This window comes from Streptomyces sp. NPDC002845, from assembly GCF_053591955.1.
In genome coordinates, this window is sequence record NZ_JBSFUU010000004.1 from 115343 (window position 1) to 173013 (window position 57671).

The 57671-nt window shown below is 70.1% G+C and carries 48 protein-coding genes and 1 tRNA gene (2 of these 49 running past the window's edge); 26 read left to right on the plus strand and 23 right to left on the minus strand.

Annotation, left to right across the window (positions count from 1 at the left end; genetic code table 11):
* From gltB to ACWD3C_RS04095, 5 genes are all read left to right on the plus strand, one after another.
* Positions 1 to 1252 carry the 3' end of a glutamate synthase large subunit gene (gene gltB, locus ACWD3C_RS04075; RefSeq protein WP_451140027.1) on the plus strand. The gene continues 3350 nt to the left of window position 1, outside the view, so only the last 1252 of its 4602 coding nucleotides appear in the window; the start codon falls outside the window, past its left edge; the stop codon is at positions 1250 to 1252.
* Positions 1245 to 2708, plus strand: coding sequence for a glutamate synthase subunit beta (locus ACWD3C_RS04080; protein ID WP_451139821.1), 1464 nt, complete (start codon positions 1245 to 1247; stop codon positions 2706 to 2708). Before gltB ends, ACWD3C_RS04080 begins: the two co-directional genes overlap by 8 nt.
* A gap of 214 nt (positions 2709 to 2922) precedes the next feature.
* Positions 2923 to 3138: a hypothetical protein gene (locus ACWD3C_RS04085; protein WP_451139823.1), complete on the plus strand. Its 216-nt coding sequence runs from the start codon at positions 2923 to 2925 to the stop codon at positions 3136 to 3138.
* A gap of 54 nt (positions 3139 to 3192) precedes the next feature.
* Positions 3193 to 4320, plus strand: a complete 1128-nt coding sequence (locus ACWD3C_RS04090) for a hypothetical protein (RefSeq protein WP_451139825.1) — start codon at positions 3193 to 3195, stop codon at positions 4318 to 4320.
* Between the two features lie 62 nt (positions 4321 to 4382).
* Positions 4383 to 5102, plus strand: a complete 720-nt coding sequence (locus ACWD3C_RS04095) for a vWA domain-containing protein (RefSeq protein WP_451139827.1) — start codon at positions 4383 to 4385, stop codon at positions 5100 to 5102.
* 185 nt (positions 5103 to 5287) lie between these two features.
* Here the strand turns inward: ACWD3C_RS04095 and ACWD3C_RS04100 are convergent, their stop codons facing one another.
* On the minus strand, positions 5288 to 6259 hold the full coding sequence (locus ACWD3C_RS04100; protein WP_451139829.1) for an acyl-CoA dehydrogenase family protein: 972 nt from the start codon (positions 6257 to 6259) through the stop codon (positions 5288 to 5290).
* A 49-nt stretch (positions 6260 to 6308) separates the two neighbouring features.
* On the minus strand, positions 6309 to 7493 hold the full coding sequence (locus ACWD3C_RS04105) for an acyl-CoA dehydrogenase family protein (protein ID WP_451139831.1): 1185 nt from the start codon (positions 7491 to 7493) through the stop codon (positions 6309 to 6311).
* 80 nt (positions 7494 to 7573) lie between these two features.
* On the opposite strand from ACWD3C_RS04105, the gene ACWD3C_RS04110 reads away from it, so the two are divergent.
* From ACWD3C_RS04110 to ACWD3C_RS04120, 3 genes are read left to right on the plus strand one after another with little or no spacing between them, the layout of a single operon-like run.
* A complete protein-coding gene (locus tag ACWD3C_RS04110) occupies positions 7574 to 8362 on the plus strand; it encodes an SDR family oxidoreductase (protein WP_451139833.1) in 789 nt (262 codons plus the stop codon).
* 26 nt (positions 8363 to 8388) lie between these two features.
* Positions 8389 to 9036, plus strand: a complete 648-nt coding sequence (locus ACWD3C_RS04115; protein ID WP_451139837.1) for a TetR/AcrR family transcriptional regulator — start codon at positions 8389 to 8391, stop codon at positions 9034 to 9036.
* Between the two features lie 34 nt (positions 9037 to 9070).
* Entirely contained in the window at positions 9071 to 10228 is a 1158-nt protein-coding gene (locus tag ACWD3C_RS04120; RefSeq protein WP_451139839.1) for an acetyl-CoA C-acetyltransferase, read from the plus strand.
* A 201-nt stretch (positions 10229 to 10429) separates the two neighbouring features.
* On the opposite strand, the gene ACWD3C_RS04125 is transcribed toward ACWD3C_RS04120, so the two are convergent.
* From ACWD3C_RS04125 to ACWD3C_RS04145, 5 genes are all read right to left on the minus strand, one after another.
* Positions 10430 to 12757 carry a protein kinase domain-containing protein gene (locus tag ACWD3C_RS04125; protein ID WP_451139841.1) on the minus strand — a complete coding sequence of 776 codons (2328 nt, stop codon included), beginning with the start codon at positions 12755 to 12757 and terminating at the stop codon, positions 10430 to 10432.
* Positions 12758 to 13133: 376 nt separating this feature from the next.
* On the minus strand, positions 13134 to 14183 hold the full coding sequence (locus ACWD3C_RS04130; RefSeq protein WP_451139843.1) for an NAD(P)H-dependent flavin oxidoreductase: 1050 nt from the start codon (positions 14181 to 14183) through the stop codon (positions 13134 to 13136).
* A complete protein-coding gene (locus tag ACWD3C_RS04135) occupies positions 14183 to 14992 on the minus strand; it encodes a CoA-transferase subunit beta (protein WP_451139845.1) in 810 nt (269 codons plus the stop codon). The genes ACWD3C_RS04130 and ACWD3C_RS04135 overlap by 1 nt, the downstream gene beginning before the upstream one ends.
* A complete protein-coding gene (locus tag ACWD3C_RS04140; RefSeq protein ID WP_451139847.1) occupies positions 14989 to 15885 on the minus strand; it encodes a CoA transferase subunit A in 897 nt (298 codons plus the stop codon). Before ACWD3C_RS04140 ends, ACWD3C_RS04135 begins: the two co-directional genes overlap by 4 nt.
* Positions 15886 to 16665: an enoyl-CoA hydratase family protein gene (locus ACWD3C_RS04145; RefSeq protein WP_451139849.1), complete on the minus strand. Its 780-nt coding sequence runs from the start codon at positions 16663 to 16665 to the stop codon at positions 15886 to 15888.
* 99 nt (positions 16666 to 16764) lie between these two features.
* On the opposite strand from ACWD3C_RS04145, the gene ACWD3C_RS04150 reads away from it, so the two are divergent.
* Positions 16765 to 17565, plus strand: a complete 801-nt coding sequence (locus tag ACWD3C_RS04150; RefSeq protein WP_451139851.1) for an SDR family oxidoreductase — start codon at positions 16765 to 16767, stop codon at positions 17563 to 17565.
* Between the two features lies 1 nt (position 17566).
* Positions 17567 to 18511, plus strand: coding sequence for an SDR family oxidoreductase (locus ACWD3C_RS04155; protein ID WP_451139853.1), 945 nt, complete (start codon positions 17567 to 17569; stop codon positions 18509 to 18511).
* Positions 18512 to 18523: 12 nt separating this feature from the next.
* Here ACWD3C_RS04155 and ACWD3C_RS04160 read toward each other — a convergent pair whose 3' ends face one another.
* A complete protein-coding gene (locus tag ACWD3C_RS04160) occupies positions 18524 to 19420 on the minus strand; it encodes a hypothetical protein (RefSeq protein WP_451139854.1) in 897 nt (298 codons plus the stop codon).
* A 173-nt stretch (positions 19421 to 19593) separates the two neighbouring features.
* Between ACWD3C_RS04160 and ACWD3C_RS04165 the strand changes: the two genes are divergently transcribed.
* From ACWD3C_RS04165 to ACWD3C_RS04190, 6 genes are all read left to right on the plus strand, one after another.
* Positions 19594 to 20043 carry a GNAT family N-acetyltransferase gene (locus ACWD3C_RS04165; RefSeq protein ID WP_451139856.1) on the plus strand — a complete coding sequence of 150 codons (450 nt, stop codon included), beginning with the start codon at positions 19594 to 19596 and terminating at the stop codon, positions 20041 to 20043.
* A 173-nt stretch (positions 20044 to 20216) separates the two neighbouring features.
* A complete protein-coding gene (locus ACWD3C_RS04170) occupies positions 20217 to 20585 on the plus strand; it encodes a chorismate mutase (protein ID WP_451139858.1) in 369 nt (122 codons plus the stop codon).
* Positions 20586 to 20801: 216 nt separating this feature from the next.
* Positions 20802 to 23306: an aminopeptidase N gene (pepN, locus tag ACWD3C_RS04175; RefSeq protein ID WP_451139860.1), complete on the plus strand. Its 2505-nt coding sequence runs from the start codon at positions 20802 to 20804 to the stop codon at positions 23304 to 23306.
* Between the two features lie 192 nt (positions 23307 to 23498).
* Positions 23499 to 24932 carry a pyridoxal phosphate-dependent decarboxylase family protein gene (locus tag ACWD3C_RS04180; RefSeq protein WP_451139862.1) on the plus strand — a complete coding sequence of 478 codons (1434 nt, stop codon included), beginning with the start codon at positions 23499 to 23501 and terminating at the stop codon, positions 24930 to 24932.
* Positions 24929 to 26473, plus strand: coding sequence for a lysine N(6)-hydroxylase/L-ornithine N(5)-oxygenase family protein (locus ACWD3C_RS04185; RefSeq protein ID WP_451139864.1), 1545 nt, complete (start codon positions 24929 to 24931; stop codon positions 26471 to 26473). The genes ACWD3C_RS04180 and ACWD3C_RS04185 overlap by 4 nt, the downstream gene beginning before the upstream one ends.
* A 64-nt stretch (positions 26474 to 26537) precedes the next feature.
* Entirely contained in the window at positions 26538 to 27707 is a 1170-nt protein-coding gene (locus ACWD3C_RS04190) for a GDSL-type esterase/lipase family protein (protein ID WP_451139866.1), read from the plus strand.
* Here the strand turns inward: ACWD3C_RS04190 and ACWD3C_RS04195 are convergent.
* Positions 27704 to 29512, minus strand: a complete 1809-nt coding sequence (locus ACWD3C_RS04195) for a bifunctional metallophosphatase/5'-nucleotidase (RefSeq protein WP_451139868.1) — start codon at positions 29510 to 29512, stop codon at positions 27704 to 27706. The genes ACWD3C_RS04190 and ACWD3C_RS04195 overlap by 4 nt on opposite strands.
* 155 nt (positions 29513 to 29667) lie before the next feature.
* Between ACWD3C_RS04195 and ACWD3C_RS04200 the strand changes: the two genes are divergently transcribed.
* The gene (locus ACWD3C_RS04200) at positions 29668 to 30402 is read left to right on the plus strand and encodes an SIMPL domain-containing protein (RefSeq protein WP_451139870.1); all 735 of its coding nucleotides are present in this window, start codon (positions 29668 to 29670) and stop codon (positions 30400 to 30402) included.
* Positions 30403 to 30564: 162 nt separating this feature from the next.
* Positions 30565 to 32001: a pyruvate kinase gene (gene pyk / locus ACWD3C_RS04205; protein WP_451139872.1), complete on the plus strand. Its 1437-nt coding sequence runs from the start codon at positions 30565 to 30567 to the stop codon at positions 31999 to 32001.
* A 43-nt stretch (positions 32002 to 32044) separates the two neighbouring features.
* Here the strand turns inward: pyk and ACWD3C_RS04210 are convergent, their stop codons facing one another.
* Both ACWD3C_RS04210 and ACWD3C_RS04215 read right to left on the minus strand, forming a co-directional pair.
* Positions 32045 to 32833 (minus strand): helix-turn-helix domain-containing protein, encoded by a 789-nt coding sequence (locus ACWD3C_RS04210; protein ID WP_451139874.1) that lies wholly within the window; start codon positions 32831 to 32833, stop codon positions 32045 to 32047.
* 86 nt (positions 32834 to 32919) lie between these two features.
* Positions 32920 to 33001, minus strand: a tRNA-Leu gene (locus ACWD3C_RS04215).
* 101 nt (positions 33002 to 33102) lie between these two features.
* Here ACWD3C_RS04215 and ACWD3C_RS04220 point away from each other — a divergent pair.
* Positions 33103 to 33759, plus strand: a complete 657-nt coding sequence (locus tag ACWD3C_RS04220; RefSeq protein ID WP_451139876.1) for an ANTAR domain-containing response regulator — start codon at positions 33103 to 33105, stop codon at positions 33757 to 33759.
* Between the two features lie 86 nt (positions 33760 to 33845).
* Here ACWD3C_RS04220 and ACWD3C_RS04225 read toward each other — a convergent pair whose 3' ends face one another.
* The 9 genes from ACWD3C_RS04225 to ACWD3C_RS04265 form a co-directional block, all read right to left on the minus strand.
* Positions 33846 to 34562 (minus strand): ABC transporter ATP-binding protein, encoded by a 717-nt coding sequence (locus ACWD3C_RS04225; RefSeq protein WP_451139878.1) that lies wholly within the window; start codon positions 34560 to 34562, stop codon positions 33846 to 33848.
* The gene (locus ACWD3C_RS04230) at positions 34559 to 35488 is read right to left on the minus strand and encodes an ABC transporter ATP-binding protein (protein ID WP_451139880.1); all 930 of its coding nucleotides are present in this window, start codon (positions 35486 to 35488) and stop codon (positions 34559 to 34561) included. The genes ACWD3C_RS04225 and ACWD3C_RS04230 overlap by 4 nt, the downstream gene beginning before the upstream one ends.
* Before the next feature lies 1 nt (position 35489).
* Positions 35490 to 37316: a branched-chain amino acid ABC transporter permease gene (locus tag ACWD3C_RS04235; protein ID WP_451139882.1), complete on the minus strand. Its 1827-nt coding sequence runs from the start codon at positions 37314 to 37316 to the stop codon at positions 35490 to 35492.
* 5 nt (positions 37317 to 37321) lie between these two features.
* Positions 37322 to 38254 (minus strand): branched-chain amino acid ABC transporter permease, encoded by a 933-nt coding sequence (locus ACWD3C_RS04240; RefSeq protein WP_451139884.1) that lies wholly within the window; start codon positions 38252 to 38254, stop codon positions 37322 to 37324.
* Between the two features lie 106 nt (positions 38255 to 38360).
* Positions 38361 to 39593, minus strand: a complete 1233-nt coding sequence (locus ACWD3C_RS04245) for a branched-chain amino acid ABC transporter substrate-binding protein (RefSeq protein ID WP_451139886.1) — start codon at positions 39591 to 39593, stop codon at positions 38361 to 38363.
* 279 nt (positions 39594 to 39872) lie between these two features.
* On the minus strand, positions 39873 to 40541 hold the full coding sequence (locus ACWD3C_RS04250; RefSeq protein WP_451139888.1) for a Tat pathway signal sequence domain protein: 669 nt from the start codon (positions 40539 to 40541) through the stop codon (positions 39873 to 39875).
* The gene (locus tag ACWD3C_RS04255) at positions 40538 to 40942 is read right to left on the minus strand and encodes a hypothetical protein (protein ID WP_451139890.1); all 405 of its coding nucleotides are present in this window, start codon (positions 40940 to 40942) and stop codon (positions 40538 to 40540) included. Before ACWD3C_RS04255 ends, ACWD3C_RS04250 begins: the two co-directional genes overlap by 4 nt.
* A 108-nt stretch (positions 40943 to 41050) precedes the next feature.
* The gene (locus ACWD3C_RS04260; protein ID WP_451139892.1) at positions 41051 to 41539 is read right to left on the minus strand and encodes a PaaI family thioesterase; all 489 of its coding nucleotides are present in this window, start codon (positions 41537 to 41539) and stop codon (positions 41051 to 41053) included.
* 47 nt (positions 41540 to 41586) lie between these two features.
* Positions 41587 to 43881 (minus strand): FdhF/YdeP family oxidoreductase, encoded by a 2295-nt coding sequence (locus tag ACWD3C_RS04265; protein ID WP_451139894.1) that lies wholly within the window; start codon positions 43879 to 43881, stop codon positions 41587 to 41589.
* A gap of 282 nt (positions 43882 to 44163) precedes the next feature.
* On the opposite strand from ACWD3C_RS04265, the gene polA reads away from it, so the two are divergent.
* The gene (polA, locus tag ACWD3C_RS04270) at positions 44164 to 46890 is read left to right on the plus strand and encodes a DNA polymerase I (RefSeq protein ID WP_451139896.1); all 2727 of its coding nucleotides are present in this window, start codon (positions 44164 to 44166) and stop codon (positions 46888 to 46890) included.
* 357 nt (positions 46891 to 47247) lie between these two features.
* Positions 47248 to 47472 carry a hypothetical protein gene (locus tag ACWD3C_RS04275; protein WP_451139898.1) on the plus strand — a complete coding sequence of 75 codons (225 nt, stop codon included), beginning with the start codon at positions 47248 to 47250 and terminating at the stop codon, positions 47470 to 47472.
* A 60-nt stretch (positions 47473 to 47532) separates the two neighbouring features.
* On the opposite strand, the gene ACWD3C_RS04280 is transcribed toward ACWD3C_RS04275, so the two are convergent.
* Positions 47533 to 48402: a DUF4184 family protein gene (locus tag ACWD3C_RS04280; RefSeq protein ID WP_451139900.1), complete on the minus strand. Its 870-nt coding sequence runs from the start codon at positions 48400 to 48402 to the stop codon at positions 47533 to 47535.
* A gap of 303 nt (positions 48403 to 48705) precedes the next feature.
* On the opposite strand from ACWD3C_RS04280, the gene ACWD3C_RS04285 reads away from it, so the two are divergent.
* The 3 genes from ACWD3C_RS04285 to ACWD3C_RS04295 all read left to right on the plus strand — a co-directional run bounded on the left by ACWD3C_RS04285 (position 48706) and on the right by ACWD3C_RS04295 (position 51848).
* A complete protein-coding gene (locus tag ACWD3C_RS04285) occupies positions 48706 to 50526 on the plus strand; it encodes a lytic transglycosylase domain-containing protein (RefSeq protein WP_451139901.1) in 1821 nt (606 codons plus the stop codon).
* 164 nt (positions 50527 to 50690) lie between these two features.
* The gene (locus ACWD3C_RS04290) at positions 50691 to 50825 is read left to right on the plus strand and encodes an SPW_0924 family protein (RefSeq protein ID WP_451139903.1); all 135 of its coding nucleotides are present in this window, start codon (positions 50691 to 50693) and stop codon (positions 50823 to 50825) included.
* Between the two features lie 30 nt (positions 50826 to 50855).
* Positions 50856 to 51848: a DUF3068 domain-containing protein gene (locus ACWD3C_RS04295; protein WP_451139905.1), complete on the plus strand. Its 993-nt coding sequence runs from the start codon at positions 50856 to 50858 to the stop codon at positions 51846 to 51848.
* Here the strand turns inward: ACWD3C_RS04295 and hrpB are convergent.
* Both hrpB and ACWD3C_RS04305 read right to left on the minus strand, forming a co-directional pair.
* Entirely contained in the window at positions 51838 to 54360 is a 2523-nt protein-coding gene (gene hrpB, locus ACWD3C_RS04300) for an ATP-dependent helicase HrpB (RefSeq protein ID WP_451139907.1), read from the minus strand. The two genes, ACWD3C_RS04295 and hrpB, sit on opposite strands and share 11 nt — an antisense overlap.
* 73 nt (positions 54361 to 54433) lie before the next feature.
* Positions 54434 to 55348, minus strand: coding sequence for a class I SAM-dependent methyltransferase (locus tag ACWD3C_RS04305; protein ID WP_451139909.1), 915 nt, complete (start codon positions 55346 to 55348; stop codon positions 54434 to 54436).
* A gap of 301 nt (positions 55349 to 55649) precedes the next feature.
* Between ACWD3C_RS04305 and rpsA the strand changes: the two genes are divergently transcribed.
* Positions 55650 to 57149: a 30S ribosomal protein S1 gene (rpsA, locus tag ACWD3C_RS04310; RefSeq protein ID WP_451139911.1), complete on the plus strand. Its 1500-nt coding sequence runs from the start codon at positions 55650 to 55652 to the stop codon at positions 57147 to 57149.
* 201 nt (positions 57150 to 57350) lie between these two features.
* On the plus strand, positions 57351 to 57671 hold the 5' end (the start) of the coding sequence (locus ACWD3C_RS04315; RefSeq protein ID WP_451139913.1) for an FAD-dependent oxidoreductase. Its footprint extends 1290 nt past the window's final position; only the first 321 of its 1611 coding nucleotides appear in the window; it begins with the start codon at positions 57351 to 57353; the stop codon falls past the right edge of the window.

The following is a 57671-nucleotide window of genomic DNA, read 5'->3' on the forward strand; positions in this document are numbered from 1 at the left end:
CGCCGCGCTGCTCGGCGCCGAGGAGTTCGGTTTCGCGACCGCGCCGCTCGTCGTCTCCGGCTGCGTCATGATGCGCGTCTGCCACCTGGACACCTGCCCGGTCGGCATCGCCACGCAGAACCCGACGCTGCGCGACCGCTTCACGGGCAAGGCCGAGTACGTCGTGAACTTCTTCCAGTTCATCGCCGAAGAGGTCCGCGAGCTCCTCGCCGAGCTGGGCTTCCGCTCCATCGAGGAGGCCGTCGGCCACGCCGAGACGCTCGACGTGACCCGCGCGGTCGACCACTGGAAGGCACAGGGCCTGGACCTGGAGCCGCTGTTCCACGTGCCCGCGCTGCCCGACGGCGCGGTGCGCCACCAGCTGACCGCACAGGACCACGGCCTGGAGAAGGCGCTCGACAACGAGCTGATCAAGCTCGCCGCCGACGCGCTGTCCGCGACCTCCGCCGAGGACGCCCAGCCGGTGCGCGCCCAGGTCGCGATCCGCAACATCAACCGCACGGTCGGCACCATGCTCGGCCACGAGGTGACGAAGAAGTTCGGCGGCGCCGGTCTGCCCGACGACACCATCGACATCACCTTCACCGGCTCGGCGGGCCAGTCCTTCGGCGCCTTCCTGCCGCGCGGTGTCACCCTGCGCCTGGAGGGCGACGCCAACGACTACGTCGGCAAGGGCCTCTCCGGCGGCCGGGTCGTCGTCCGCCCGGACCGGGGTGCCGATCACCTCGCCGAGTACTCGACGATCGCGGGCAACACCATCGCGTACGGCGCGACCGGCGGTGAGCTGTTCCTGCGCGGCCGTACGGGGGAGCGGTTCTGTGTCCGCAACTCCGGCGCCACGGTGGTGTCCGAGGGCGTGGGCGACCACGGCTGCGAGTACATGACCGGCGGTCACGCGGTCGTGCTCGGCGAGACGGGGCGGAACTTCGCGGCCGGTATGTCCGGCGGTATCGCGTACGTCATCGACCTGGACCGCGACAACGTCAACGTCGGCAACGTGAGCGCGGTCGAGGCGCTGGACGACACCGACAAGCAGTGGCTGCACGACGTGGTGCGCCGCCACGCCGAGGAGACCGGCTCGACGGTCGCCGAGAAGCTGCTCGCGGAGTGGTCCGTGTCCGTGGAGCGCTTCAGCAAGATCATCCCCAGCACGTACAAGGCAGTGCTCGCCGCCAAGGACGCCGCCGAGCGAGCCGGTCTCTCCGAGACCGAGATCACCGAGAAGATGATGGAGGCGGCGACCAATGGCTGATCCCAAGGGCTTCCTGAACCACGGCCGCGAGGTCGCCGAGTCCCGCCCGGTCGCAGAGCGCGTCAGGGACTGGAACGAGGTCTACGTCCCCGGCTCCCTGCTGCCGATCATCAGCAAGCAGGCCGGCCGCTGCATGGACTGCGGCATCCCGTTCTGCCACAACGGCTGCCCGCTGGGGAACCTGATCCCCGAGTGGAACGACTACGCCTACCGCGAGGACTGGGGCGCCGCCTCGGAGCGGCTGCACGCCACCAACAACTTCCCGGAGTTCACCGGCCGTCTGTGCCCCGCTCCGTGCGAGTCGGCGTGTGTGCTCGGCATCAACCAGCCCGCCGTCACCATCAAGAACGTCGAGGTCTCCATCATCGACAAGGCGTGGGAGACCGGTGACGTCGCCCCGCAGATCCCGGAGCGGCTGTCCGGCAAGACGGTCGCCGTCATCGGCTCGGGCCCGGCGGGCCTGGCCGCCGCGCAGCAGCTGACGCGGGCGGGTCACACCGTCGCCGTCTACGAGCGCGCGGACCGTATCGGCGGCCTCCTCCGGTACGGCATCCCCGAGTTCAAGATGGAGAAGCGGCACATCAACCGCCGTATCGAGCAGATGCGCGCGGAGGGCACCCGCTTCCGCACGGGCATCGAGATCGGCCGCGACCTGAAGGCGACGGACCTGCGCAAGCGGTACGACGCCGTGGTCATCGCCGCCGGTGCCACGACCGCCCGTGATCTCCCGGTCCCCGGGCGGGAGCTGAAGGGCGTCTACCAGGCGATGGAGTACCTGCCCCTGGCGAACAAGGTGCAGGAGGGCGACTATGTGGCGCCCCCGATCTCGGCCGAGGGCAAGCACGTCGTCGTCATCGGCGGCGGCGACACCGGCGCCGACTGCGTGGGCACCGCCCACCGCCAGGGCGCGGCCTCGGTGACGCAGCTGGAGATCATGCCGAGGCCGGGGGAGGACCGGAACCCGGTCGCCCAGCCGTGGCCGACCTTCCCGATGCTCTACAAGGTGACGAGCGCGCACGAGGAGGGCGGCGAGCGCGTCTACTCCGTCTCCACCACCCACTTCGAGGGCGACGAGGACGGCAACGTGCAGTGGCTGCACCTCACCGAGGTCGAGTTCGTCGACGGCAAGCTGACCCAGAAGCCGGGCACCGAGCGCAGGATCCCCGCCCAGCTGGTCACGCTGGCGATGGGCTTCACGGGGACGGACCGCGAGAACGGCCTGGTCGAGCAGTTCGACCTGGCGCTCGACGAGCGCGGCAACGTCGCGCGCGACGCCGACTTCCAGACCAACGTGCCGGGTGTCTTCGTCGCCGGTGACGCGGGCCGTGGCCAGTCGCTCATCGTGTGGGCGATCGCCGAGGGCCGCTCCGCCGCCCGCGGGGTCGACCGCTTCCTGACCGGGGTGAGCGACCTGCCGGCGCCGATCCGCCCGACGGACCGGTCCCTGATGGTCTGACACCAACTCAGAAGCGGCCTGACACCAACTTAAAAGACGTCCCGTACAACGGCGTACGGAACACCAGACGGCGCCTGCCCGCCAGTCCCCGACCGGACGACTGGGCAGGCGCCGCCGCTTGTTCCCCACCGCACACGCTCCACGTCATATAGTGACGAGGTCATATCGTGACCCTGGTGGCCAGGGGCCGCTCATCCGCTCTCCCGGAGGTCCTGTGAGCAGCGAGGAACCGGACAAGCTGGCGCTGGAGTTGAGGGCGCCGGTGCCGGGCGGGTTCGCGGGGCTGGCCGAGGAGCACATCACGCTGCTGACCGAGGCCTTGCGGAACGAACGGCAGCGACGGGCGGCCCTCCTGGACGAGGCGGTCGGACAACTGGCCGAGCTGGCCCCGGCGGTGCTGCGCAGACCCGTACGGCTCCACTTCCGCTAGGACGAACAGGCGACCAGCACGAGGAAGCCGCTAGGCCGAGGAGGCTCCGACGGCATGGAGACCCTGTCCAACAGGGCCGAGATCCTGAAGATGGGGCAACTCCTCGGGGTCGAGCCCGAACGGCTCGCGTTCCTGCGCGAGTTGCCCGCCGACGACGTACGGCTCTTCCGCGAGCGCAGCGTCTCCGCGCTGTTCGACGAGGAGACCGAGACGCTCGACCGGCTGGCAGCCGCCGTCCGGCTGGTGCCCGCGCGGGCCGCGGCCGTCCTCGCGCGCAAGGGGCTGGGACCGAGGGCTGCCGCCGCCGTCGCCGGACGGCTGGAGCCCGCACGGGCCGCCGCCGTCATGGACAGTCTGCCCCCGGCGTTCCTCGCCGAGGCGGCCGCGCACCTCGATCCGCGGCGGATACCGGCCATCCTGGAGTGGCTGGACGAGGACCTGGTCGTACGTCTCGCCGTGGAACTCGCCGAGCGCGGCGACCATGTCACGATGGGCCGGTTCGCCGGGTACGTGCGGGCCTCGGCGCTCAGCCGGATTCTGCCGCTGCTCGACGACATGACGATTCTGCGGACCGGGTTCCTCATCGACCGGCCCGACCGGCTCGGCCAGGGCCTGGAGTTCCTGGGCGAGGAGCGGATCGCGTCGCTCATCAGGACGGCCGCGGCCGAGGGACTCTGGGTGGAGGCGCTCACCGTCGGCTGCGCGGTGACCGGCTCACTGCGCGCACGGATCGCCGCGTTCACCGCCGCACAGCCCGCGGACCGGCTGGACGCGCTGGTGCGGACCGTCGCCGCCGAGGGGCTGTGGGAGTCCCTGCTGCCCCTGGTCGCACTGCTCGACGAGGACCGGCGGCGGACCGTCGCCGCCCTGCCCTCGCTGCGGGACCCCCGCGCGCTCACCGGCGTCGTACGGGCCGTCGTGGCCACCGGACTCTGGGCGGAGTTCCTGCCGTTGACCGAGGCCCTGCCGGTGGAGGCCCGGCAGATCGTCGCCGACGCGGCGGCCGCGCTGCCCGACCCCGAACTCGACGCGCTCGCCCACGGGGTCGAGAAGGAAGACCTGTGGGAATGCGCCCTGCCACTGGTGAAGTTGATGGACGGCCCCGCCCGGCAGCGGGTCTTCACGATCCTCGCGCTCCACTCCGGCACCACGGCCCCGGAGCCGGACGGGACCGACGGTTGAGGGCCACGGCCTGCCGTACCCTCGGTCTGCCCGCCGGCCCCCGTGCGATGAAGGAGCCCCGTATGCCCGCGATCAGCCTCAGCAAGGTGGAGGAGACCGCGCCCGCTCTCGTCAGCCTCTACAAGACGGCCGGGGTCTCCCTCACCAAGCACGGGCTGAGCGGTCAGCGGGCGGCGGTGTACCTCGTCGTCGACTACTCGGGCTCGATGAGGCCGTACTTCAAGGACGGCAGTGTGCAGGCCCTCGCCGACCGGGTGCTGGGGCTGTCCGCGCACCTCGACGACGACGGGATCGTCCCCGTGGTCTTCTTCTCCACCGGCATCGACGCGGTGACGGACATCGCGCTCGCCGATCACCAGGGACGTGTCGAGCGGATCGCGGCCGGGCTCGGGCACATGGGCAGGACCAACTACCACCTGGCCATGGACGCGGTCATCGACCACTACCTCGACAGCGGCTCCAAGGACCCGGCCCTCGTCGTCTTCCAGACCGACGGCGGGCCGAGCAGCAGGCTCGCCGCGGAACGGTATGTGTGCAAGGCGGCCAGGCTGCCCCTGTTCTGGCAGTTCATCGGCTTCGGCGACCCCGGCAGCAGGCAGTTCGACTTCCTGCGCAGGCTCGACGAGCTGGCCGTACCGGGCAGGCGGATCGTCGACAACGCCGGGTTCTTCCACGCCGGTCGGGATCCGCGGCGGGTCTCCGACAGTGAGTTGTACGACCGTCTGGTGGAGGAGTTCCCGCTGTGGCTGGCCGCGGCACGGGCGCGGGGCATCCTCCCGTGACCGGCGGACCGCGGTCGCCCCGTCGGCTTGTCGCGGTCCTTGTGCCACCCTGATGTCGATCCGGCGGGCGGCGGCGTACGACTCCGGGTCGGGGGCGCCCAGCGGCTGCGGGCCGGGCTCGCCCGCGCCCTGTACGGGCCGGGGGGCACGCGTCGCCAAGCCCACGAAGGAGGAGTACCGGGAGCTCACGAGAGGCGATCACCACCACTGAGCACCTCGGCGCGGCAGGCCGCCGGATCGCCCCAGGCGGTGCGCAGGGCACGGGCCTTGGTGAGCCAGAGCGAGAGGTCGTACTCGGCCGTGTAGCCGATGGCGCCGTGCAGGTGCAGGGCGGTGCGCGCGGTCGTGTACGCCGCCTCGCACGCCGTGACCTTGGCGGCCGCCACGTCGGCCGCGTCCATGGTGACCGCCGCCCCGAACACCAGCGGGCGCGCGAACTCCAGCGCCACCTTCGCGTCGGCCAGCCGGTGCTTCACCGCCTGGAACGAGCCTATGGGCACACCGAACTGGGTCCGCTGCCTGACGTACGCCACCGTCCTGTCGAGGAGGGCGAGTCCTACGCCGAGGGCCTGGGCGGCGGTGGTGAGGCGGGCCCAGGCCAGGGCGCGGGCGAACGGTGGGCCGGGGGCGAGGAGTTCGCCGCCCGGGTCGAGGGGGGTGAGGCGGCGGGCCGGGTCGAGGGAGGCGCGGGGAGGGCCGTGACCGGGGGCGAGGCGGAGTTCGTCGGGGCTCAGGGAGAGGCGGATCGTGGCCGCGTCGCCGTCCAGGGCGTACGCGGCCGGGGGTGCGATCGTCGCCATGGTCGCGCCGGAGGCCAGGGCGGGGAGCAGGTGCTCGGCCATGCGTTCCGGGTCCTTCAGCTCCGCGAGGAGGGCCGCCGCCGTGACCGTCTCCACCAGGGGGCCCGGCACCGCGTGCCGTCCCAGCTCCACGAAGGCGACGGCGACTTCGACCGGAAGGGGGCCCATCCCCTCGTACGCCTCCGGCACCGCCAGCGCGAAGACTCCCGCCTCGGCGATACGGCGCCACAGCGCGCCTCCGGGTGTGTGGTCGCCGTGGCTCCAGGCCCGTACGACCGACGGCGTGTCCGCGGCGGTCAGCATCGCGTCCAGCGAGCCGGCGAACGCGCGCTGTTCGGGGTCGAGGAGGAAGCGCATCAGGAGGGACCCTCCGGCTTCGGTTTCGGTTTCGGCAGCGGGAGTCGCATCAGCGGCGGCCTTTCGGGAGGCCGAGGAGGCGCTCGGCGATGATGTCGCGCTGGATCTCGTTGGTGCCCGCGTAGATGGGGCCGGCGAGGGAGAACACATAGCCCTCGGACCAGTCGGTGTCGGCCGATTCTCCCTCCGGGCCGAGGAGATCGAGGGCGGTCTCGTGCAGGGCGATGTCGTACTCGGACCAGTAGACCTTGTTCATGCTGGACTCGGGGCCGAGGGGCTCTTCGGCGGTGAGACGGGACGCCTGGGCGTAGGCGAAGAGTTCGTACGCCCGTGCGCCGATCACCGCGTCGGCCACCCGGTCGCGCAGGTCCGGCGGGCAGCCCCGCGCGCGCCACAGCTCGGCGAGACGGGTGGCCGAGGCGAGGAAGCGGCCGGGGGAGCGGAGCATCAGGCCCCGTTCGTTGCCCGTCGCCGACATGGCGATACGCCAGCCCTGGCCCGGCTCGCCGATCACGTCCTCGTCGGGGACGAAGACCTCGTCGAGGAAGAGCTCGGCGAACGCCGGTCTGCCGTCGAGGCGGCCGATGGGGCGGACGGTCACGCCGGGGGCACGCAGGTCGAACATCAGGTACGTCAGCCCTTGGTGCGGCTTCGGGGCGGGTGGCTTTGCGACATGCGGTTTCGGGGGGTGCGGACTCGCGGCCCGCGGCCCACTGCGGAAGAGGCCGAAGGCGCGCTCCGCGAAGGCGGCCCGGGACGACCAGGTCTTCTGGCCGGTCAGCAGCCAGCCGCCGTCCGTGCGGACCGCGCGCGAGGTGAGGGAGGCCAGGTCCGAGCCGGCCTCGGGCTCCGACCATGCCTGCGCCCAGACGGTCTCGCCGGTCGCCATCGCCGGGAGCACGCGCGCGCGTTGCTCCGCCGTGCCGTACTCGAACAGCGTCGGCGCCAGGAGGTTGATGCCGTTCTGGCTCACCCGGCCCGGGGCGCCCGCCGCGTAGTACTCCTCCTCGAAGACCAGCCAACGGAAGACGTCCGCGCCCCGGCCGCCGTACTCCTCGGGCCAGGACACCACCGACCAGCGGTCCGCGGCGAGTTCGGCCTCCCACGCGCGGTGGGCCGCGAAGCCCTCCTCGGTCTCCAGGGAGGGCAGGGGGGCCGGTGGTACATGGGCGTCGAGCCAGGCGCGGGCCTCGGCGCGGAACGCCTCGTCCGCCGGGGAGTGCCTGAGGTCCACGGTCACCGTCCTTCGCCTTGTCGCCTTTTCGGCAGCCGACATTCTTCCCTAACAAGTGTTTGGTAGGTTAGCGTGGACCTATGACAGACGTCGAGGGTCCGGCGTACGTGCACGGGCACGGGCTGCTGGCGGGACGGACCGCCGTCATCACCGCGGCCGCGGGCGCGGGGATCGGCGGGGCGACCGCGCGCCGCTTCCTGGAGGAGGGCGCGCGCGTGCTGATCAGCGACGCGCACGCGCGGCGGCTAAAGGAGTACGAGGGCGAGCTGGCCGGGGAGTTCGGCGACGCGGTGACCGCAGTGCCGTGCGACGTCACGGACGAGGCCCGGGTGCGGACCCTGTTCGCGGAAGTACAGCGCGTGCACGGCCGCCTCGACATCGTCGTCAACAACGCGGGCCTGGGCGGCACGTCGACCCTCGCCGACATGACCGACGAACAGTGGACACGGGTGCTCGACGTGACACTGAACGGAACGTTCCGGTGCACGCGGGCCGCCCTGCGGGCCTTCCGGGACAGCGAGCACGGCGGGGTGATCGTCAACAACGCATCCGTCGTCGGCTGGCGCGCCCAGGCCGGGCAGGCGCACTACGCGGCGGCGAAGGCGGGCGTGATGGCCCTGACCCGCTGCGCGGCACTGGAGGCCGCCGAGTACGGGGTGCGCGTCAACGCCGTGTCACCCAGCCTCGCCATGCATCCGCACCTCGTGAAGGTGACGTCGGCCGAAACGCTGACGCGACTGACGGAACGCGAGGCCTTCGGACGGTACGCCGAGCCCTGGGAGGTCGCCAACGTGATCGTCTTCCTCGCGTCCGGCTACTCCTCGTACATGACCGGCGAGGTCGTCGCCGTCAGCAGCCAGCACCCCTAGCCGGTTCCCGGGACCACAATGTGTTCGTGCCTACGAAGAAGAAGCCCCAGGTGAAGCCTCAAGTAGCCGTCACGAGGAAAACCCCGGCCGGCGCCTCGCCCGAGCGGCGCCGAGAACTCCTCGGCACCGCCGCCGAGGTCTTCGCCGAGCAGGGCTACAACGCCACCACCGTCCGCAAGATCGCCGACCACGCGGGCATGCTCGCCGGCAGCCTCTACTACCACTTCGACTCCAAGGAATCGATGCTGGAGGAGATCCTGCGGACCTTCCTCGACGAGCTCTGGGACGGCTACGACACCGTCCTGGACGCCGGGCTGGGGCCGCGCGAGACACTGGAGGCCCTGGTCACCGAGTCCTTCCGGGAGATCGACCGGCACCGCGCCGCCGTCGCCATCTACCAGAGGGAGTCCAGACAGCTCGCGCCGCAGGAGCGCTTCGCGTTCCTCGCCGAGTCACAGCGCAAGTTCGAGAAGGCATGGCTGTCCACGCTGGAGCGCGGGGTCGCCGCCCGGGTCTTCCGGGCCGACCTCGACATCCGGCTCACCTACCGGTTCGTACGCGACACGGTGTGGGTCGCCGCGTCCTGGTACCGGCCCGGCGGACAGCACAGCCCGGAGGAGATCGCCCGGCAGTACCTGTCGATGGTGCTGGACGGGATCGCCGTACGTACGTAACTCACTGATGAGTATGGGGAGTTGGGGAGTCGCCATGGCCGAGGCCTATATCGTCGAAGCGGTCCGTACGCCCGTCGGGCGGCGCGGAGGAGGCCTGGCCGGGGTCCATCCGGCGGACCTCGGGGCACATGTGCTGAAGGCACTGACCGACCGGGTGGACGTCGACCCGGCGGCCGTGGAGGACGTGGTCTTCGGCTGCCTCGACACGGTCGGGCCGCAGGCCGGCGACATCGCCCGCACCTGCTGGCTGGCCGCCGGGCTGCCCGAGGAGGTGCCCGGTGTGACGGTCGACCGGCAGTGCGGCTCCTCGCAGCAGGCCGTGCACTTCGCCGCCCAGGCCGTACTGTCCGGCACCCAGGACCTGGTCGTCGCCGGCGGCGTCCAGAACATGTCGATGATCCCCATCGCCTACGCCTCCCGCCAGGCCGCCGTACCTCTCGGGCTGACCGAGGGACCCTTCGCCGGCAGCACGGGCTGGCGGGACCGGTACGGCGACCGGCCCGTCAACCAGTTCGCCGGCGCCGAGATGATCGCCGCCAAGTGGGGCATCACCCGCCGTGACCAGGAGGAGTTCGCGCTCGGCTCCCACCGGCGGGCGGTACGCGCGATCGACGAGGGCCGCTTCGGCCGAGAGACCGTGCCCTACGGCGACGTGACCGCCGACGAGGGCCCACGCCGGGACACCTCGCTGGAGAAGATGGCCGCGCTGAAACCGGTCATCGACGGCGGTACCATCACCGCCGCCTGCTCCTCCCAGGTCTCCGACGGCGCCGCCGTCCTGCTCCTCGCCTCCGAACGCGCCGTACGCGAACACGGCCTCACCCCCCGCGCCCGCGTCCACCACCTCTCCGTACGCGGCGAGGACCCCATCCGCATGCTCACCGCCCCCATCCCGGCCACCGCCCACGCCCTGAAGAAGACCGGCCTGTCACTGGACGCCATCGACCTCGTCGAGATCAACGAGGCCTTCGCCCCGGTCGTCCTCGCCTGGCTCAGGGAAACCGGCGCCGACCCGGACAAGGTCAACGTCAACGGCGGCGCCATCGCCCTCGGCCACCCCCTCGGCGCCACCGGCGCCAAGCTGATGACCACCCTGCTGCACGAACTGGAACGCACGGGCGGCCGGTTCGGCCTCCAGACGATGTGCGAGGGCGGAGGCCAGGCGAACGTGACGATCATCGAGCGGATGTGACGACGGCGGGACCACCGATCCGACGGACGGAGTCCGGCGCAGGCTCCCGACGACTGTGAGGCCCCTCGGGGCCGAGCAGTGCGAGGGGGCCGTTGGGGATGGTGCCCATGTGCGAGGGCGGTGGTCAGGCGAACGTGACGATCATCGAGCGGCTGTAGGCGCGGGCGGCGCCGGAACCCCGGGTCCGCGGGAAGCCCGTTGTCAGGAGGTCGACAGGGCGTACGTGCGGTCGTAGTGCTGGGCCACCAGGTACCCGGTGCCGTCACAGGCGAGCTGCCAGTTGTTGACGCCGGTGTCCAGGCCGTCGGTGAAGTTCCACAAGAGTGTGCCCCGGGCGGCGTCGATCGCGTAGAAACCGTTCCTGTTCTCGGAGGCCGGGGCGTAGACGGCCTGGGTGTCGGCGGTGATCGGCAGGTCGACGTTGAGGCGCGGGGTCGGGCAGTGCCAGCGCTCGGTGCCGTCCGCGGCGTCGAAGGCGTACACACCGCCGGGATCCGTGCCGGTGACGTACACCGTGTCGCCGGCGACGCAGAGAGAGGCGAACAGGCCACGCTCCGCCCTCACCCGCCAGCGCATGTTGCCCGTGGCGAGGTCCAGTGCCATGAGTTCGCGGCCGATGGCGAACACCGTCTGGCCGAGCAGGGCCAGGGTCGGCCTGAGGTCGTAGCCGACGGGGTGTCTCCACCGTACGCCGGTGCTTCTGGTGTACCGCGCCGTCACATTGCGAAGCCCGTCGGCATAGACGAAGTAGCCGGGGATGATGACCGGATGCAACGCGATTCCGACGTCCTCCGGGCTGATGGGTGTGACGAGGGCTCGGCGGGCCGCGAGGTCGACGCCGAAGACCGTGTTCGTGGACGTGGCGACCCCCTGCTCATCGGACTGGCGCCGGAAACGGAGACCGATGATGGAGGCGGTCTGGTCGCCGTAGCTGCCGAGCAGCGTGTCGAACCGGAACTCCGGTCCAAAGTCGATCGTGAAACGCTCCGCGCCATCGGCCGGGTCGATGCCGATCACGGTCGAGCCCTCGCCCAACGCGACGGCGGCACCGGAGACGAGAAGGACCGGGGTGGGCGACTGGCTGATGCCCTGGTAGATCCACTTGGGCCGGGTGCCGTCCTTGAGCGCGAGGCAGACCACGTTGCCCGGGCGGGTCTTCACCAGGGCTGTCCCGTCGTTGAAAACAGCCGGGGCCTGAAGCAGCGGATCGCCGCTGTAGGTCCACAGCGGCTCCGGAGCCGCGCCGAGCGGCTCCACGGCTTGCCCGTCGGAATTCCTCCCCCGGGTGATCAGCAGGGCGGCGCCCACGGTGACGGCGGCGGCGCCGCCCGCCGACGCGGCGAGGACCGCGCGCCGGGAGAGACCGGGGCGCGAAGGGGCGCGGCGATGCACGGGGGAGGGGGAGCGCCCTGGTGCCGTTTCCTCGGGGGAGACGGAGGGGTTCGGCCCCGGCGGTTCGGCGATCGTCCGCATCCCGTCCGCGTAACGGTAGGCACCGGAGTCGTACGGCGGCGGCGTCGCCGTGGCGGAGGCCGCCCCGTACCGGCCTGCCTCGGGCGTCACGGAACTGCACTCGACACTGCTCGCGGCAGCAGAACTGTTCTGGCCGTGGGAGACCGTGATCCCGTCGTGCGGCGGAGTGTCGAGAGCGATCGCGGCCGCCGTACGGCGGGCGATCGCGGAGGCCAGGGGCGCGGGCAGCCAGCCGTCCCCCAGCGCCTGCTCCGCACCGCCGGGCGCACAGGCCGCGGACAGCCGGTCCGGAGTGATCCGGAGCTGCGGATCCTTGGCGAGACAGAGGCTGATGATCTTGTCCAGCGGCTCGGGTACGTCCATCAGGTCGGGCGTGCCGTGCACCACATGGTAGAGAAGGGTGGCCGCCGAGGAACCGCTGAACGGCGCACGTCCGCACGCGGCGAACGCGAGAACCGCCCCGAGGGAGAAGATGTCACCTTCCGGCCCTATCGAGTCACCGGTGGCCTGCTCGGGACACATGTACTCGAAGGACCCGAACAGGGCTCCGGAGCGGGTGAGGTCGTAGCCGTCGCTGGCCCGGACGATGCCGAAGTCGATGACGCGTGGACCGTCGGCGGCAAGCAGCACGTTGGACGGCTTGAGGTCGCGATGCACCAGCCCGGCGGCCTGCACGGCGATCAGCGCCTCGGCGATGCCGGCGCCCAGCGCGAGTACCGACTCCACCGGCAGCGGCCCGTGCTCGGCGACCGCGTCCGCCAGAGTCGGGCCGGGTATGTAGTCGGTGGCCAGCCAGGGCGTGGCCGCATCCGGATCGGCGTCCACCACGGGCGCCGTATACCGGCCACCGACCGCTCTCGCCGCCTCCACCTCACGACGGAAGCGGATGCGGAAGCTCCTGTCGCCCATCATCTCGGGACGGATGGCCTTGATCGCGACTGTTCGCCCATACGGGGACGTGGCCAAAAAGACCCGCCCCATACCCCCTGCGCCGAGCCGTGCCACAAGACGGTAGGGACCTAGTTCCTGGGGATCCTCTGAGTCCAGTGGTTCCATGACCTCAGCTGCCTGTTCTCATTGTGGCGGGCGGGAATCGGCCCGCCGGGGCGAAGGGGGACCCGCTTGTCCGGGCAGGCCCCCTCGGCCATTGCGCCCGACTGCCCCACCTCTTCCCGAAGCCACGGCCCGCGCCCAGGACGCCCGTCCGGCAACCTGAGTGCTGTCCCGGTCCCGGGACGAGGCAGGTGGGGCAGGAGTGCCCGGACAGGGTCTGAAAACAGACTAGAGGCTGAAGTGGCGGACGGGCAGTGTTTTCGGGCACATGTTTGTACTCCCGTTGACGTGGGGAGCGCTCTCCTTCTCCGTTCCGCACCAGCGAAGTTGACGGTACGTCAGGTGAAGACTGTGCTCCCGGCAAACAGGTGCGGGCGCGTCAGCCGTACTCCTTCAGGCGGTTCAGCGTCTCCGCCGCCTCCGTGACGATCCGGTCCACCAGCTCCGCGCACGACGGCAGGTCGTCGATCACTCCGGCGACCTGCCCGGACGCCATCACCCCCAGGTCCGTACGACCGTCCACCATCGACGCCTTCAACAGCATCGGCGTGTTGGCGGCCAGCAGGACCTGGCTCCAGCTGAGGTCCCTGCCGTGCTTCATGGCCAGCCCGTCACGGACCATTCCGGGCCACGAAAGCCCGGACGTCCGCCGGAAGGCAGCCGCCCGGCGCACGGCTCGCAGCAGTGCACGGGTACGGCTCGCCGTCTCCAGCGAGCGCACGAACTCCGTGCGCAGCATGCGGTGCGGCAGACCGTCCACGGCCGTGGTCACCGTGACGTCCTTCACGGTCGCCGCCAGGTACTCCGCCTTCACCGCGTCCGGCACCGTCGAGTCCGAGGTGAGCAGGAACCGTGTGCCCATCGCGATCCCCGCCGCCCCGAACGCCAGCGCGGCGACCAGCCCCCGCCCGTCATGGAAACCGCCCGCCGCCACGACGGGTATGTCCACCGCGTCGACCACCTGCGGCAGCAGCACGGTCGTCGCCACCTCACCGGTGTGCCCGCCGCCCTCGCCGCCCTGCACGATCACCGCGTCGGCGCCCCACGCGGCCACCTTCTCCGCGTGGCGGCGGGCGCCCACGGAGGGGATGACGACCACACCCGCGTCCTTGAGCTCGGCGATGAGCTCCCTGGACGGAGCCAGCGCGAAGGAGGCCACGCGCACCCCTTCCTCGACGATGATCCGCACCCGGTCGCGGGCGTCCCCGGCGTCCGCGCGCAGGTTCACGCCGAACGGGGCGTCCGTGCGGGACTTCACCTCCCTTGCCGCGTCCCGGAGCTGGTCGAGCGTCATCGTCGCGGAGGCCAGGATGCCGAGGGCGCCCGCGTCGGCGGTGGCGGAGACCAGGCGGGGGCCCGCCACCCAGCCCATGCCGGTCTGTACGACGGGGTGGCGGACACCGACGAGCCGGGTGAGCGCGGTGTCCATCAGGTCCCGGTCCTTCGGGGCGCGGCGGCGTCCGGTGCCTGCCGGCCGGGGGCACCACCGGGGTCGGGGGCACCGCCGGGGTCGGGGACCTCCCGCTCCCTTGCCCCCTTCGGGTCGATCACCTCGCGGATCAACCGCAGCTCCTCCGGCGTCGGTTCGCGGGTGTACGGCACCTCCTCGGGGACAACCAGCTCGAAGCCCGTCGCCTTCCTCACCTGCTCGACCGTGACCCCCGGGTGCAGGGAGGCCAGCCGCATCGAGCGGTGAGGGGTGGCGAAGTCGAAGACGCCGAGGTCGGACACCACACGCGGTATGTGGTGGAAACGCGCCGTCCCGGGATGCTCGGCCGCCCGGTCGTACCCCACCCCGCACACCATGTCGACCCGCTCGACGAACACCCGCGTCGAATGCCTCGGTATCCAGTAACTGGTCGGGTGGTTCAGCGTGTTGACCGGCGAGCCCCGCACCCCGAGCAACTGGCGCCTCGGCCTGACCCAGTCCCCGATGCACGAGATGTTCTGGTTGCCGTGCCGGTCGATCTGGCTCGCGCCCATCATCACGTGCCGTTTGCCGCCGGAGGCGAGGGCCAGGTGCTGGCGGTACGGCAGCCAGCCCTCCGGTGTCCCGTCCGGGGCGACGAGCATGGCCTCGCCGTCGGTCAGCAGCAGCTCGGGGGAGAACGTCCACCGGGCGAGCCGCGCACCCACGGACGGGATCGGACCCATGGGGCTCGCGAGGATCTCCCCGGCACCGCGCCAGGCCTCGGCGCAGGCGATCACGCAGTACTCGGCCCGCGTCACGGCCGTCATGTCCCCTCTCTCCTTTCCTTTCCGCTTTCCTTTTCTCTTTCCTTCTCCTTGTGCCAGGCCTGTACGGCGTGCTGGTAGTCCCGCTCGTCCCCGGCGAGGAACCGCTCCGCGAACTCGGGCCAGGGCGTCGTCGCGTAGTGCCGTTGGAACGCCTCGTCCCGACCGTGCTCCGGGGCGCACGACGTGAAATGCGCGCCGCCCGGCGCCTCCACCACCCCGGTCACCGTGTGACGCTTGATCAGCAGGGTCTGCGGTGCGGCCTCCTTCGTCAGCTCCGCCGTGCCGATGCTGTCGACAAGTCGCTCGCACGAGACGTACGCGGTGTCGGCCGCCGCGCAGAACAGATCGTCGAAGTACGGGTCCGGGCCCAGGTACTGCCCGTTGCCGAACCGGTCGGCGCAGTTGACGTGTACCAGGGCCGCGTCCATGCGGAGGGCGGGCATGGCGACCAGCGTCTCCCCGTCGTCGTACGGCGAACGCACCGTCCGTAACCCGGGATTGACCCGCACCACGTCCGAACCGATGCCCGCCCGCACCGGTATGAACGGCAGCCGGTTCGCCGCCGCGTGCAGCCCCCACATGAACATCGCCTCGTCGACCTCCATCAGCTCGAAGGCCCCGCGCTCACGAGCGGCGCGATAGTGCGGTTCGAGGGGGATCGAGTCGAGGGTCACGAAGGCGGCGACCAGCTTCCGTATGCGCCCGGCGGCCGCGAGCATGCCCACGTCCGGGCCGCCGTACGAGACAACGGTGAGATCGGTGATCCCGGAACGGAGCAGTGCTCGCACCAGGGCCATGGGCTTGCGGCGCGAGCCCCAGCCGCCGATACCCAGGGTCATCCCGCTCTCCAGTCGTGAGACGGCCTCGTCGGCGGTCATCGTCTTGTCCCTCACCTACGCACCCGCTTTCCCGAAGCTGTCACGGACGCGGTCGCCGACCCCGCTGAGACCCGCCTCGAACGTGAAGCCCTGCTCGAAGCGGTAACTGCGCCGCACGTCGACGGGGTCGATGCCGTTGATGGCGGCCTTGGCGAGCCGGATCAGCCGGCCGTCCTTCGCCGCTATTTCGCGCGCCAATTCCAGGGCCGCCGCGAGCAACTCGGCCCTCGGCACCACCCGCCACACCGACCCGTGCGCGTGCAGCTCGGCCGCGGTCGCCGTACGCGACGTGTAGTACAGCGCGCGCATCAGGTGCTGGGGGACCAGCCGGGCCAGATGCGTGGCCGCCCCCAGCGCGCCCCGGTCCAGTTCGGGCAGCCCGAACGTGGCGTCCTCGCTCGCCACGATCGCGTCCGCGTTCCCCACCAGGCCTATGCCGCCGCCCAGGCAGAAGCCGTGCACCGCCGCGACCACGGGCACCTCGCACTCGTACACCGCCGAGAAGGCCTCCGCGCAGCCCTGGTTGGCGCCGATCAGCACGCTGTGTCCCTGTCCCTGCCCCTGCCCCTGCTCCTGTCCTTGCCCCTGTGCCTGTATCTCCTTGATGTCCACCCCCGCGTTGAACCCGCGCCCCTCCGCCGTCAGCACGACACAGCGGATCTCCGGGTCGCGCCCGGCCGTGCGCACGGCGTCGGCCAGCTCGAACCAGCCGCGCACCGGCAGCGCGTTCACCGGCGGGAAGTCCACCGTGACGACGGAAATCCCCTTTTCCGGGGACGAGGTGGAGACACTCATCAGCTCATCAGCTACCTTTCCAGTCAGCCGTCGTTCCACCAAATGTTTGTTTGGTGAGATTTCGAAGGTAGCAGCGCATCCAATCCGGCGGGAGAGCCTGTGGATAACTCCAAGCGGGCCGGAGATCGAGGGCTGAGCGGCAAGCTCGCCGTCGTCACCGGCGGCACCCGTGGCGTCGGCGCGGGGATCGCCCGCGCCTTCGTCGAGGCGGGAGCCGATGTCGTGGTCTGTGCGCGCAGACCACCCGAAGTGCCGGTCAAGGGCGCCGAGTTCGTACCCGTGGACCTGCGGGACCCCGATGCCGTGCAGCGTCTCTTCGCCGGCCTGCCCCGCCTCGACGTCCTGGTCAACAACGCGGGCGGCAGCCCGTACCGCCTGCTCACCGCCGTGGACGCGGTACGGCACACCCGTGTCGTCGAGCTCAACCTCACCGCGCCGCTGACCGCCTCGCTCGCCGCGTACGAGCAGCTCAAGCGGGCCCGCGGCGCGATCGTGATGATCGGCAGCGTGAGCGGGGCCCGCCCCTCGCCCGGCACGGCGGCGTACGGCGCGGCCAAGGCCGGGCTGGAGAACCTGGCGCGCTCGATGGCCGTGGAGTGGGCCCCGGACATCCGCGTCAACACGCTCGTCGTCGGCATGGTCCGCACCGAGCAGTCCCACCTCCACTACGGGGACGAGGACGGCATCGCGGCCGTCGCCCGCACCGTCCCGCTCGGCCGCCTCGCCGAACCGTCCGACATCGGCGAGGCGGCCGTGTTCCTCGCCTCGGACGCCGCCGCGTACATCACCGGCGCCTCCCTGCTCGTCCACGGCGGCGGGGAGCGGCCCGCCTTCCTCGACGCCGCGACCGTCAACAAAGCGCAACAAAAAGAGCAAGAAGCAGGCAAGAAGGAGGAGTGAGATGAGTGCACCACGGCCGAGCGCACCACGGCTGAGGGCACCGAGGCTGTGCGAGGGGCGCGTCGTCGTCGTCACCGGCGCGGGCCGCGGACTCGGCCGCGCGCACGCCCTCGCGTACGCCGCCGAGGGCGCCCGAGTCGTCGTCAACGACCTCGGCGTCGGACTCGACGGCACACCCGGCCCCGACAGCCCGGCCGCCCGCGTCGCCGACGAGATCCGCGCGGCGGACGGAGAAGCGGTCGCCCACGGCGGCGACATCGCCACGACCGAGGGTGCCGCGTCCCTCGTTCGCACCGCGCTGGACACGTACGGCCGGCTCGACACCCTCGTCAACAACGCCGGGTTCCTGCGCGACCGGATGCTCGTCAATCTCGACGAGGACGACTGGGACGCCGTCCTGCGTGTCCACCTTAAGGGCCACTTCCTGCCGCTGAAGCACGCGGCGGCGCACTGGCGGACCGAGGCCAAGGCCGGGCGGACACCGGTGGCCCGGGTCGTCAACACCAGCAGCGGGGCCGGGCTGTCGGGCTCGGTCGGACAGGGGAACTACAGCGCGGCGAAGGCCGGGATCATCGGATTGACCCTGGTCGCGGCGGCCGAGCTGCAACGCTACGGCGTCCAGGTCAACGCCATCGCCCCCGCCGCCCGCACCCGCATGACCGAGCAGACCTTCGCCGACACGATGACCGCACCCGACACCGGCTTCGACGCCATGGCCCCCGAGAACGTCTCACCCCTGGTCGTCTGGCTCGGTTCCCCCGCCGCCGCGGGCGTCACCGGCCGCGTCTTCGAGACCGAGGGCGGCCGTATCACCGTGATGGACGGCTGGCGGCCCGGCCCCACCGCAGACAAGGGCGCCCGCTGGACCCCGGCCGAGGCGGGCGACGCGGCACTCAAGCTCCTCGCGGAGGCGGAAGTGCCGCGACCGGTGTACGGGGCGGGGTGAGCCGCCCGCCTCCTATGTGTCGCACTCCAGCACCGTCCGGCACAGCGCGCACCGCGCGCGGACGCGGCCCCGGACCGGGACCCGGATGCGCTGGTGGCACGTCGGACAGGGGAACGACACACCCAGCGGGCCACGGCCGTCGGGGCTGAAGGAGTACGGGACGCCCGGCTGCGGGCCCGGCGGGCGGTGGTCCTGGGCGTAACGGCGGTCCTTGGCATAGCGGCGGCGGCCCGCCCAGCCCGCGGTCGTCAGCGGAGGCTGCTGTTCGTCACGGCGGGCCTGGGCCGCACCCTTGGTGTACGCGGTGTACGCCTGCGGGCTGGTGAACCAGATCGACGGGTCCTCGCCGAACAGGGACGCCCGCTTGGCGAGGACGTAACCGAACTCCTCGGGGGTGAGATAGCCGAGCTTCTGCGACGAGGCCGCGTCCTCCCGGAAGGCGTCGAGGAGCAGCCAGCCGGCGCCCAGGTACGTTGTCGCCGTGTCCGTGAGGATCTCGTTGTCACGGGTGCCGGGGAAGGACAGGCCGAGCCGGTGCAGATAGACGTGCATGACCTCGTGGGAGAGGGCCGCGCCGATGTCCCGGCGGTGGGTGCGGAAACGGTCGTTCAACTCGATGAAGTACTCGGGGCCCGCGGCGAGCTCGACGTTCGCCGCGTGAGTCATCTCGCGGAAGCTGACGATCATCCGGGCGTCCGGCAGCCGGTAGTGCCGAACCAGCTCGCGGGCCACGCGCTGCGCCCCCAAGTGGAGGTCGTCCGTGTCGCAGAAGGCCACGTCGGCGGGGGCGACGCTGGTCGCGAACGTATGGATCGTGTCGTACGAGAGCCGCTTGTACAGCGCGGTGATCGCCACCCGCACCGTCTCCAGGTGAGGGTAGCCGTGCTCGACAGGTCCGCCGTTCGCCACGTCCGCACCCCCACGACGCCTCGACTCGCTTCCACTCTAAGTGGACGTCGGCGGACGGGCGCGGGTTGGCAGCGGGCGATGGCGCGAATCCGTCCTCGTGCCCTGGCCGGACCGGGACGGTTCCCCGGGAAAACGAGTTCGCCGCGCCTCCGCCGCCTGCCATACTCCCCGCCATGACCACCGAACGGCACCCCGCTGCCACCGCGTCTCTGCAGGTCGGAGGCAAGGACAGCGAGCTGGAGCAGCGCATCGACGACGAACTCACCGCCTTCAACGCCCGCGCGACCGGGGCGGGGGAACCGGCCGAATTCTCCGTCCGGATGACCGACGCGGCGGGCGAGGTGGCCGGCGGGCTCACCGGCTGGATCTGGGGCAGTCTGTGCGCCGTGGACATGCTGTGGGTGCGGGAGGACCAGCGGCACGCGGGCTGGGGCGCCAAGATCCTCGATGCGGCCGAGGAGGAGGGCGTACGACGCGGCTGCACCGACATGATCGTCTCCTCCTTCACCTTCCAGGCGCCGGACTTCTATCGCAAACAGGGCTACCGGGAGACCGGCCGCACCGAGGGCATCCCCGGGGGACACCAGGACGTGCACTTCCACAAGTCGCTGACCGCCTCCTGACGTTCCGGGAGCCTTTGGGAGCCTCCGGGAGCCGCAATCCGTGAACGGGGTCCACGCGCGCGTATGCCACAGCACTCCCCTCACGCGCGCGTGCGCCACAACACCCCTTCACGCGCGCGTGCGCCCACCCGCCGGCGGACGCCGCCTCCGGCCCGCCCCGTAGGGTGACGTCCATGACCACCAGCAACACCGGTACCGGCGACATCGACCCGGCGATCCGCGCCGAGCTCGCCCGGCTGCGCGAGAGCATCGACAACATCGACGCCGCCGTCGTCCACATGCTCGCCGAGCGCTTCAAGTGCACCCAGCAGGTCGGCCACCTCAAGGCCGCGCACCAGCTGCCGCCCGCCGACCCGGCCCGCGAGGCCGCGCAGATCGCCCGGCTGCGCCGGCTCGCCGAAAACGCCAAGCTGGACCCCGCGTTCGCCGAGAAGCTCCTCAACTTCGTCATCGCCGAGGTCATCCGCCACCACGAACGCATCGCGGACGACGCCGTGAACGGAACGGGCGGAACGGGCGGAACGGGCGGCACAGCGGAGTGACAACGCGGCAAGACGGCGCAGCGGAGTGACAACGCGGCAAGACGGCGCAGGACCGGACGCAGCAGACGCGTAAAACGGATGTAGCAGAAGTAGCGGACGCGCAGAATCGGTGCGAAGAGCCGAACACGGGCCCCACGAGCCTCTCACCCGCCTTCCCACGGCCCTCGTACCAGCCCTCCCCTGGGACTTGTCAGAGGCATCAGGCAGCATGTCCTCATGTCCGTTCTGACGCGCGACGCAGCGCAGACCCGTGCCCGCCTCCTCGACGTCCACCGCTACGAGATCGACCTCGACCTCACGCGCGGTGACGAGTTCTTCGACTCCCGCACCGTCATCCACTTCACGGTGCGAGACGACCAGGAAGCCACGGACACCTTCGTCGAGCTCAAGCCGGCCGAACTGCGCAAGGCCGACCTCGACGGACAACTCCTCGACCCGGACACACTCGACGGAAACCGGCTGCCCCTCAAAGGCCTCACCGCCGGCGAGCACGAACTGCACATCGACGCCGTCATGCGCTACTCCCGCACCGGCGAGGGCATGCACCGCTTCACCGACCCCGCCGACGGCGAGACCTACGTCTACACCCAGCTGTTCCTCGACGATGCGCAACGCGTCTTCGCCGCCTTCGACCAGCCCGACCTCAAGGCCGCCTTCGACCTGACCGTGACCGCCCCCAAGGGCTGGACCGTCCTCGCCAACGGCCTCACCCAGCAGCAGGAGGACGGCCGTTGGCGGGCCGCCACCACCCCGCTGATCTCCACCTACCTGGTCGCCGTCGCCGCCGGCCCCTGGCACTCCGCGCGCACCGAACACCGAGGCCTGCCCTTCGGCCTCCACTGCCGCCGCTCCCTCGCCCCCCACCTGGAAGCCGACGCGGACGAACTCCTCGACATCACGCGCGCGTGCTTCGACCGCTACCACGAGAAGTTCGAGGAACCGTACCCCTTCGACTCCTACGACCAGGCGTTCGTCCCCGAGTTCAACGCCGGCGCCATGGAGAACCCCGGCCTGGTCACCTTCCGCGACGAGTACATCTTCCGCTCCGCCGTCACCGACACCGAACGCCAGACCCGCGCCGTCACCATCACCCACGAGATGGCCCACATGTGGTTCGGCGACCTCGTCACCCTCACATGGTGGGACGACATCTGGCTCAACGAATCCTTCGCCGAATACATGGGCTACCAGACGCTCGCCGAAGCGACCCGCTACACGGGCACCTGGACCGACTTCGGCGTCACCCGCAAACCCTGGGGCTACGAAGCCGACCAGCGCCCCTCCACCCACCCCGTCGCCCCCGACCCGGACGCCGTCCCCGACACCGCCTCCGCCCTCCTCAACTTCGACGGCATCTCCTACGCCAAGGGCGCCTCCGCACTACGCCAACTCGTCACCTGGCTCGGCGAGAAGGACTTCCTCGCCGGCATCAACACCCACATCGCCCGCCACAAGTTCGGCAACGCCACCCTCGCCGACTTCATCGACTCCCTCGCCGCCCACACCGAGCGGGACGTCCACGCCTGGGCCGACTCCTGGCTGCGCACGACCGGAGTCGACACACTCACCGCCTCCACCGACTCCCGCCCCGGCGAATGGACCCTCGCCCTCGACCGCGACGGCAGCCGCCCGCACCGCGTCACCATCGGCGTGTACGACCGCGACCTCAGCGACGGCCGCACCCTGACCCTGCGCGAACGCTACGAGACGGACGTCCCCCAGGACACCGCCCCCGCACCCCGCTCCGGCACCCACCCCGCCCTCGTCGTCCCCAACGACCTCGACCTCACCTACGCCAAGCTCCGCCTCGACGACGAATCCCTGAAGACCGCCCTGCGCGGCCTGTCCGGCGTCCCCGACCCGCTCACCCGCGCGGTCGTCTGGAACGCCCTGCGCGACATGGTCCGCGACGGCGACCTCGCCCCGGCCGACTACCTGGCCACCGCGGCCGCCCACCTCCCCGAGGAGGACGACCTCGCCCTCGTCCAGGGCGTCCTGTCCTTCGCCTCGGCCCAGATCGCCGACCGCTACGTACGCCCCGACGAGCGCCCAGCCGCCCTGTCCGCCCTCACCGGCCTGTGCCGCGACCTCATCCGCCGCACCGAGGACGGCTCCCACCCCGGCCTGCGCCTGACCGCCGTACGCCACCGCATCGACGCCTCCGCCCACCCCGACACCATCGCCGCCTGGCTCGCCGACGGCACCGTGCCCGGCGGACCCGAACTCGACCCCGAGCTGCGCTGGCGCATCCTCGCCCGCCTCGCCGTCCTCGGCGCCACCGACGAGGCCACGATCGCCGCCGAACTGGAACGCGACCCGAGCGCCACCGGCCAGGAGGGCGCCGCCCGCTGCTGCGCCGCGCTGCCCGACCCCGAGGCCAAGCGCACGGCATGGGAGGCGATGTTCACCACCGACGACCTCTCCAACTACCTGTTCACCGCCACCGCCCAGGGCTTCTGGCAACCCGAACAGACCGACCTGCTCGGCGAGTACGTCGAGCGGTACTGGACCGACGCGGTCGCCGTCGCCGCCCGCCGCGGCCCCGCCATCGCCGACGCCGCCGGCCGATGGGCGTTCCCCGTGCACGCCGTGGACGCGGAAACGCTCCGCTCGGGACAGCAGTGCCTACGGGAGGCCGACCCCATCCCCGCCCTGCACCGCAAGCTCGTCGACCAACTCGACGACCTGGCACGGGCGTTGAACGTGAGGGAGGCCGCCTGACCGAGGCGAGGTGACGACCGCGCCCCCAGAGGGGCGCGGGGCCACGACACATGCCCAGCACCACCGCCCCTCCCCGCACATTTCCCCCGCACGGCAGTACCCCCTTTCGAGTCGAATCGTTGTCCTCTCCGGGCGCGCCCCACCCACACGCGCACAAGCTGGAACTTCACGCCGCGCCCCCGGAGGACAGCCATGAGCACGCCGCCCCTCGCCTCGGGCCCCGAAGGCCCCACCGCGCTGCGCCCGTTGCTCGACACAGTCCTCGACGCGCTACGGCAGGGCGGGGAGGAACGGGGCGGCCCCCTGCCCGCCGGAGGCCCGGACGCGGTCGCCACGCGCATGCGGGAGGCACTCGGCGACCCCCTGCCCCACCACGGCGACCCGGACGCCCTCCACACCCTCGTCCGCGCCCTCGCGACAGGCGCCGCCGACCCCGCCGACCCCCTGTGTGCGGCCCACCTCCACTGCCCACCCCTCGCCGTGGCGACCGCCGCCGACCTCGCCGCCTCCGCCCTCAACCCGTCCCTGGACTCCTGGGACCAGGCCCCGGCAGCCTCCGCACTGGAGGCCCTCGTCACCCAGGCCCTGGCCAAGGAAGTGCACGCCGCCGACGCCCTGGTCACCACCGGCGGCACCGAGTCCAACCACCTCGCCGTCCTCCTCGCCCGCGAAGCCCAAGCCGCCCAAGCCGCCCAAGCCGCCCAAGCCGCCCAAGGCGCCCAAGGCGCCCAAGGCGCCCAAGGCGCCCACGGCCGAGTGCGACTCGTCTGCGGCGCCAACGCCCACCACTCCCTCCACCGCGCCGCCTGGCAACTCGGCCTGCCCGCCCCCGTCACCGTCCCCACCCCGGCCGGCACCCTCGACCCGGCCACCCTCGACGACACGCTCACCGAACTCGGACGGCACGCCCCGACCCTGGTCGCCGCCACCGCCGGCACCACCGACGCCGGGCTCATCGACCCGCTGCCCGACATCGCCGACCTGTGCGCCGCCCACGGAGCCCGCCTGCACATCGACGCCGCGTACGGCGGAGGGCTCCTCTTCAGCGACCGCCACCGCACCAAGCTCACCGGCCTCGACCGCGCCCACACCGTCACCCTCGACCTGCACAAACTCGGCTGGCAGCCCGTCGCCGCCGGCCTGCTCGCCGTACGCGACGCCCACGACCTCGCCGTACTCGCACACCGCGCCGACTACCTCAACGCCGACGACGACACCGAAGCCGGACTGCCCGACCTGCTCGGCCGTTCCCTGCGCACCACACGACGACCCGACATCCTCAAGATCGCCGTCACCCTCAAGACCCTCGGCCGCGCCGGACTCGGCGCACTCGTCGACCAAGTCTGCGCACACGCACAGGAGTTCGCCGCACTCGTCCAGGAACACCCCGGCTTCGAGCTCCACGATCCGCCCACCATCAGCACCGTGCTGTTCCGGCCCGCCGAAGCGCCCGACACCGCCGTCGCCGCCGTACGCCGAAAGCTCCTCGACGACGGCCGCGCCGTCCTCGGCCGGGCCGTCCTCGACGGCCGGCTCTGGCTCAAGGCCACCCTCCTCAACCCCCACACCCGGCCGGACGACCTGGCCACGCTCCTGAAACTGGTGGAAGGAAGCACCCCCCGATGAGCCACCCTCCAATGAGCCGCCCCCAGACAAGCCACCCCGCGACAAGCCATTCCCAGACGGGCCGCTCCCAGACGAGCCATTCCCAGACAAGCCATCCTCAGACGAACCCGCACCCCAACCCACACCCCAACCCCCCACGCCAAGAACCCGAAGCCCCCCGCGACCTGGTCGGCATCGGCATCGGCCCCTTCAACCTCTCCCTCGCCGCCCTCGCCCACCCCCTCGCCGAACTCGACACCGCCTTCTACGAACAGCGCCCCGGCTTCCACTGGCACCCCGGCCTGCTCATCGACGGCACCACCCTCCAAGTCCCGTTCCTCGCCGACCTGGTGACCCTCGCCGACCCCGCCAGCCCCTGGTCGTTCCTCAACTACCTCAAGAGCCGCGAGCGCCTCTTCCCCTTCTACTTCGCCGAGCGCTTCCACATCCAGCGCGCCGAGTACGACGCCTACTGCCGCTGGGTCGCGGACAGCCTCCCCGGACTCCGCTTCGGCCACCAGGTCGACGCCGTGCGCTGGAACCCCGAACGCGACGTCTTCGAAGTCGACTTCACCCAGCTCGACATCGACGGGGAAGCCGAGGCCCTCGGCCGCACGTACACCAAGAACGTCGTCCTCGGCGTCGGCACCGAACCGTATGTGCCCGACGCCCTCAGACCGCTCGTCGAGGCACCCGGCGTGCCCGTCATCCACGCCGCGGACTACCTCGGCGAGCGCGAACGCCTCCTCACCGCCGAACACGTCACCGTCATCGGCACCGGCCAGTCCGGCGCAGAGGTCTTCCTCGACCTGCTCCGGAACCGCCCCGCCGGACAGGAGAGACTCCACTGGCTGGGGCGCACGGAGGCGTTCGCGCCCATGGAGTACTCCAAGCTCGGCCTGGAGCACTTCACACCCGACCACACCCGCTACTTCCACGCCCTCGCCGAACCGACCCGCGACCGGCTCGTCGCCTCCCAGTGGCAGCTCCACAAGGGCATCGACGCCGACACGATCGCCGCCATCCACGACGAGCTCTACCGCCGCACCCTGCACGGCGGCTGGCCCGACACCGTCCTCACCCCCGGCGTCCTGGTCCGCACAGCCGGCCGCCTCGCCACCACCAAGGTCGAACTCCACCTCGAACACATCCAGCAGGGCACCCGCTCCCGCCTCACCACCGACGCCGTCGTCCTCGCCACCGGCTACCGCGAACGCCCCCTCGGCCGCCTCCTCGCCGGACTCGACCCCTACCTGCGCCGCGACAGCTCCGAACGCCCGCGCATCGACGAACAGTTCCGTCTCGTCCTCGACCCGTCCGTCACCGGAGCGGTGTACGTCCAGAACGCCGAACTCCACACCCACGGCGTCGGCGCCCCCGACCTCGGCCTCGCCGCCTGGCGCAGCGCCACCGTCCTCAACGCGGTGACCGGCAAGGAGCCGTACCCGCTCCCGCGGCGCACCGCCTTCACCACCTTCGGCCTCGCCCAGCAGCCCCAGGTCCCGCCCGCCCGACAGGCCCCGGCCGCCGCCGCGCTCACCCCGCTCGTCGACAGACGGTAATTGAAAAGTAAAGAAGTAGGGCGGAAGTGATGACTCCCGTGAGAAAAGTGCCTACCTTTCGGCCATGACCCGCACCAGCGCCACCCCCGGCACCACCTGGATCGCCGCCCACCGCACCGCCGTCATCGACCCGCACGAAGCCTTCAAACTCTTCGAAGTCCGCGGCTTCGCCGACCAGACCGTACGCCAGACCATACGACCGGCCGGCGAAGGCGAGGCATTCCGCGTACGCCTCACCAACCGCTACGGAACACAACCCCTCACCATCAGCGGCGCACACATCGCCAGACGCACCACAGGAAGCGGAATCGACCCCACAACAGACACCACCCTGCTCTTCGAGGGCGCCGAAACCGTCACCGTCCCACCCGGCCAGGAAATCACCAGCGACCCCGTCGAACAGACCCTCACCGCAGGCGAAGAACTCACCCTCAGCCTCCACCTGCCCGACGACACCGGCCTCAGCACCTACTCCGCCATCCCGTACGACATCGGACACGCGGCCCCCGGCAACCAACTCGACGCCGAAACCCTCGAAAACACCGAAGAGCTGACCACCAGCCACTTCATCGACGGCATCGACGTACGAGCCCCCGAAACCACCCGCATCGCCCTCGCCTTCGGAGACTCCTGGATCGAAGGCATGGCCACCACCCCCGGCACCGGCAACAGCTTCCCCGAACAACTCGACCGCCGCCTCACCACCGGCTGGATCATCAACCAGGGCATCTCCGGCAACCGCCTGCTCACCGGCGAGATCGGCGCACCCCTGCTCGAACGCATCGAACGCGACGTCCTCGACACACCCGGCGTCAGCCACGTCCTCATCCACGTCGGCCTCAACGACCTCGGCCTGCCCGGCGCCATCGCCTTCCCCGAACCCGGCAAACTCCCCACCGCCGACGACATCGTCACCGGCCTCACCACACTCGCCGAACGCCTCCGCACCGCCGGACTCACCGTCATCGGCAGCACCGTCGGACCCTACGCCGGCACCGTCTACCCCGGCTACGACACCGAGGAAGGCCAGGCCGTACGCCACCAGGTCAACACCTGGCTCCTCGGCGACACCCACCCCTTCGACGCCATCATCGACGCAGCCGCCGCCGTCGCGGACCCGGACCAACCCGACCGGATCCGCGAAGAGTTCAACAGCGGCGACGGCCTCCACGTCAACGACGCCGGCGCGAAAGCCATCGCCGACGCCGTTGATCTGAACCTTCTGAAGCTCTAGAACACGGGCGCGCCGTCCCGCGTGAGCCTCCAGTCCACCGACGCGAACTCGGCCGGATCGACTGCACCCTTCGCCTGCACCCAGGCGATCATCGTGTTGCGGATCTCGTCCGAGTTCGACCACAGCAACTCGGCGGCGGCAACATGCGGGAAGTTGCCGCCCCCGTTGGCCCGATAGTTGTTGACCGCCAGCACGAACTGCGCGTCATCCGCGAGCGACGCTCCCTCGAACAGCACATTCGTCACCCGCGACCCGGCCGGCTGCGCGATATCGATCTCATACACCAGACCGCTGACCACGTCATAGTTGTAGTCCGGCGTACCGTTCGCATTCGTCAGCTGCGCCGGGTCCACCTCCGCACCCGCGGGCGTCCGCACGAAGTAGTTCGCCGAATACTCCAGATACGCCTTGATCTGGGCACCCGTCATCAGACGGGCCTCCAGCGTGTTCTCGAAGACGTACAGACCCGCCACATCCCGGATCGTCACCTCGCCCGCCGGAATCACCGCGCTCCGCGAGAAGCACGCCGCCTGCGACAACACCGGCAGCGCCGCGTACTCGGAACCCGCCAGCGCCTCCCTCACCGTGTCCGCCTGGATGTGATTGATCAGATCGATGATCGGCACATCCTTGTACGGCGCCTCCACCGAGGTCATCCCGGCGGCGTTCGTGCCGATGACCTGATTGACGTACGCCACCACCTTCTCGTGCTCGTCGGAAAGCAGCCTGACAATCTCCGGATCCTCGTCCACCACGTTGGAATTCAGAACCTGCGCGCCCACAGTCTCGACCGTCCAACGGCCCTTCTCCCACACCAGCTCGAAGTCGAACAGAGTGAGCCGCTGACCCCACTTCAAAGGCTCGGACAGGACGACCTGCTGTCCGGTCTCCTTGTTCGCCACGAAATACTCGGGAATCTCCGTGTGCGCGTGACCCACCAGAATCGCGTCGATACCCGGCACCTGCTCGGCAACCAGCCCCGCGGCGTTCTCGATGTACGGCAACTGGTCACCGTACGACGACGTGCCCGACGAACCCGAGTGCGCCGACACGATCACCACATCCGCACCCATCGACCGCAGCCTCGGCACCCACTTCGCGGCCTGCTCCTCCAGACCCGGGAACGTCATCTTGCCCTGAACATTCGCCTTGTCCCAGATCGCGATACCCGGATTCGTCAGACCCAGCACCGCCACCTTCACATCACGCCCGAACGGCGTACGCAGCCGATGCATGCTGTACGGAGGAAAAGCAGGCCGCAGCGTCTTCGCGTCCAGCGCGTTCGCGCCCAACAGCGGGAAACGGCACTGCTCCTCGAACCTCCGCAGCACCGGAATGCCGTAGTTGAACTCGTGATTGCCCAGCGCCGCCGCGTCGTAACCGATCGCGTTCATCGCCTGCGCCATCGGATGCACCGGACCACCCTGAGCGGTGATCGGATCGACCTTGGCGTAGTAGTACGACAACTGCGTGCCCTGGATCGTGTCACCCGCGTCGATCAGCAGCGTGTTACGGCGCCCCTTCTCGGCCCGCACCTGCTCGACCAGCGTGGAGATCTTCGCCAGACCGACATCGTTGTGCTCCCGGTCGTCGAACTCGGCGTCCGTGAAGTAGTCCCAGTTGAAGACGTTGCCATGCAGGTCCGTCGTGCCCATCACGGTGAACGAGTACCGCTTCGGCCCCTTCTTCTTCCGGCCCCGAGCCTCCGCCGCCTCGGCACCCGGCACCGCGACCGCGCCGGCCAGCGCCACCCCCGCCCCGGTCACAGCGGACTTCTTCAGGAACTTCCGGCGGTTCAACGGCATGACGGGCAACTCCTCGGGAAACGATCACTGGCACGCAGAGAAAACAACGCGCGTAGATCCTGACCCGAGCATGGCGGACCGGAACAGCCCCCTCGGGTTTCGATCTGGTGAACAGCCAGGCCCCCAACCGGGTCATCGGTGACAGAGTGGGATGTATGACCGCCACACCAGAGGAACCCCGGACCGACGCATCAGACACACCCAAGGCCGCCCTGCCCTACGGCACCCCCGACGCCCCCCGCATCGCCGTCCGCGGCGAAGCCCACCTCGAAGTCGACCCCGAAATCGCCCGCATCGGGGTCACCGTCAACGCCCGCGGCACCGACCGACGCGACGCCCTCGCCGACCTCACCCGACGCAACACCACCGCCATGGACCTCGTCAAAACGTACGGCGACGCCGTCGAACGACTCGAAACAGGCGCCTTCTCCATCGCCCCCGAACTCACCAAACACGGCCGCGGCGAACGCATCCGCGCTTACCACGGACGCGTCCACATCACCGCCGAACTCACCGACTTCACCGCCCTCGGCGAACTCACCACCCGCCTCGCCGACCTCGACCTCACCCGCGTCGACGGGCCCTGGTGGACCCTCCGCCCCGACTCACCCGCCCACCGCCAAGCCAGACGACAAGCCGTACACGAAGCAGTACAACGCGCCCGCGAATACGCCGAAGCCCTCGGAACGCAGTTGTCGGCACTCGTGGAACTCGCCGACATCGGCGCCGAGAACGCCCAGCCCTACGCCACAGGCCGCGAACACATGCGATCCATGGCCTACGCCGCAGCCGTCGAGGACGCCGCCGCCCCCCTCGACCTCGAACCCCAACGACAACACGTGTACGCCACCGTCAACGCCCGATTCACCATGGCACCCCCACGACTCTGACACGACTCCGACGCGACTCTGAAAGCCGCGAAAACACCCGGGCGCTCATCGGAGCACCCCGGCGCACAATTCAACACTTGTCAACAACCCTTCACCCAAAGGTTGTTGAGTAGTCATGCACAGCCAATTCCCTACCGACCGGTAAGCCCTAGGCTCGAAGCCATGCGCCGAGCAAAGATCGTCTGTACCCTGGGCCCCGCCACCGACACATACGACCAGATCAAAGCCCTGGTCGACGCCGGAATGGACGTAGCCCGCTTCAACCTCAGCCACGGCACCTACGCCGAACACGAGGAGCGCTACCAGCGCGTCCGCAAGGCCTCCGACGAGAACGGCCGCAGCGTCGGCATCCTCGCCGACCTTCAAGGACCGAAGATCCGCCTCGGCCGCTTCACCGAAGGACCCGTACTCCTTGAACGCGGCGACACCTTCACCATCACCGTGGAAGAAGGCGTCGAAGGCGACCGCGACACCTGCGGCACCACATACGCCGGCCTCGCCGACGACGTCACCCCCGGCGAACACATCCTCGTCGACGACGGCAAAGTCACCCTCCAAGTCACCGCCGTCGACGGCCCTCGCGTCCACACCACCGTCGCCGAAGGCGGCATGGTCTCCGACAACAAGGGCCTGAACCTCCCCGGCGTAGCCGTCTCCGTCCCGGCCCTCTCCAAGAAGGACGAGGCCGACCTCCGCTGGGCCCTGCGCACCGGCTTCGACGTCATCGCCCTCTCCTTCGTCCGCACCGGACGCGACATCAAAGACGTCCACCGCATCATGGACGAGGAAGGCCGCCGCCTCCCCGTCATCGCCAAGGTCGAGAAACCCCAGGCCGTGGAGAACATCGAGGACATCGTCGCGGCGTTCGACGGCATCATGGTCGCGCGCGGTGACCTCGGCGTCGAAATGCCCCTCGAACAGGTCCCGATCGTCCAGAAGAGCGCCATCAAACTCGCGAAGCGCAACGCCAAACCGGTCATCGTCGCCACCCAGATGCTCGACTCGATGATCGACAACTCCCGCCCCACGCGCGCGGAAGCGAGCGATGTCGCCAACGCGGTGATCGATGGCACGGACGCGGTGATGTTGTCGGGTGAGACCAGCGTCGGCAAGTACCCCGTCGAGACGGTCCGCACCATGGCGAAGATCGTCGAGGCAGCGGAGGAAGACATCCTCGCCAAGGGCCTCCCGCCCCTGACCGAACGCAGCAAACCCCGCACCCAGGGCGGCGCCGTCGCCCGAGCGGCGGCGGAGATGGGCGACTTCCTCGGCGCCAAGTTCCTCGTCGCCTTCACCCAGAGCGGCGACACGGCGCGGCGGCTGTCCAGGTACCGTTCCCCCATTCCCCTCCTGGCCTTCACTCCGGACGCCGCCACACGCTCCCAACTGAGCCTGACCTGGGGCGTGGAAACCTTCCTCGGCCCCCACGCCGACTCCACCGACGCGATGGTCGACCAGGTCGACGAGCTGTTGCTCAAGAACGGCCGCTGCCAGAAGGGCGACATGGTCGTCATCACGGCGGGGTCGCCTCCCGGTGTGTCCGGTACGACCAACATGGTGCGAGTGCATCACATCGGGGAGGACGACAGTCCCAAGTAGCCTGCGGAGGGCCCCTCTTGGCGAGGGGCCCATTTTCGTTCGTTCAGTACTTGGGGCCTACGTGGGTGTCCATGAGGGCGACGGAGGCTTTGCGGGCGACGGAGATGTTGTACGGGTTGCCGTTGCGTGTGCAGTGGGTCCACGCGATGCCGAGCTTGTCCAGCGTGTCCGTGTAGAGCTGACGGATGTCATCGGACACGTTGGTGAAGAAGTACCGCGGGTACTCGTAGCGCTTGCGCTCACCGGCTACGAGGCGAGTCGTCCAGTTGGTGATGCGGCAGCCGTCGGAGTGGATGAGACCGCGGATGAACTCCCAGGGGTGGGCGTCGACGATCTCCTGTTGCCAGGGTTCGAGGGTGATGGGGCGCTCGTGTTTCCTGCCGGGGCCGTGCTGTGGGAACAGGCACCACATGTGCATGGAGTACAGCTTCACTTCCCAGCAGCCTTTCCGGCGGACCCTGCATACCGAGTTGTTCGGAAATACGTCGCGCATGGCGCTCTCACACTTGTCCACGAGCCCGGGATGCACCTCGGCGCATGCGATTGACAGGCTGGGTGAGCGCATGGCGCGGTTCTGGATGATGTGGCCGTCCCCGAGGTACAGGCCGAGGAGGTAGGCATACGCCGAACCGTTCAGCTCGCTGTCGCATCGGGGGCATGGAGGCCGTTGACCGCGACCGGGGCACTCGCCGCGCTTTGCCCGGTCTATGTGCTTCCAGTAGCCGATCGTTCCCTTCGGCACGTTGAGTTTGCGAGCCACATCTGCGTTCCTCGCGCCGTTGCGCAGCAGTGTGAGCGCCTTCTGTCGCACGTCAGTGCTGTGGAAGCTCATGCGGCTACTCTGCGTCAGTGATCGCGACCGTGCGCAGCAAAAAGCGGATGTTCACGAGAACGTGAGCATCCGCTTTCAGCGAGCTGTGCCGGGTGCGGGATTCGAACCCGCAAGCCGTGAGGCGCGGTCTTTTGAGGACCGTGTGTATGCCGATTCCACCAACCCGGCAAGAGTTGCTGCCCGGAAGCATACCGGGTCACCGCAGCTCCCCGCCTCTAGGTAGGCTGAACAGGCAGCAGCACCTGCCCTGCCCGTAACAAGGAGCCCCCGTGACCGCCCCCGAGTCGCCCCAGCCCGTAGACGCGCCCGACGACGACAAGTCGCACGTGCCTCCGCTGACGACCCGTGTCGTCATCGCTGAGGACGAGGCGCTGATCCGTCTCGATCTCAGGGAGATGCTCGAAGAAGAGGGCTACTCCGTCGTAGGTGAGGCGGGAGACGGCGAGCAGGCCATCGAGCTCGCCCGTGAGCACCGGCCCGATCTGGTGATCCTCGATGTGAAGATGCCGAAGATGGACGGGATCTCGGCCGCGGAGAAGATCGCGGCGGAGAGCATCGCGCCCGTGCTGATGCTGACGGCCTTCTCGCAGCGTGACCTCGTCGAGCGTGCTCGTGACGCGGGCGCCATGGCCTACCTCGTCAAGCCGTTCAGCAAGAGTGATGTCGTGCCGGCGATCGAGATGGCCGTGTCGCGGTTCACGGAGTTGAAGGAACTGGAGAGGGAGGTCGCGGATCTCAGTCAGCGTCTGGAGACGCGGAAGCTGGTCGACCGGGCGAAGTCGGTTCTTCAGACGGAGTACGGGCTGACCGAGCCGGCGGCGTTCCGGTGGATCCAGAAGACCTCCATGGACCGGCGTATGTCGATGCAGCAGGTCGCTGAGGCGGTCATTCAGGACGCCGAGGAGAAGAAGGCGTCGAAGGGCTGAGCCCGACACACCTGTACGTGACGAGGCCCGCACCCCCTGAAGTCAGGGTGTGCGGGCCTCGTCGTATCCCTGTGGAACTGCGGGGCTCAGTCTTCGCCGAGGTACGCCTTGCGGACCGATTCGTCGTGCAGCAGGTCGGAGCCCGTGCCGGAGAGGACTATCTTGCCGATTTCCATGACGTGGCCGTGGTCGGCGAGTGAGAGGGCGGCCTGGGCGTTCTGTTCGACGAGCAGGATGGTGGTGCCCTGGGATTTGAGTTCGGCGATGGTGGCCATGATCTTCTGCATCATGATCGGGGAGAGGCCCATGGAGGGTTCGTCGAGCATGAGCAGTTTGGGCTGGGACATGAGTGCGCGGCCCATGGCGAGCATTTGCTGTTCGCCGCCGGAGAGGGTTCCCGCGGCTTGCTTCCGTCGTTCCCCGAGTATCGGGAAGAGGTCGTAGGCGCGCTGGATGTCCTTCTCGATGCCGGGTTTGTCGTTGCGGAGGAAGGCGCCGAGTCGGAGGTTGTCCTCGATCGTCATGCGGGGGAAGATGTGGCGCCCTTCGGGGGAGTGGGCGAGTCCCAGCGAGACGATGTTGTGGGCGGGGATTTTCTTCAGCGATTTGCCGTTGAATTTGATCTGGCCGCCGACGGGCTTGAGCAGGCCTGAGAGGGTGCGCAGGGTTGTGGTCTTGCCGGCGCCGTTGGTGCCGATGAGGGTGACGACTTCGCCGGCGTCGACCTTGAAGGAGATGCCTTTGACGGCTTCGATCTTGCCGTAGGCGACTCGGAGGTCTTCGACTTCGAGTAGTGCGGTCATCGGTCGTTCTCCTTGCCGAGCGCGCCGGGGGTGCCGGGCGCGGCGTCTTGCGGGGTGTCGGCGTGTGCTTCGGCGGCTTCGACTTCCGCGATTTCCTCGGCGCCGGGGGAGTCTTCGAAGGGTTCTCCGAGGTAGGCGGCGATGACGCGTTCGTCGCCTTGGACGGTGGCGGGGTCGCCTTCGACGAGTTTTTCGCCTTGGACGAGGACGGAGACGCGGTCGCAGAGGTTGAAGATGAATCGCATGTCGTGCTCGATGACGAGGACGGCGATGCCTTTGTCGCGGATGGCGAAGACGATTTCTTCGGTGGCGCGTGTCTCCTGGGGGTTCATGCCTGCCGTCGGCTCGTCCAGGAGAAGCAGGCCCGGCTCACTCGCCAGTGCTCGTGCGATTTCGAGTTTGCGTTGTTCGCCGTACGGGAGGTTGCGGGCGAGGTGTTCGGCCTTGCTCGCCAGACCCACGAACTCCAGGAGTTCCATGGCGCGTTCGCGGGAGGCTGCTTCGGCTTTGTGGAAGCCGGGGCCGCGCAGGAGTGCGGACCAGAGGCCTTCTTTGGTGCGGGTGTGGCGGCCGACGAGGACGTTTTCCAGGACGGTCATGTTGGCGAACAGGCGGATGTTCTGGAAGGTGCGGGCGATGCCGGCTGCGGTGACCTTGAAGGACTTGGGCGGGAGGATTTTTCCTTTGTAGCGGACTTCTCCTTCGGTGGGGATGTAGAGGCCGGTGAGGCAGTTGAAGAAGGTGGTTTTGCCGGCGCCGTTGGGGCCGATGAGGCCGACGATTTCGCCGCTGTTGACGGTGAGGTCGACGTTGCGTACGGCGGTGAGGCCGCCGAAGCGCATGGTGACGCCGCGTGCGTCGAGGACGGTTTCGCCGGGCGTGGTGGGGCCGGGGGTGGTGTCCTTGGTGGTGGTGTCGGTGGTCATGTCAGGCCCCTGCCTTGCTGAGGACTGTGGGCGCTTCGGCCTCTTCGTGGAATTCGAGCTGGCGGCGTCGGTTGGGGATGAGGCCTTCGGGGCGGAAGCGCATCAGGAGGACGAGTGCGAGGCCGAAGGCGAGGAGTTGGTAGTCGCCGAGGAACTGGAGCTTGGCGGGGATGAGGTAGAGCAGTGCGGCGCCGACGAGGGGTCCGCTGATGGTGCCCATGCCGCCGAGGACGACGGCGGCGAGGAGGAATGCGGAGTTGGGTGGGACGACGTGGGCGAATTGGTACTGCTCGGGGGTCACGGTGTAGGTGACATGGGCTTGGACGGTGCCGGCGAGGCCGGCGAGGGTGGCGCCGAGGGCGAAGGCGATGAGTTTGACGCGGAAGCCGTTGATGCCCATGGCGAGTGCGGCTGTTTCGTCTTCGCGGATGGCGATCCAGGCGCGGCCGATGCGGGAGTCGCTGCTGCGTCGGAAGACGATGACGACGACGAGGGTGATGAGGAGCATCAGCAGGAAGTAGTTGGCGAATCGGGCGATGGTGAACCCGAAGATGCTGTGTTCCTGGCCGAAGTCGAAGCCGAGGATGTTGAGGTTGGGGATTGATGAGATGCCGTTGGAGCCGTTGGTGATGTCGGGGCCGGAGGTGCCGTCCATGTTGAGGACGCCGATGCGGAAGATTTCTCCGAAGCCGAGGGTCACGATGGCGAGGTAGTCGCCGCGCAGTCGCAGGGTGGGGGCGCCGATGAGGACGCCGAAGATCATGGCGACGGCGGCGCCGAGGAGGGCGGAGGCCCAGAACGGCAGGTGGATGTCGAAGGGGGAGGAGGGGGAGCCGGAGACCATGGCCGCGGTGTAGGCGCCGACGCCGAGGAAGGCGACGTATCCGAGGTCGAGGAGGCCGGCGAGGCCGACGACGATGTTGAGGCCGAGGGCGACGGTGGCGAAGATCAGGATGTAGACGCCGATGGTGGCGTAGCGGTCGTCGGACTGGGTGAAGGGGAAGGCGGCGGCTGCGATGAACGCGCCGAGCATGGTCACGTTGCGGTGTTTGGCGGTGAGTGCGGAGATGCGTCGCACGAGTCCGGCCTTGGTGATGGCGGCGAAGCCGAAGCCGGCGGTGATGAGGAAGCCGATGAAGAGTTCGTCGTATGCGGTGCCGATGCCGTAGGTGAAGACGAGGAGGCCGGTGGCGAGTGCGGCGACGATGACGAGGATTTCGGCGTACGCGGGGAGTTTGCGGGCCGGGGTGGGGGTGCCGGAGGCGAGGGAGGCCTTGATGACGGCGATGTTGTGGCGTGTGCGGTGGCGGAGTTGTTCCTGGGGGGTGTCGTCGGGGTCGATCGGGTCTTCGGGGGGCCGGGTGAAGGGCAGGGAGAATGCGCCGAGGAGGGCGGCGAGGGTGGCGATGGCCGCGATCCAGCCGCCGGGTTCGAGGTTGACGATGCCGCCGAGTTGGGCACTGATGGCGATGATCGTGTACCAGGTGGTGGCGAACGCGGCGAATGCGGACAGCTTGATGGCGCTGTCGGCGCCTGTGGGGGTGAGCCAGCGCAGGCCTTTGATGCCGTAGGAGGCGAGGCCGAAGAGGGCGGTGAGGGCGCCGCCGATGAGGACGAGGACCTGGAGGCCGCCGGGGTAGCCGTAGACGGTGAGGTTGCCGGGGAATGCGGCGGTCCATGTCCAGGCGAGGAAGGTGGAGATGACGGTGAGGGCGCCGCCGCCGGTGGCGAGGGCGCGGCCGGTGTTCTCCGGGAGGCCGATGAGGCCCTTGGGGGTGCCGTCGGCGGGGGTGCTGGGGGTCTGGGGTGCTGTGGTGTGTGTGGTCATCGGTGTCACGCCCTGTCCGCGACGCGTTCGCCCAGCAGGCCTTGGGGCCTGAAGAGGAGTACGAGGATGAGGAGTACGAAGGCCCAGACGTTGGCCCAGGACTGGCTGCCGAACTGTTCCATGCCGGGGATGTCGGCGATGTAGGCGGTGGACAGGGCTTCGGCGACGCCGAGGACGAGGCCGCCGAGCATGGCGCCGTAGATGTTGCCGATGCCGCCGAGGACGGCTGCGGTGAAGGCTTTGAGGCCGAGGATGAAGCCCATGCGGAATTGGACCTGGCCGTACTTGAGGCCGTAGGCGACGGCTCCGATGGCGGCGAAGGCGGCGCCGAGGGCGAAGGCGACCACGATGATGCGGTCGGTGTTGATGCCCATGAGTTTGGCGGTGTCGCGGTCCTGGGCGGTGGCCTGCATGCCGCGTCCGGTGCGGGTTTTGAGGACGAAGTAGGCGAGGACGGCCATGCTGATGGGGGCGGCGATGAACAGGAAGATGTCGCCGGTCTGGATGGTGACGTTGCCGATCTCGAAGGGTCCGCCGTCGATCTGGGGGAAGTTGATGGACTGTTTGGCGTCCGGGTACCAGGCCCATACTGCTTGCTGGAGGGCGAGGGAGAGGCCGATGGCGGTGATGAGGGGGGCGAGGCGTGGTGCGCCTCGCAGGGGGCGGTAGGCGAACCTTTCCGCGCCCACGGCGACCGTGGTGGCGACGACGATTGCGCCGGCGAGCATCAGGGGCAGTGCGACCCACAGGGATGTGCCGTCGGGCAGTACGTACAGGTAGACCGTGAGGGCACCGAAGCCTCCGGTCATGAAGATCTCGCCGTGGGCGAAGTTGATGAGCTGGACGATGCCATAGACCATCGTGTAGCCGATGGCGACCAGCCCGTACATGGATCCCAGTAGCAGGCCGTTGACCAGCTGCTGCGGCAGTTCGTTCACCGCATGTCCTCCGAGAGTTCGGATAGTCGAGGGGGGTGGGCGGATGTGAGCCGCGCGGGGCGCCAGTGGTGCGGCGCCCCGCGCGGGTCAGGTGTGCGGGTGTGGGTCAGTCGGTGTAGGTGCCGGACTGCACCGGGGCCCAGACGCCCTTCTCGACGGAGTAGACGGTGAGCTGCTTGTTGGTGGTGTCACCGAATTCGTCGAAGGAGACCTTGCCGGTCACGCCGTCGAAGGAGACGTTCTGGGTGGCCTCGGTGACCTTTTCGCGGGCGTCGCTCGGGAGTTCGCCGTTGTTGTCCTCGACGACCTTCTTGACGGCTTCGATGATGGCCCAGACCGAGTCGTAGGCGTAGCCGCCGTAGGCCTCGAAGGCCTCGTTGTAGCCTTCGGCCTCGTAGTTGGCGATGAACTCCTTGGCGGAGGCGAGTTCTTCGATCGGTGCGCCGACGGAGGTGGAGATGTCGCCTTCGCTGCCGGAGCCGGCGAGCTTGATGTACTCGGGGCTGTAGATGGCGTCGCCGCCGGCGAAGGTGATCTTGGCGCCGGCGTCCTTGATCTGCTTGGCGAGGGGGCCGGCCTGGGGGTATTCGCCGCCGTAGTAGACGGCTTCCGCGCCGGAGTTCTTCACCTTGGTGGCGACGGCGGAGAAGTCCTTGGTCTCGGGGTCGATGTGCTCGGTGCCGACGACTTCGCCGCCGAGCTTCTTGTACTCGTCGGTGAAGGTGCCTGCCAGGCCGGCGCCGTAGGTCTTCTTGTCGTCGATGACGAAGACCTTCTTCTTCTTGGCGTCGTTGAAGATGTACTGGGCGGCGAACGGGCCCTGGATGGCGTCCGTGGTCGCGGTGCGGAAGTACGACTTGTACGGGCGGACCTTGTTGGTCTGCCAGTCGGCGCCCTGGGAGAGGGAGGGGCCGGTGTTGGCGGGCGAGATTTCGACGAGGTTGGCGTCGTCGAAGACCTTCTGCATCGACTCGGCGACGGAGGAGTTCAGGGGGCCGACGACGCCGAGGACTTCCTCGTTGGCGACGAAGCTGGTGGCGTTCTGCTGGCCGGCGGAGGGCTGTGCCTGGTCGTCGAGGGCTTCGATCTCGAAGGTGATGCCTTCGACGTACTCTTCCTTGTTCGCTGTTTTGACGGCGAGGTCGGCGGAGTTCTTGATGCCGAGGCCCAGTGCGGACAGGTCGCCGGTCAGTGGGGCGTCGACGCCGATGACGACGGTGGTGCCACCGCCACCGGCGTCCGAGCTGCCGCCGTCGTCGTCGCGCGAGCCGCAGGCGGTGAGGGTGAGTGCTCCCGCCGCCAGCGCGGCGGTGATGGCGATGAGCGAACGTTGACGCACGAGTCAGTCCTTTCCCTGGCGCGGCCGGGTCCCTGTGGACGAGGCCGAGTCGAGCGCTGGGCCGAAGTGACTTCGAATCCGAGGGCGCGGTGACTGGGCGTGACTCTAAGCGTGTGTGGGGAACGTGGAGGAGTGTCTGGCCAAGGCTGTGACGCTCTTGTTATGACACGACGTTATGCAGAGCGGTACTCAGTGGGTGGATGGGTGGAATTCCAGCCGATTCGTTCCGTCCACATGGTGAGAATCCGCAGGGTGTGTAGTGATGGATTCAGTAGTGTTTCAGGGTTTTGGTGATGGCGTCGTGTCGTTGCCGCACGATGTCCGAAGGGCCTCCGACAGGTCGTGCGCATAGCGTTCGCCGAGGATGAAGCTGTGGTCTTGTATTGCGCGCATATTACGCAGAGTTACATTCAGGAAAGGTAGTCCGGCGTTCCTCGGCGCATGTGCGCAATCCGTCACCTGTGTGGTGATCACGATCTTGTGGGGGAAGCCGACCCGGGTACGGAACGGTGGCCTGGGCGCCGAGGTCAGGGAGATTCCGGCGTACGGCTGGCTGATGCTCACCACGATGACCGTGAGGCCGGACTGCGCCGTGACCTCGACCGCGAAGCTGAAGCTGCCGCTCGGGGAGCCTTCGGGCGGGCGTTTCTTGCCCAGATAGTCGATGTCGACCACCTGGGACGGGTACATGGCGGGCGCCGGCGGTGGCTCCTCGGGGCGGGTGGTGCAGAGATGACCGCCGCCCGCGAGGAGGACGGCGGCCGACACGGACGCGATGACGGCGCGGTGGTGGCGGGCGTAGAACTGTCCCAGGGGGCCGTGCGGGGGCCTGGGGAGGAGCGGGGCGCCGGGTTCGGCGGTGTCCCACGCGCGTGTGCCCTCGCCCGGTTCGGCGGTGTCCCACGCGCGCGTGCCTTCGCCCGGCTCGACGGGACCGATGCCGCTCACTGCCAGGGGCCCTTGCTCGGGCCGCCGTCGCGGTACCAGTCCTCGCAGCCCGCGCGCGCCTCACGGTCGATCAGTCGCTCCGCGGCGGCCGCGCCCGCGCGTCTCCGCTCGGCGCGGGCGGCGTCGACGACGTCCCGGAGGATGTCGTACTGCCCGTTGGACAGGCCCATCGACTGGTAGTCCCCGTAGGTGTCGCCGTCGAGCACCTCCCGTGACCAGTGGGCGACGATTCGCGCGCACAGGTCCTCCGGGGGTGTGGCCGACGGCGACGGCGGGCCGGACACGGCCTGCGTCGTCGTTTCGTCCTCCGGGCCGGACTCCCCGCATCCGGTGGCCAGGCCGCCGGTCAGGAGGACCAGCCCGAGCGCCGCACCCGACCGGAGGGCTCGTCCCGTTCCCATGCCATGACGCTAAGCCGCCGGGTGCGCGGGATCAACGGCGTTGGGGGAACAGGGGGTTGGGGAAGGCGGGCGATCTCCGAGGGTCCGGCGTGCGGGCGGTGGAGTGGATCAGCCGTCGGCGCGGACGCGTGCCGCGTCGCTCGGGTTCACGTCCCGCAGCATGCACGTCAGCCGCGCACTGCACACCCGCTTGCCCTGCTCGTCACTGATCACGATCTCGTACGTCGCCGTCGAGCGCCCCCGGTGCAGCGGTGTGGCCACGCCGGTCACCAGGCCGGACCGTGCGCCCCGGTGGTGCGTGCAGTTGAGGTCGACGCCCACGGCGATCTTGGAGCTGCCTGCATGCAGCATGGAGCCGACCGAGCCGAGGGTCTCGGCGAGGACGGCGGAGGCGCCGCCGTGGAGGAGGCCGTACGGCTGGGTGTTGCCCTCCACGGGCATGGTGCCGACGACGCGGTCGGCCGAGGCCTCCACGATCTGCACGCCCATCCGCGTTCCCAGGTGTCCCGCCGAGAACATGGCGACCAGGTCGACACCGAGCGCCGCGTATTCGTCGATCACCTCTTGCGGGAACTTCACGTGCTGCTGTTCGCCCATGGGGCCCGGCTCCGTTTCGTTGTCGAACACTCTGGCTGAGCAAACGCTCAGTCGGTGGCCGATTGTTCCAGACGGACGACGACGGACTTGCTGGCCGGGGTGTTGCTGGTATCGGCGGTGGCGTCCAGCGGCACCAGGACGTTGGTCTCGGGGTAGTAGGCGGCCGCGCAGCCACGGGCCGTCGGGTAGTGCACGACACGGAAGCCGGGGGCACGGCGCTCGACGCCGTCGTTCCACTCGCTGACCAGGTCGACGTACGAGCCGTCCGCGACCCCGAGCCGCTGCGCGTCCTCGGGGTTGACCAGAACCACCCGGCGGCCGTTCCTGATGCCCCGGTAGCGGTCGTCCAGGCCGTAGATCGTGGTGTTGTACTGGTCGTGCGAGCGCAGGGTCTGCAGGAGGAGCCGGCCCTCGGGCAGCTTGGGGAACTCGACCGGCGCGGCCGTGAAGTTGGCCTTGCCGGTGGCCGTGGGGAAGCGGCGCTCGTCGCGGGGGGCGTGGGGCAGGGCGAAGCCGCCGGGGTCGGCCACGCGCGCGTTGAAGTCGTCGAAACCGGGGACCACGCGCGCGATGCGGTCGCGGATCGTCGCGTAGTCCTTCTCGAACTCCTCCCAGGGGACCGTGCTGTCGGTGCCGAGTACACGGCGGGCCAGGCGGCACACGATGGCCGGCTCGGACAGCAGGTGCTCGCTCGCGGGCTCCAGGCGTCCGCGTGAGGCGTGCACCATGCCCATGGAGTCCTCGACGGTCACGAACTGCGCTGTGCTTTTCCCATGCGGGCCGACCTGAAGATCGCGCTCCGTGCGGCCGAGGGTGGGCAGGATCAGGGCACGCGCGCCCGTGACCGCGTGGGAGCGGTTCAGCTTCGTCGACACGTGCACCGTGAGGCGGGCCCGGCGCATGGCCGCCTCGGTGACCTCCGTGTCGGGGGACGCCGACACGAAGTTGCCGCCCATCGCGAAGAACACCTTCGCCTTGTCGTCGCGCATGGCGCGGATGGCCCGTACGACGTCGTAGCCGTGCTCGCGCGGCGGCGCGAAGCCGAACTCCCTCTCCAGGGCGTCCAGGAACTCCGGGGCGGGCCGCTCGAAGATGCCCATCGTGCGGTCGCCCTGCACGTTCGAGTGACCGCGCACCGGGCACACGCCCGCGCCCGGGCGGCCGATGTTGCCGCGCAGGAGCAGGAAGTTGACCACCTCGCGGATGGTCGGGACGGAGTGCTTGTGCTGGGTCAGACCCATGGCCCAGCAGACGATCGTGCGCTTCGAGGCGAGGACCATCCGGAGGGCCTCTTCGACCTCGGACCGTTCGAGGCCGGTCGCGGTGAGCGTCTCGTCCCAGTCGGCGGCCCGCGCGGCCGCGGCGAACTCCTCGTAGCCGTGGGTGTGCTCGCGGACGAACTCCTCGTCGACCGCGCCCTCGGTCTGAAGGATCAGCTTGTTGAGGAGGCGGAAGAGAGCCTGGTCGCCGCCGATGCGGATCTGCAGGAACAAGTCGGTGAGGGCGGCGCCCTTGAGCATGCCCTGCGGGGTCTGCGGGTTCTTGAAGCGCTCCATGCCCGCCTCGGGCAGGGGGTTGACCGTGATGATCCGCGCCCCGTTCGCCTTCGCTTTCTCCAGGGCGGCGAGCATCCTCGGGTGGTTCGTGCCCGGGTTCTGGCCCGCGACGATGATCAGGTCCGCCTTGTAGAGGTCGTCGAGCAGGACGCTGCCCTTGCCGACGCCGAGGGTCTCGGAGAGCGCCGACCCCGACGACTCGTGGCACATGTTGGAGCAGTCCGGCAGGTTGTTCGTGCCGAACTCGCGGGCGAACAGCTGGTAGAGGAAGGCGGCCTCGTTGCTCGTCCGCCCTGAGGTGTAGAAGAGGGCCTCGTCGGGGGAGCCCAGCGCGTGCAGTTCCTCGGCGACGATGTCGAAGGCCCGCTCCCAGGAGACGGGTTCGTAGCGCTCGGCGCCCTCCGCCAGATACATGGGGTGCGTGAGCCGGCCCTGCTGGCCCAGCCAGTACCCGCTGCGGGTCGCGAGGTCGGCCACCGTGTGGGCGGCGAAGAACTCCGGGGTGACCCGGCGCAGCGTGGCCTCCTCGGCGACCGCCTTCGCGCCGTTCTCGCAGAACTCCGCGGTGTGCCGGTGCTCCGGCTCCGGCCAGGCGCAGCCCGGGCAGTCGAAGCCGTCCTTCTGGTTGACGCGCAGCAGCGTCAGCGCCGTCCGCTTCACGCCCATCTGCTGCTGGGCGATGCGCAGCGTGTGGCCGATCGCGGGCAGCCCGGCCGCCGCGTGCTTCGGTCCGGCGACCTGCGGCGCGTCCTGAACCGGATCACCCTTGGGCGGCTTGCTGGCCATGTCGGCACCCCTATCGCGTACGCACCTGAAGTACGTCTCCGATCCTCGCATGCGGTGGTGACAACGATCACCCCCGTGCGGACGGGCGGTCGATCCGGCCGGACGAGCGGTCAGGGCACGCGCGAGGCGGTCGGTTCGCGCGAGGTGATCGGTTCTCGTGGGGTGGTCGGTTCGGCGTGGGGCCGAGGAATAGCCGGCCGGACCGCGTGGGGTGCGGCGCCGCGAGGGGTTGTGGGCGGCGGGCGGGGCCGACTGTCAGTGGCTCGTGGCAGGATCGGGGGCGTGGCAGAGACAGCATCGAAGAAGACCGACAAGAACCCCGGCGGCAGCCGTCCGCGGCTGATGCTCATGGACGGGCACTCGCTGGCGTACCGCGCGTTCTTCGCGCTGCCCGCGGAGAATTTCACAACCGCGACGGGCCAGCCGACGAACGCGATCTACGGCTTCGCGTCGATGCTGGCGAACACGCTGCGTGACGAGGCGCCCACGCACTTCGCGGTCGCGTTCGACGTGTCCCGCAAGACGTGGCGCTCCGAGGAGTTCACGGAGTACAAGGCGAACCGTTCGAAGACCCCGGACGAGTTCAAGGGCCAGGTCGAGCTGATCGGCGAGCTCCTCGACGCGATGCACGCGGTGCGCTTCGCTGTCGACGGCTTCGAGGCGGACGACATCATCGCCACGCTCGCCACCCGGGCCGAGGCCGAGGGCTTCGAGGTCCTCATCGTCACCGGCGACCGCGACAACTTCCAGCTGGTCACCGAGAACACGACGGTGCTGTACCCGACGAAGGGCGTCTCGGAGCTGACCCGGTTCACTCCGGAGAAGGTCGTCGAGAAGTACGGGTTGACGCCCTCCCAGTACCCCGACTTCGCGGCCCTGCGCGGCGACCCGTCCGACAACCTGCCGGGCATCCCCGGGGTCGGCGAGAAGACCGCCGCGAAGTGGATCAACCAGTTCGGTTCGTTCGCGGACCTCGTCGAGCGCGTCGACGAGGTCAAGGGCAAGGCCGGGCAGAACCTCCGCGACCACCTGGAGGCGGTGAAGCTCAACCGCCGGCTCACGGAGATGGTGCGCACCGTCGAACTGCCCAAGGCCGTCGCCGACCTGGAGCGCGCCCCGTACGACCGCAAGGCCGTCGCGATGGTCCTGGACACCCTGGAGATCCGCAACCCGTCCCTGCGCGAGCGGCTGCTGGCCGTGGACCCCGGGGCGGAGGAGACCGACGCGGTACCGGTCGCCGACGCGGGCGTGAAACTGGACGGCACGGTGCTCGGCTCGGGCGAGCTCGCGCCGTGGCTCGCCGAGCACGGCCAGGCGGTCCTCGGTGTCGCCACGGTCGACTCCTGGACGCTCGGCGCGGGCGCGGTGGCCGAGGTCGCCCTCGCCGCGGCCGGGGGAGCGGCTGCCTGGTTCGACCCGACGCAGCTCGACGAGGCCGACGAGACCGCGTGGGCGGCCTGGCTCGCCGACGCGTCCAAGCCGAAGGTGTTCCACAACGCCAAGGGCGCCATGCGGGTCTGCGCTGAGCACGGCTGGAGCATCGAGGGCGTCACCATGGACACCGCCCTCGCCGCGTACCTGGTCAAGCCGGGCCGCCGCTCCTTCGACCTGGACGCGCTCTCCCTGGAGTACCTCGGCCGGGAGCTGGCCCCCGCCGCCGAGGCCGACGGACAGCTCGCCTTCGGCGCGGACGAGGGTGCCGAGGCCGAGGCGCTCATGGTGCAGGCCCGCACGATCCTCGACCTGGGCGAGGCCTTCGGGGGGCGGCTGAAGGAGGTCGGCGCGGCGGACCTCCTGCGCGACATGGAGCTGCCCACCTCCGCGCTCCTGGCCCGCATGGAGCGGCACGGCATCGCGGCGGACAGGGCGCACCTGGAAGCCATGGAGCAGATGTTCGCGGGCGCCGTGCAGCAGGCCGTGAAGGAGGCGCACGCGGCGGCCGGGCACGAGTTCAACCTCGGCTCGCCCAAGCAGCTCCAGGAAGTCCTCTTCGGCGAACTGGGCCTGCCCAGGACGAAGAAGACGAAGACGGGCTACACGACGGACGCCGACGCCCTCGCCTGGCTGGCCGGTCAGACCGACAACGAACTGCCGGTCATCATGCTCCGCCACCGCGAGCAGGCGAAGCTGCGCGTCACGGTCGAAGGCCTCATCAAGACGATCGCGGCGGACGGCCGCATCCACACGACCTTCAACCAGACCGTCGCCGCCACCGGCCGGCTGTCCTCGGTGGACCCCAACCTCCAGAACATCCCCGTCCGCACGGACGAGGGCAGGGCGATCCGCCGCGGGTTCGTGGTGGGCGAGGGCTTCGAGTCCCTGATGACGGCCGACTACAGCCAGATCGAGCTCCGCGTGATGGCCCACCTCTCGGAGGACGAGGGACTCCTCGAAGCGTTCACCTCCGGCGAGGACCTGCACACCACGGTCGCCTCCCAGGTGTTCTCGGTGGAGCGGTCCGCGGTCGACGCGGAGATGCGCCGCAAGATCAAGGCGATGTCCTACGGCCTGGCCTACGGCCTGTCGGCCTTCGGCCTCTCCGGGCAGCTGAACATCGACGCGGGCGAGGCCCGTGCCCTGATGGACACGTACTTCGAGCGCTTCGGAGGCGTACGGGACTATCTGCGCCGCGTGGTCGACGAGGCCCGGGCGACGGGCTACACGGAAACGCTGTTCGGCCGCCGCCGGTATCTCCCCGACCTGAACAGCGACAACCGCCAGCGCCGCGAGATGGCCGAACGCATGGCCCTGAACGCCCCCATCCAGGGCACGGCCGCCGACATCGTCAAGATCGCCATGCTGAACGTCGACCGGGCCCTGCGCGAGGCCGGACTCACCTCCCGCATCCTCCTCCAGGTCCACGACGAAATCGTCCTGGAGATCGCCCCCGGCGAGCGCGCCACCGCCGAGGAACTCGTCCGCAGGGAGATGGCGAACGCCGTCCACCTGAGGGCACCCCTGGATGTCTCGGTCGGCGACGGCCCCGACTGGGAGTCGGCAGCGCATTAGCCTCCGGCTGGGGCCGAGCATGGGTGGGCTCCTGGCCGCCGGGCGGTTGGTTCGGTTCGGGCTGGCGCGGCCGCACAGCAGCCCGTGCCGCTCGGCCTGACGGCCCCGGCCGAGCGGCACGGTCCGGGGGCTCCTCCGCCGGGCCCGAACCGAACCGCTGTGGCGGCAAGGCAAGCAACCACCGTGGCGCCAGCCACGCCGTGCCGAACCGACTCACCCCCCTTGGTGCAGCCCGGAGCAGGGCGTGGCCGCCGACGGGTGACGGGCCCCTCCGAGCCCCGAGGCCTCCGGAGGGGCGTCACCCGCGTGGCCCCCGCAGGCGCGCCCCCGGTATGCGGATGGCGTAAGGATGCGGGCATGGGCATACGCACGCTCCGCCGCCGTACGGCGACAGTCGCCGACACCCTCGTCTCGGCCGTTTCGGCCCTGTCGGCGCTGTTCAGACGGGTACCGGTGTGCGCGGCCGACGCCAGCACGCCCCGTATCCCCGCCGACACCGCCCTCCGCCGATCCCCGCGAGACCTCGGCCACCCCGACGAGGGGTACGCCTCGGCCTTCTCACGAACAACGGCACGTTTCTGAGTTCCCACCTGAGCTCCAGCTCCGAGCTCCCAAGGGCCGCCGCGGCCCTCACCCGCGAGGTCAGCGAGAGACCGGCTCCGCCGTCTCCACCGCGGGCACCCGCACAGGCCGCCACATCCTGACCCCCGCCGCGTACAGCAGCAGCCCGGGCACCAGCCCCGCGCCCGCCCCGAAGCACAGCGTCGGAATCACCTCGTACGGCTTCGCCACATCGCCCCAGTACTCCCACCAGCGCGTCACCCGCCGCACCGCGGCCACCAGCGCGCAGCCCCCGATCACGGCCGCCGCCACCCACCGGTCCGCCACGGACAGCACGGGCACACCCATGGGTTCCCCCGAGGGCTGCCGACGCAGGGCGCGCGCCACGAAGACGGCGATGACGACCGCCGCCACCGCCGAACCGCCGTACTGCAGATACCAGTACAGCGGCGAGCCGGCGATCTCCCGGCCCAGGACCGGGAACACCTGCATCCCCCACCGGTCGAGATGCGTGAACGCGTCCCACACGACATGCGTCAGCGCGCCGAGCACGGCGGAGACGTACCACCAAAGGACCGGAGCAGGACGTAAACGCTTGCGCAAACGATTACGCCCGCCTCCGCCGCCCCTCCCTCCGTCCCCGCACCGCACCAGCGCCGCCACCCGCCCCTGCCGCCCGGGTGGCAGCAGCGCCACCAGCGGCTCGCGCAGCACCAGCCACAGACCCACCAGGGCCCAGGCGACGAGGACGTCGAGGGTGAAGACGCCGGTGAAGGAGTGGGTGAACTCGCCGAACTCCATGGCCTCCGGCAGCACGCTCGCCGCGTAATAGGTCATGTCGGGCGCGAAAGAACCGGCGACGAGCACCGCGGGTACCAGGGGGCCGCGTCCGGTCCCGTCGCCGCGTATGGCGGGCAGGACGGCGGCCGCGTGGCTGAGAGTGAAGGGCAAGTCGTTCCCCCGCGACGGGCGTTGGCCGGGAGGTCGGGCCCCGGCGATCACGTCCGCCAGTATGCGCGAGGCATCACCACGTCCCCCCAGGGCACCCGCTCCGGGAAATCCACAGGAAATACAGATGTGGCCAACCTGGATGAAAACGGGCATGAACGGGTGTCTTGGCGACGGAAGTTGTCGTAGGGTCACCTGGGTCACCGTGCTGGGGAGCACGACCGAGCATCCGGGAAGCACCGGGACAGCAGGAGACGGCACCGCGGGCAAGAACGAAGGCGGTCGTCCACGGGAGGGGTTCACTCAATGGCGGCGCAGTTCGGCAGGAGGCTCCGCAAGGGGGCGGCGAACACCACGGTGGCCGCGATCGCGGTCGCGGCCCTGGCCGCGTCCCAGGCTCCAGGAGTGACCACCGACGGCTCCGGCAGACAGACCACCGGCTCCCCCTCTCCCGACGCGACCCCGCACGCCGACGACGACACGGCGACCGGCAACTCGCGCTACTACACGGACCTTCCGCCCCTCGACAGCCCCACCTCGGCCCCGGACGGCGGTGACACATCGGTCGTCACGGGCGAGGCCGAGCGTGGCATACCCGCGACCGTCCTCGACGCCTACAAGAAGGCCGAGGCGGCCCTGCGCGCGGCCAAGCCGGGCTGCAACCTGCCCTGGCAACTGCTCGCCGCGATCGGCAAGGTCGAGTCCGGCCAGGCCCGCGGCGGCCGCGTCGACGCCGACGGCACGACGACCTCGCCGATCCTCGGCCCGGTCCTCAACGGCGTCGGCTTCGCGAACATCAGCGACACCGACAACGGCGCGTACGACGGCGACACCGCGTACGACCGCGCGGTCGGCCCCATGCAGTTCATTCCGTCCACCTGGGAGTGGGCGGGCCGCGACGGCAACGGCGACGGCCAGAAGAACCCCAACAACATCTACGACGCCGCCCTCGCCGCCGGCCACTACCTGTGCCGGTTCAGCTGGGACATGTCGGACGACGCGGACCTCCGCCGCGCGATCCTCAGCTACAACAACTCGACGGAATACCTGAACACGGTCCTGTCGTGGCTGGAGTACTACCGCAAGGGCACCCACGAGGTCCCGGACGGCACGGGCACGCTGCCTCAGAACCCGAGCGACAACAACTCCGGGGCGCGCACCAGCCCGAGCCCGTCGCCGCGCGACCAGGAGACGTCGAAGCCGAGCCCCAGCCCCGACAAGCAGCCGGGCGGCGGCGACAAGCAGCCGGGCGGCGGCGGTTCCGGCAGCTCGAGCCCCAGCCCGACTCCGCCGTCACAGTCGCCGACCCCGCCGTCGCCGACCCCGCCGTCACCGACCCCACCGTCACCGACCCCACCGTCACCGACCCCGCCGTCCGGGACGCCGACCACCCCCACCGACACGGTGCACCACATCGAGGACGCGGGCACCGCCGGGCTCAGCGCGATGGCCGGCGACACCTTCGGCGAGCGGATCTCCGTCCGCACCGAGACCCAGGCCGGCAAGGCCGTGCCGAAGGTCCGCGTCCGCTTCACCATCATCGGCGACACGGACGCCACCTTCGACGGCGGCGAGAGTGTCGCCACGACCGTCACCAACGCCGCCGGCACGGCCACGGCGCCCGCGCTGGTGGCGGGCGAGCAGACCGGTGAGTTCACCGTCCGTGTCACCGTCGTGGGCCGCGCGGTGACCGGCCTCGACTACACCGCGACCGTCACCGCCCGCCAGGCCGACACCCTCGTCCGCACCACCGACACCGCGCTCACCTGCGTGCCGGGCGGCGAGTTCGCCGAGCAGGTCGAGGTGAAGGCCACGTACAAGGACGAGGCCGCCGACGGAGTCGCCGCCACCGCGACACTCATCAAGTCGGCCGACGACCCGACCGAGAACGGCATCGAGAACGACAATGGCCCGTACTTCAAGGACGCCGACGGCGAAACCGTCCGCACCCTCACGGGCCTCACGACGGACGCGGACGGTCTGCTGAAGCTCCCGAAGCTGTATGCGGACGACACGACCGGCACGTTCCTGCTCCGCGTCAACACGGCGGGCGGTGCGACGCTCACCGTCGAACTGACGGTGGAGGCGGCCCCGTCGGAGTCGCCGTCCCCGACGCCGTCGGCGTAAACACTCACGCAAACGCTTACGCGGCCGTGGCGCCCCTCCACCCCGGAGGGGCGCCGCTGTTGTGTGCGCGACGTGTTCTCATCTCACCCGGTCGTTGCTACGGTGCCCCAGCCCTGACGCTCCATCAGCTCACGTACCCCACGCACTTCACGGGGGAGGCCCGCATGCGTGCACTCGTCGCCGCCGCGACCGGACTCGCCGTCGCGCTCGTCCTGGTGTTCACCCTCACGGCGATCGGCACACCGGCCGGTGAGACGTCACCGAAGCCGCTGCTCACGACGGTGCCCGCGCACCCGTAACGCTCCGGACGCCCCGGGAGGGAGGCCGAGATGCGCCGCAAGGCCAGCCTGATCCTGCTCGCCCTCGCCGTGTTCTTCGCGGCACTGTCCCCGATGCTGCGCTGGTACGCCTTCCCGCGCCTGGCCAAGATCCCCGCGCACCAGTACCAGGACATGGTCCTGGAGGCGCAGGACGCCACCCTCCTCGACTACGGCACCATGAAGGCGAGGACGGTCCCGAAGGTCACCATCGTGCAGACGCTCAAGGGCAACGTGGAGGCCTCCGAGAAGATCGAGAAGACCGCCGGCCGGGACGTGGTCGTCTGGGACGGCCTGTCGTACGTCCAGGGGCCCGACGGCGAGATGGTCTCCCAGATCCCCGAGCGGTACATCTTCGACGCCCACACCCAGGAACCCGTCCACGCCACGGGCGAGATGGTGGACGGCGACCCCGTCCGCCGCGAGGGCCTGGAGTTCAAGTGGCCCTTCCTGACGGAGAAGCGGGACTACGAGTACTTCGACGCCCAGGCCCGCGTCACCGCCCCCATCCACTACAAGGGCACCCAGGACTTCCACGGCCTGGAGGTCTACTACTTCGAGCAGACCATCCCCTGGACCAAGGTTCCGTTCCCCAAGACCCTGCCCGTCGAGGGCATCACCCCGGAGTCGATCGCGGAGACCGGCACGACCCGCTGGTACTCCACCGTCCGCAAGTTCTGGGTGGAACCCCTCACCGGTGCCCCCGTGTACGGCGAGGAGATCCACAAGGAGGAACTCCGCGGCGGCACGCTCCTGGGCGGCCGCGACAAGGTGACGGCCTTCGCCGGGCACGTGAAGATGCGCGAGGACTACATCGAGTCCACGGTGGACCTGGTCAAGTCCAACCGCTTCCTGGTCCTCCTGATGACCTCGTACCTCCCCTGGAGCTTCCTGACCCTCGGCACCCTTCTGCTGGCCCTCTCCCTCTACCTGGAGGCCCGCAGCCGCCGCCCCGGCGAACCCGAGGCCAGCCGGTCCCCGGAGCCGCAGCCGGTCAACGCCTGAGCCGCGCGTTCGTGTGCCGGGTCGGCTCGGCGGTCGCGGGGTCCTCGGGCCACGGATGCCTGGGATAGCGTCCGCGCAGCTCCGCCCGTACGGCCTTGTACCCATCCTTCCAGAAGGAGGCGAGATCGGCGGTGACGGCGGCGGGCCGCCCGGCCGGGGACAGCAGATGCACGAGCACGGGAACCCCCGCCAGGGCCGGCGACTCCTGAAGCCCGAACATCTCCTGCAACTTCACCGCGAGCACGGGCTGTTCGGGATCGGAGTAGTCGATCCGGATTCTGGACCCGCTCGGCACCTCGATCCGCTCGGGCGCGAGCTCCTCCAGCCGTACGGCATCTCCCGTGGCCCACGGCAACAGCCGCCCCAACGCCTCTCCGGCATCGATCCGCGCGAGATCCGCCCGCCGCCGGGCACGGCTCAACTCCGGCTCCAACCAGTCGTCCACGCGCGCGTGGAGAGCGTCGTCACGCACGTCGGGCCAGGGAGCGCCGAGACGCAGATGAAGGAAGGCGAGGCGCTGCCGCAGCCGTTCGGCGTCCTGCGACCACCGCAGCAGCCCGAGCCCTTCCACCCGCAGCCCTTCGACAAGCGCCTCCCGTACGAGTACGGGGTCGGCGTCCTGCAACGGCCGCACCGCCAACTCCACGGCCCCGAGCCGCTCGACCCGCCGCGCCACGACGTCCCCGTCACCCCAGCGCACCTCGTCCCCTTCGCTGTACAGCGCCCCGGCCGCCTCCCGAGCCTCCTCCTCCCCGATGACAGCCCCGAGCCGCACGCGCGCGTGCCCCGCGCCGACGGGCCTGTCGGCCACGGCGACAGCGAGCCAGGGCGCACCGCCCAGCCCCGACCCCGCCCCGGCCTCGGCCCGGGTCCCGGACACCATGAGATACGAGCCGCCGTGCGCCCTGGCCACCCGCTCGGGGAACGCGAGCGCGGCCACGAGCCCGACGACCTGGTCGTCCCCCAGGTGGGAAGAACCCGGCCGGGAAGAACCCGGCGCCGAAGGAGCCGACACGGATCGCAGCCGCCGTACTTCCGCCCGCCAGCGAGCCGCGTAGGCGTCACCCCCGCGTCCGCGCCGGGCGGACCTCAGGGCCCCGGCCAGGTCGTCGCCGTACTCCCTCGGCGGCTCCTCGCTCAGCAGGGCGACGGCCTCCGCCGCGCGGTCGGGGCCGATCAGCGGCGTCGCGTCCAGGAGGGCGCGCGCGAGGCGGGGGTGCAGGCCCAGGCGTGACATCCGTACGCCCCGTTCCGTGGCCCGGCCCGCCGCGTCCACCGCGCCGATCGCCGACAGGACGTCCCGCGCCGCCGCCATCGCCCCGCCCGGCGGCGGGTCCAGCAGGGCCAGCCCGGAGGCGCCGGGATCGCCCCAGCAGGCCGCCTGGAGGGCGAACGGCGTCAGGTCCGCCAGCAGGATCTCCGGCGCGGGGAAGCGCGGGAGGCGGGCGTCCTCGGCCTCGGGCCAGCAGCGGTAGACGGCTCCCGGAGCCTCACGTCCGGCGCGCCCGGCCCGTTGGCGCCCGGACGCGCGGGAGGCCCGTACGGTCGTCAGGGCGCTCAGCCCGCGCGCGTGGTCGACGCGGGGCTCACGGGCCAGGCCGGAGTCCACCACGACCCGCACTCCGGGCACCGTCAGGGACGACTCGGCCACCGACGTCGCGAGGACCACCCGGCGCCGTGTACCCGGGGACAGCACCGCGTCCTGGACCGCCGCCGGCGCCCGCCCGTGCACCTGGAGCACCTCGACGTCATCCAGGTCGCCCAGGTGCCCCGCCACGCGCGCGATCTCGCCGACCCCGGGGAGGAAACACAGGACGTCGCCCTCCCGCTCCGACAGCGCGCGCCGCACCACCGACGCCACGTGTGTCAAAAGCGCCGGGTCCACCCGCATCCCGTGCGGCGGCCGTACGGGACGTACCGGCGGCGCCCACACCACCTCGACCGGGTACGCGACACCCTCCGCCTCGACCACCGGGGCGTCGCCGAGCAGCCGCGCCCAGCCCTCCGCGTCGGTGGTCGCCGAGGCCGCCACGAGACGCAGCTCGGGGCGCAGCGCGGCACGTACGTCCAGCAGGAAGGCCGCGACGGTGTCCGCGTCCAGGTGCCGCTCGTGGCACTCGTCGAGCACGACCGCGTCGACACCGGCCAGCTCCTGGTCCCGCTGGAGCCGTTGCAGCAGGACACCGGTCGTCACGACCTCCACGCGCGCGTGCCGCCCCACCACACGCTCACCGCGCACGGTGTAGCCGACGCTCTCGCCGACCTTCTCCCCGAGCAGCCACGCCATCCGCCGCGCGGCGGCCCGGGCGGCGATGCGCCGCGGCTCGGCGACCACGACACGCCGTACGGGCCCCGCGCCGACCAGCCCGGCCAGCGCGAGGGGCACCAGCGTCGTCTTGCCCGTCCCCGGCGGTGCGCACAGCACCGCCGCCCCGTGCTCCTCCAGGGCACCTCGCAGCGCGGGTACGGCGGAACGGACGGGCAGCCGGTCGAGAGCGTCGGTACGGATCACGCCCCCAGTGTCGTACGGCCGGGAAAACGCCCCTCACGCGCGCGTGCCGCCGGCCCGGCCGGTGCTGCCCGGTTCAGTCCCGCTCGCACACGAAGATCGCCGTCCCCGGGATCAGATTTCCGCGCAGCGGCGACCAGCCACCCCACTCGGAGGTGTTCCAGGCGGGCCACTCCGGTTCGACCAGGTCGGCCAGCCGGAAACCGGACGCCACGACGTCCCGGACGCGGTCGCCGAGGGTCCGGTGGTGCTCGACGTAGACCGCGTGCCCCCGCTCGTCCTGCTCGACGTACGGCGTGCGGTCGAAGTACGAGCCGGAGACCGACAGGCCCTCGGGGCCGGGCTCGTCCGGGAAGGCCCAGCGGATGGGGTGCGTCACCGAGAAGACGAACCGACCGCCGGGGCGCAGGACGCGGTGGACCTCACGCAGCACCCGCACCGGCTCCGCCACGAAGGGCAGCGCGCCGTACGCGGAGCAGGCCAGGTCGAAGGTCGCGTCCCTGAAGGGCAGCGCGGCCGCGTCGGCCTCCACGAGGGGCACGGGGCCGCCGATGCGCAGCGCGTGCTGGAGCTGGCGGTGGGAGAGGTCCAGGGCCACCGGGCGGGCGCCCTGGGCGGCCAGCCAGCGCGAGCACTGGGCCGCGCCGGCGCCGATCTCCAGGACGTCCTGGCCCTTGAGGTCCTCCGGCGGCCCCAGGAGCTCCGCCTCGATCTCGTCGAGCCCTTCGGGGCCCCACACGAAGCGGTCGTCCCCGAGGAACGTGCCGTGCTCGGTCTGGTACTCGTCCGCGTTCCGGTCCCACCAGCCCCGGTTGGCCCGGGCACTCTCCGTGGCGCCCGCCGCACGGCGGGTGGCTTCGGGCTCGGCGGATTCGGGCTCTTGGATGATCGGCTCCCTCGTCGTACTCTTCCGTCCAACCTGTTCCGGTCGTGTCACGGAAGGGGCGTCACGGGCCTGTGTGGCCTCCGGACGCCGTCCGGTGTGCGGCATACGAGTGCCGCCGCATGTGTTCTTGTGCCGGGATTGCGGCGATCCGCCCCGGGTGTGCGCCTTCGCGCATTGACCCTGCCCGGCTGCCCCCGTATGCTACAAGTTGCGCTGCGGGCCTGCGCACCTCAGACGTAGCAGGCTGCGCTCGCATCTGTATGTATGTCCCCTCGGTTGTCGAGGCGCCACCGGTTTTCGATCGGTGCGGCGCTTCCTTGGCTGTCCGGCTTCTGCAGAGCGAAACGGGCTCCCGGCGTAAAGCAGTACCTACGACTTCAATGTCCGTACCGGAGCCCTTTCCCACATGACGAGCAGCACCGAGACCACCGCAACCACCCCGCAGGTAGCGGTCAACGACATCGGTAACGAGGAAGCTTTCCTCGCCGCGATCGACGAGACGATCAAGTACTTCAACGACGGCGACATCGTCGACGGCGTCATCGTGAAGGTCGACCGGGACGAGGTCCTGCTCGACATCGGTTACAAGACCGAAGGTGTCATCCCGAGCCGAGAGCTCTCGATCAAGCACGACGTCGACCCGAACGAGGTCGTCGCCGTCGGAGACGAGATCGAGGCCCTTGTCCTCCAGAAGGAGGACAAGGAAGGCCGCCTGATCCTCTCGAAGAAGCGCGCCCAGTACGAGCGTGCCTGGGGCACCATCGAGAAGATCAAGGAAGAGGACGGCATCGTCACCGGTACCGTCATCGAGGTCGTCAAGGGTGGTCTCATCCTCGACATCGGCCTCCGTGGCTTCCTCCCGGCCTCCCTGGTCGAGATGCGCCGCGTTCGCGACCTCCAGCCCTACGTGGGCAAGGAGCTCGAGGCCAAGATCATCGAGCTGGACAAGAACCGCAACAACGTGGTCCTGTCCCGCCGTGCCTGGCTGGAGCAGACCCAGTCCGAGGTCCGCCAGACGTTCCTCACGACCCTCCAGAAGGGTCAGGTCCGTTCCGGTGTGGTCTCCTCGATCGTCAACTTCGGTGCCTTCGTGGACCTGGGTGGCGTCGACGGTCTGGTCCACGTCTCCGAGCTGTCCTGGAAGCACATCGACCACCCCTCCGAGGTCGTCGAGGTCGGCCAGGAGGTCACCGTCGAGGTCCTCGACGTCGACATGGACCGTGAGCGCGTCTCCCTGTCGCTGAAGGCGACCCAGGAAGACCCGTGGCAGCAGTTCGCCCGCACCCACCAGATCGGCCAGGTCGTTCCCGGCAAGGTCACGAAGCTGGTTCCGTTCGGTGCGTTCGTCCGCGTCGACGAGGGCATCGAGGGTCTGGTCCACATCTCCGAGCTGGCCGAGCGCCACGTGGAGATCCCGGAGCAGGTCGTCCAGGTCAACGACGAGATCTTCGTCAAGGTCATCGACATCGACCTCGAGCGCCGTCGCATCAGCCTCTCGCTGAAGCAGGCCAACGAGTCCTTCGGTGCCGACCCGGCCTCGGTCGAGTTCGACCCGACCCTGTACGGCATGGCCGCGTCCTACGACGACCAGGGCAACTACATCTACCCCGAGGGCTTCGACCCCGAGACCAACGACTGGCTCGAGGGCTACGAGAAGCAGCGCGAGGAGTGGGAGCGCCAGTACGCCGAGGCGCAGCAGCGCTTCGAGCAGCACCAGGCGCAGGTCATCAAGTCCCGCGAGGCGGACGCCCAGGCCGAGGCCGAGGGTGCCGCCACCCCGGGTGCGGCTCCGGCCGCTTCGGGTGGTGGCTCGTACTCCTCCGAGGGCCCGGACAACTCCGGCGCGCTCGCCTCGGACGAGGCCCTGGCCGCGCTCCGCGAGAAGCTCGCCGGCGGCCAGAGCTGATTGCTTGCCGCCAGGCAGTAGCCGACTGGTAACTGAGGGCCCGCACCCACTTTGGGTGCGGGCCCTCAGTGCGTGGGCGTCCAGCCGGTTGCACACGTGTATCCAGGGAAACGCGCGGGATATGTGGCAACTGGCATGTCGTAATGGATAGTTGAGAGGCTTCCCCGGTCCATCGATGATCGGAAAAGGGGAGCCGAACGCATGGCACACGCTCAGAACGAACCGGGTACGAGCCGGCGGATGTTTCTGCGCAACGTGGGTCTCACCAGTGGCGCGGGCGCGATGTTCGCCACCATGGGCGCCCTCGGACTCGCACCGACCGCACAGGCCGCCCAGCGCCAACAACCCTTCCGCGCACCAGCGGCCGGTGACTTCACGCTCACCGGGCGCGGTGCCGCCAGGGTGGTCATAGTGGGCGGCGGCATCGCCGGCCTGACCGCCGCGTACGAACTCGGCAAGGCGGGCTACGACTGTACGGTCCTGGAGGCCGGGGACCGCACCGGAGGACGCAACCTCACCGTC

What these genes read in the sequence shown, in the direction of transcription:
- rpsA (WP_451139911.1), top strand. Translation starts at nt 55,650, where the DNA reads ATGACGAGCAGCACCGAGACCACCGCAACCACCCCGCAGGTAGCGGTC.
- ACWD3C_RS04225 (WP_451139878.1), bottom strand. Translation starts at nt 34,562, where the DNA reads ATGACCGCACTACTCGAAGTCGAAGACCTCCGAGTCGCCTACGGCAAG.
- ACWD3C_RS04110 (WP_451139833.1), top strand. Translation starts at nt 7,574, where the DNA reads ATGACAGACGTCGAGGGTCCGGCGTACGTGCACGGGCACGGGCTGCTG.
- ACWD3C_RS04165 (WP_451139856.1), top strand. Translation starts at nt 19,594, where the DNA reads ATGACCACCGAACGGCACCCCGCTGCCACCGCGTCTCTGCAGGTCGGA.
- ACWD3C_RS04155 (WP_451139853.1), top strand. Translation starts at nt 17,567, where the DNA reads ATGAGTGCACCACGGCCGAGCGCACCACGGCTGAGGGCACCGAGGCTG.
- ACWD3C_RS04120 (WP_451139839.1), top strand. Translation starts at nt 9,071, where the DNA reads ATGGCCGAGGCCTATATCGTCGAAGCGGTCCGTACGCCCGTCGGGCGG.
- pepN (WP_451139860.1), top strand. Translation starts at nt 20,802, where the DNA reads ATGTCCGTTCTGACGCGCGACGCAGCGCAGACCCGTGCCCGCCTCCTC.
- ACWD3C_RS04080 (WP_451139821.1), top strand. Translation starts at nt 1,245, where the DNA reads ATGGCTGATCCCAAGGGCTTCCTGAACCACGGCCGCGAGGTCGCCGAG.
- ACWD3C_RS04295 (WP_451139905.1), top strand. Translation starts at nt 50,856, where the DNA reads ATGCGCCGCAAGGCCAGCCTGATCCTGCTCGCCCTCGCCGTGTTCTTC.
- ACWD3C_RS04170 (WP_451139858.1), top strand. Translation starts at nt 20,217, where the DNA reads ATGACCACCAGCAACACCGGTACCGGCGACATCGACCCGGCGATCCGC.
- ACWD3C_RS04235 (WP_451139882.1), bottom strand. Translation starts at nt 37,316, where the DNA reads ATGACCACACACACCACAGCACCCCAGACCCCCAGCACCCCCGCCGAC.
- ACWD3C_RS04260 (WP_451139892.1), bottom strand. Translation starts at nt 41,539, where the DNA reads ATGGGCGAACAGCAGCACGTGAAGTTCCCGCAAGAGGTGATCGACGAA.
- ACWD3C_RS04145 (WP_451139849.1), bottom strand. Translation starts at nt 16,665, where the DNA reads ATGAGTGTCTCCACCTCGTCCCCGGAAAAGGGGATTTCCGTCGTCACG.
- ACWD3C_RS04290 (WP_451139903.1), top strand. Translation starts at nt 50,691, where the DNA reads ATGCGTGCACTCGTCGCCGCCGCGACCGGACTCGCCGTCGCGCTCGTC.
- ACWD3C_RS04210 (WP_451139874.1), bottom strand. Translation starts at nt 32,833, where the DNA reads ATGAGCTTCCACAGCACTGACGTGCGACAGAAGGCGCTCACACTGCTG.
- ACWD3C_RS04195 (WP_451139868.1), bottom strand. Translation starts at nt 29,512, where the DNA reads ATGCCGTTGAACCGCCGGAAGTTCCTGAAGAAGTCCGCTGTGACCGGG.
- ACWD3C_RS04185 (WP_451139864.1), top strand. Translation starts at nt 24,929, where the DNA reads ATGAGCCACCCTCCAATGAGCCGCCCCCAGACAAGCCACCCCGCGACA.
- ACWD3C_RS04090 (WP_451139825.1), top strand. Translation starts at nt 3,193, where the DNA reads ATGGAGACCCTGTCCAACAGGGCCGAGATCCTGAAGATGGGGCAACTC.
- ACWD3C_RS04130 (WP_451139843.1), bottom strand. Translation starts at nt 14,183, where the DNA reads ATGGACACCGCGCTCACCCGGCTCGTCGGTGTCCGCCACCCCGTCGTA.
- ACWD3C_RS04125 (WP_451139841.1), bottom strand. Translation starts at nt 12,757, where the DNA reads ATGGAACCACTGGACTCAGAGGATCCCCAGGAACTAGGTCCCTACCGT.
- ACWD3C_RS04100 (WP_451139829.1), bottom strand. Translation starts at nt 6,259, where the DNA reads ATGCGCTTCCTCCTCGACCCCGAACAGCGCGCGTTCGCCGGCTCGCTG.
- ACWD3C_RS04255 (WP_451139890.1), bottom strand. Translation starts at nt 40,942, where the DNA reads ATGGGAACGGGACGAGCCCTCCGGTCGGGTGCGGCGCTCGGGCTGGTC.
- ACWD3C_RS04230 (WP_451139880.1), bottom strand. Translation starts at nt 35,488, where the DNA reads ATGACCACCGACACCACCACCAAGGACACCACCCCCGGCCCCACCACG.
- ACWD3C_RS04200 (WP_451139870.1), top strand. Translation starts at nt 29,668, where the DNA reads ATGACCGCCACACCAGAGGAACCCCGGACCGACGCATCAGACACACCC.
- ACWD3C_RS04135 (WP_451139845.1), bottom strand. Translation starts at nt 14,992, where the DNA reads ATGACGGCCGTGACGCGGGCCGAGTACTGCGTGATCGCCTGCGCCGAG.
- pyk (WP_451139872.1), top strand. Translation starts at nt 30,565, where the DNA reads ATGCGCCGAGCAAAGATCGTCTGTACCCTGGGCCCCGCCACCGACACA.
- ACWD3C_RS04265 (WP_451139894.1), bottom strand. Translation starts at nt 43,881, where the DNA reads ATGGCCAGCAAGCCGCCCAAGGGTGATCCGGTTCAGGACGCGCCGCAG.
- ACWD3C_RS04275 (WP_451139898.1), top strand. Translation starts at nt 47,248, where the DNA reads ATGGGCATACGCACGCTCCGCCGCCGTACGGCGACAGTCGCCGACACC.
- ACWD3C_RS04190 (WP_451139866.1), top strand. Translation starts at nt 26,538, where the DNA reads ATGACCCGCACCAGCGCCACCCCCGGCACCACCTGGATCGCCGCCCAC.
- ACWD3C_RS04305 (WP_451139909.1), bottom strand. Translation starts at nt 55,348, where the DNA reads ATGCCGCACACCGGACGGCGTCCGGAGGCCACACAGGCCCGTGACGCC.
- ACWD3C_RS04180 (WP_451139862.1), top strand. Translation starts at nt 23,499, where the DNA reads ATGAGCACGCCGCCCCTCGCCTCGGGCCCCGAAGGCCCCACCGCGCTG.
- ACWD3C_RS04285 (WP_451139901.1), top strand. Translation starts at nt 48,706, where the DNA reads ATGGCGGCGCAGTTCGGCAGGAGGCTCCGCAAGGGGGCGGCGAACACC.
- ACWD3C_RS04095 (WP_451139827.1), top strand. Translation starts at nt 4,383, where the DNA reads ATGCCCGCGATCAGCCTCAGCAAGGTGGAGGAGACCGCGCCCGCTCTC.